The organism is Bradyrhizobium liaoningense (assembly GCF_018130825.1).
Taxonomy (GTDB): domain Bacteria; phylum Pseudomonadota; class Alphaproteobacteria; order Rhizobiales; family Xanthobacteraceae; genus Bradyrhizobium; species Bradyrhizobium liaoningense_B.
Window position 1 is genome coordinate 1 of record NZ_JAFCJS010000009.1, and the last position, 57017, is coordinate 57017.

A 57017-nucleotide genomic window follows, 5' to 3' on the forward strand; every position below is an offset into this window, starting at 1 on the left:
GTGCCGACGACGACGCGATCGGGAAACTTGAAGTCGCGGATCGCCGCGCCCTCGCGCAGGAATTCGGGGTTGGAGGCGACCACGACGTCGGCCTTTGGATTGGTCTCGCGGATGATGCGCTCGACCTCGTCGCCGGTGCCCACGGGCACGGTCGACTTCGTCACCACGACGGTGAAGCCTTGAAGCGACTGCGCGATCTCTTTCGCGGCGGCGTAGACGTAGGACAGATCGGCGTGACCGTCGCCGCGGCGCGAGGGCGTGCCGACCGCGATGAACACGGCGTCGGCATCGGCGACCGGCTTGGACAGATCAGTGGTGAAGTCGAGCCGCTTGGCCTTGACGTTGGTTGCGACCAGCTCGTCGAGGCCGGGCTCGTAGATCGGGATCTCGCCGCGGTGCAGGGCCGCGATCTTCTTCTCGTCCTTGTCGACGCAGGTGACGTCGTGACCGAAATCCGCAAAGCAGGCTCCGGACACCAGTCCCACATAGCCCGTTCCGATCATCGCGATTCGCATGAAAAACCCTGTTTTGGCTTGGTTAACGAAACCCCAATGCGGAGCGGTTTAGCATTTTCCGGCAGTGAGGGAACAGTCCGCGCGCAAAAACCGGCACGCGAATTGAACCGGTAAAGAAGTCGGAAACCGCAAGGCCCCAAACTGCCCCGCGGCCGCACAAGGCCGGGCGGAACACGCCCCGAAAAGGGACACCATGGCTTCATCAGGCACCATCGCAGCACACGGGCTTTCCCAGGCCCCGGCTGCCGCGCGTGTCGACTGGGTCGACTATGCCAAGGGCATCTGCATCGTCATGGTCGTGATGATGCATTCGGTGCTGGGGGTCGAGCTCGCCGCCGGCGAGACCGGTTTCATGCATGTCGCCGTGGCCTTCGCAAAGCCGTTCCGGATGCCGGATTTCTTCCTGATTTCGGGCCTGTTCCTGCCGCTCGTGATCGACCGCGACTGGCGTACCTATCTCGACCGCAAGGTGATGCATTTCGCCTATTTCTATGTCGTCTGGGTGACAATCCAGTTCGGCTTCAAGGCGCCTGCGTTTGCCGCGGAGACGAGCTGGCGCGACGTGGGCCTCCTGTATCTCGAATCCTTCATCGAACCGTTCGGCACGCTGTGGTTCATCTATCTGCTGCCGGTCTTCTTCGTCGTCACAAAACTGACACGCAAGATTCCCTCGCTCGCGATCTGGCTCGTCGCGGCAGCGCTGGAGACGGCGCGCATCTCGACCGGCTGGACCGCGATCGACGAGTTCTGCGCGCGCTTCGTCTATTTCTATTCGGGCTACCTGTTCGCACCTTACGTGTTCGCGCTGTCGGATCGTGCACGCAGTCATCCCGCGCTGGCACTCGCGGCGCTTGCGGTCTGGGCGCTGGTCAATGCCGGCCTCGTCGCGATTGGCGCCAGCGAATGGAAGATCGTGTCGCTCGTGCTCGGCTTCGCCGGCGCCTGCGCCATCATCACGACCGGCACGCTGCTCGCGCGCGCACATTGGCTGAACTTCTTCCGCTTCTGCGGCGAGCATTCGATCGTGATCTATCTCGCCTTCTTCCTGCCGATGGCGGCGACACGAACCCTGCTACTCCGCACCGGCATCATCCCCGATATCGGTACGGTGTCGCTGATCGTCACCGTCGCCGGCGTGATCGGCGCGCTCGCGATCTGGCAGGTTGCCTTGCGGCTTGGCGGCAATTTCCTATTCGAGCGGCCCGATGCGTTCTGGATCGCGCCGAAGAAGGCTGGCGCGCGGTTGCAGGCGGCCGAGTAGCTGCACTCTCGGTGTCGTCGCCCCGCTTGACCGGGCGACCCAGTACGCCGAGACGTCAGTGATTGAGCCGAGAAGCCGCGACGTACTGGATTCCCCGCTTTCGGGGGAATGACAGCGGGGGATGCGGGAAACGACTGTGGGGATAGCGGCGCCCGTGGGCCAAAAATCCCCCTCCCAAGGCTGTCAAACGCCGCAAAAATTCATACATTGCGGCCATGCCAAAAACATCCCCGAAGACCTCCGCCAAAGCTGACACCAAGGCCGCGCCAAAGGCTGCCGCCGACACCAAGGCCGCCGCTGCGACAGCTGCTGCCAAACCGGTCGCGGCGAAGGCAGCGGGCAAGGGCGACCATATCTTCCTGGTCGATGGTTCCGGCTACATCTTCCGCGCCTACCACGCGCTGCCGCCGCTGAACCGCAAGTCCGACGGACTTCAGGTCAATGCCGTGCTCGGCTTCTGCAACATGCTGTGGAAGCTGCTGCGCGACATGCCGGAGGCCGACCGGCCGACGCATCTGGCGATCATCTTCGACAAGTCGGAAATCACCTTCCGCAACAAGATCTATCCCGAGTACAAGGCGCACCGTCCGCCGGCGCCGGATGACCTGATCCCGCAATTCGCTTTGATCCGCGAAGCTGTGCGGGCCTTCGACCTGCCCTGCCTGGAACAGGTGGGCTTCGAAGCCGACGATCTCATTGCGACCTACGCGCGGCAGGCGTCCGCGCGCGGCGCCACCACGACCATCGTGTCCTCCGACAAGGATCTGATGCAGCTCGTGAACGACAAGATCATGATGTACGACACCATGAAGGATCGCCGCATCGGCATTCCCGAGGTGATCGAGAAATTCGGCGTACCGCCGGAGAAGGTGGTGGAAGTGCAGGCGCTCGCCGGCGACTCCACCGATAACGTTCCCGGCGTGCCCGGCATCGGCATCAAGACCGCGGCGCAGCTGATCACCGAATATGGCGACCTCGAACAGCTTCTGTTCCGCGCCACCGAGATCAAGCAGCCGAAGCGGCGCGAGGCATTGCTCGAGAACGCCGAGAAGGCGCGCATCTCGCGGCAGCTCGTGCTGCTCGACGACAAGGTCGAGCTGGAGGTGCCGCTGGACGACCTCGCGGTCCACGAGCCGGATGCACGCAAGCTGATCGCGTTCCTGAAGGCGATGGAATTCACCACGCTGACGCGGCGCGTTGCCGAGTATTCGCAGATCGATCCTTCCAATGTCGACGCAGATCCCGGCTACGCGAGCGGCGCCAGTGTCTTCTCGCCGCTGCCGCCCTCGGACGTCGTGCCGGCGCCAGGCGCTGGCGCGGCACCGCAGGCCCGGCCGAACGAGGCCAACAAATCAGCGGGCAAGGAGGACAAGGCCGCGAGCCCCAAGGGCGCACCGATCTCGCTCGCTGCTGCGCGCGAGGAGGCGCTGCGCAAGCTGCCGGTCGAGCGAGCCAAGTACCAGGCGATCAAGTCGCTGAAGGAGCTCAACGCCTTCATTGCGCGCATCCATGACACCGGCCATGTCGCGATCGAACTTCGAGGAAACTCGATCGATCCGATGCAGGCCGATCTCTGCGGCATCGCGCTGGCGCTGGCGCCGAACGAGGCCTGCTATGTGCCGCTCGCGCACAAGCAGTCCGGCGGCGGTGGCGGCCTGTTCGACGCCGGTCTTGCGCCCGACCAGGTCAAGCATACCGACGCCATAGAGGCGCTGCGGCCGGTGCTGGAATCGGCAGGCATTCTCAAGATCGGCTTTGACGTCAAATTCACCGCCGTGATGCTGGCGCAGCATGGCATCACCCTGCGCAACATCGACGATGCGCTCCTGATCTCCTACGTGCTCGACGCCGGACGCGGCTCGCACGCGCTGGAATCGCTGTCCGAGCGCTGGTTCGGCCACGCCATGCTCAAGGAAAGCGAGCTGCTCGGCAGCGGCAAGGGCAAGATCACCTTCGACCAGGTGCCCATCGACAAGGCCGCGCCGCTGTCGGCGGAAGGCGCCGACATCGCCCTCCGGGTCTGGCGCGTGCTGAAGCCGCGCCTCGTCGCCGAGCACATGGCGACGGTCTACGAGACGCTGGAGCGGCCGCTGGTGTCGGTGCTCGCACGGATGGAACGGCGCGGCATCTCGATCGACCGCCAGGTGCTGTCACGTCTTTCCGGCGACTTCGCCCAGACCGCCGCGCGGGTCGAAGCCGAGATCCAGGAGATCGCGGGCGAGCCCGTCAATGTCGGCAGCCCCAAACAGATCGGCGACATCCTGTTCGGCAAGATGGGACTATCAGGCGGCACCAAGACCAAGACCGGTGCGTGGTCCACCACCGCACAGGTGCTGGATGATCTCGCCGAGCAAGGCCACGACTTCCCGAAGAAGATTTTGGAATGGCGCCAGGTCTCCAAGCTGAAATCAACCTACACCGACGCGCTGCCGACCTATGTCAACCCGCAGACGCATCGCGTGCACACGACCTACGCGCTGGCCGCGACCACGACGGGCCGGCTGTCGTCGAACGAGCCTAACCTGCAGAACATTCCGGTGCGCACCGAGGACGGCCGCAAGATCCGCCGCGCCTTCATCGCGACATCAGGACACAAGCTGGTCTCCGCCGACTATTCGCAGATCGAGCTGCGCCTGCTCGCCGAGATCGCCGACATTCCGGTGCTGAAGCAGGCGTTTCGCGACGGGCTCGACATTCACGCGATGACCGCCTCGGAAATGTTCGGCGTGCCGATCAAGGGCATGCCGAGCGAGATCCGCCGCCGGGCGAAGGCGATCAATTTCGGCATCATCTACGGCATCTCGGCGTTCGGCCTCGCCAACCAGCTCGGCATCGCGCGCGAAGAGGCGTCCGCCTACATCAAGAAATATTTCGAACGCTTCCCCGGCATCCGCGCCTACATGGACGAGACGCGCGATTTCTGCCGGAGCCACGGCTATGTCACCACGCTGTTCGGCCGCAAGTGCCACTATCCTGATATCAAGGCCTCGAATGCCTCGGTGCGCGCCTTCAACGAGCGGGCCGCGATCAACGCCCGCCTCCAGGGCACCGCCGCCGACATCATCCGCCGCGCGATGACGCGGGTGGAGGACGCACTGGCCGAGAAGAAACTCTCGGCGCAGATGCTGCTCCAGGTGCATGACGAACTGATCTTCGAGGTGCCGGACGCCGAGGTCGAGGCGACGCTCCCCGTCGTGCAGAAGGTCATGCAGGACGCGCCGTTCCCGGCCGTGTTGCTGTCAGTGCCACTGCATGTCGACGCCCGCGCGGCGAACAATTGGGACGAGGCGCATTGATTTTGTTGGCAGAATTTTTTCCTCCCCTCTTTTTTGACTTCCCCGCAAGAAATAATGCGGGGAATTTTCATTTTATTGAGGGGAAATTTTTGACGAATGCGGGGAACCGGGTAGATATAGGTCGACCCCGGAATCGGCGCTAACCAGACCCCGGGGTCGCTCTGTCAACAACCCGGAAGGCTAAATCCCATGGTTATCGACATCCTAAACCTTAAGACCCCTGTTCCGTGCATTCAAGGCACCTTCGGCAGCCGGCTCGTCACGTACACGACACAGGCCTCGCCGAAGCAGATCATGAACCTTCTTGGCCATGATCCGAGGAGCAAGAATTGGAAGCGTCTCCCCGACGATCTTCGGCAAATCTACGAATATCTGCAGCGAAAAACTGACAAGAATCGTCGAGAAAGTGTCGCTGCTTATATCGAAGAGCGCCTCGGACCTGACAGCATTGCTGTTGGTGCGTTCCCTGCGATTTCGATCGCGTTTCAGCAACCAATCGAATTCAAGCCGTATGGACAGCCCATTCAGTCAGCGGTAGGCGACTTGATGGTCGATATCTCTCCGTCCGCGATCCGCGTTCTAATTGATGGCTTAGGGCGCGTGACGGGCGCCTTGGATGTCGCCGAGGAAGGGAATGAGTCGCTATTGGATCGTTTTCAGTTTCCTATCACAATCTACGCGCCTAGCCCTGGCACCAAGGCACTTTCGTGGAAGGAGATGGGTCAACTCTTTCACGACTTTAATTTCCGCGTGCAGCCGGTCTCGAAACAGTTGGCCATCGCGCTTGATACTAGCGATATCTACATCGCCCTCGCTGGAAAACTTGCTGAGTGCCCAGTCATTGCAAACAACGGTGGCGTTGCGGAGCGTTCGGCTAGCTTGGGAAGCAAGAGTACCAACTTGGTTGTTCAAACCTTGCTTGTGCGTACGGTTCGTGGTGCCTGCGAGGGACGGAAGTTTCAGGAGTCAGACATGGCTTCTGTTGACGAGCCCAATCTTACAAAGGATACTTTTAACGGCTTGCTTTCGTCGGTCGATACGTTCTTCAGTCGCCTCGCCAATAAGATGGGAGTTGATCGATTTACCGATCGTCAGAGTTTGCACCTGACATCTCCTGGATGGCAGGCGCTCGGCGTTCTCCATCATGATATCGTGTTCAAGCTAAAACTTGACGCCGTTGAGCAGTCCAAAGTCATTGATCGGATCGCCGCGATTGACTGGAGTCGGTTTAATCCGGATTGGCTAAGCTTCGGTATTGGTCACCCCGAGATTGATAAAAAAACAGGTTCGCCGATTGTCGATAGCAGTGGCCGTCAGAAGGTCGCCCTGACTGGGGCCGGACGCACAAACACGCAGAAGCTTCTCGACTACATGAGAGAAAAGGCCAGTATCGCAGACCGCCTCAAACCATACTCGCTCGAAGAGGCCGAAGCTGCGTGAACTTTGAGATTGAACCGGGGGCCGTCGCCCCCGGTTCTTCTATGGTCAAGGACAGAGCAATTATCATGACCATGAACGGCCCTGTTCAGGGGCGAGTGAATTGCTCTCAGTACAATTAACAAAATGCATCGTCATACGATGCCTACTAAAAAGGGGCGTGTCCCCAACTTGCCCGCACCGGTTCGCCCATGCCCCACACCCCCGCCCTGCTCGGCTTCGCCCTCGTCTGCCTCGGTCTCGTGCTCACGCCGGGGCCGAACATGATCTACCTGATCTCGCGCTCGATCACGCAGGGCCCAGTGGCCGGCATCGTCTCGCTCGGCGGCGTGGCGCTGGGCTTCGTGTTCTACATGCTGTGCGCGGCGTTCGGCATCACGGCGCTGCTGCTCGCCATTCCCTTTGCCTATGACGCGCTGCGCTTTGCCGGCGCCGGCTACCTGCTCTGGCTCGCTTGGCAGGCGGTGAAGCCGGGCGGGCGCTCGCCGTTCCAGGTGAAGAAGCTCGCCATCGACAGCCCGCGCAAATTGTTCGCGATGGGCTTCGTCACCAATCTGCTCAATCCGAAGATCGCGATGCTGTATCTGGCGCTGCTGCCGCAGTTCATCGATCCCACAGCCGGCAGCGTGCTGACGCAGTCGGTGGTGCTGGGCGCGATCCAGATCGCGATCAGCGTCAGCGTCAATGCGATGATCGCGCTCGCGGCGGGATCGATCGCGCTGTTCCTGGCGAGCCGGCCGAGCTGGATGCTGGTGCAGCGCTGGCTGATGGGCACGGTGCTGGCCGGGCTCGCGGTGCGGATGGCGGTGGAAGCGAAGAAGGTGTGAGGCCATCTTCACCCTCCCCTGGAGGGGTCCGAGACGAGCGCAGCTCGCTCGTGGGTCGGCACGCGATCGAGCAAAGCGAGATTGCGTGACGGGGTGGGGTGAAGGTCCCTCCCCGTCCAACAGTGTTCGTGCGGAGAGATCACCCCACCCCGCTCGCGCTACGCGCGAACGACCCTCCCCCTCCAGGGGAGGGTAAGCAGCGCATCAATCCAGCTTCGCCTCCACCCCGCGCTTCACGCCCGGCCGGGCCATCAGGGCCTCGTACCAGCGCTTGACGTTGGGGAAGTCGGCCAGCTCAACCTTGTGGCGAGGGTGGCGCCAGGCCCAGCCCAAAATGGCAAAATCGGCAACCGAGAGGTCGCCGGCGACGAAGTCGCGGCCGTCCAGCCGGCGGTCGAGCACGCCGTAGAGCCGGCGGGTCTCGGCCATGTAGCGCTTCAGGCCATAGGCGCGGTCCTGCTCGTTCTCGAGCGCGATGAAATGATGCACCTGGCCGGGCATCGGGCCGAAGCCGCCCATCTGCCACATCAGCCATTCATAGACCGGGATGCGCGCGGAAAGCGATTTCGGCAGGAATTTGCCGGTCTTTTCACCGAGATAGAGCAGGATCGCGCCCGACTCGAAGATGCTGACGGGCTTGCCGTCGGGACCCTCGGGGTCGACGATGGCGGGAATCTTGTTGTTGGGCGAGAGCTTGAGGAACTCCGGCGCCATCTGCTCGCCCTTGCCGATGTTCACCGGGATCACCTTGTAGGGCAGCCCCATCTCCTCCAGCGCGACCGAGATTTTCCGGCCGTTCGGCGTATTCCAGGTGTGGAGCTCGATGGTCATGTGGCTGTTCCTTCCCGCATTGCTGGCATCCCACTAACCCAGGACATCGCGGTCTTTCAACCAGCGGTCGGGCATGGTGGCTGTCCGATCGCCGCGGGCGATGCCCTGTTGACGGTGGTCTTGCGGGCCCTGCCCCCACTGGAATGTCGCGGCCGTCGCGGATAAATTCCGCCTCCTCCAAAAACGCTGTTCGAGGGACCGCCGTGTCGAAATCCGCTTCCCGCGCCCGCCTGTTCGAGATCATCCGCCGGCGCTCATTCGGCCGTGGCGAGGTGACGCTCGCGTCGGGCCGCAAGAGCGATTTCTACTTCAACCTCAAGCCGACCATGCTCGACCCCGAGGGCGCGACGCTGCTGGCCGAGCTGACCTATGAGGCGCTGAAGGACGACCAGCTCGATTTCATCGGCGGGCTCGAGATGGGCGCGGTGCCGCTCGCCGGCGCGCTGGCGCAGATCTCCTGGATCAAGGGCCATCCGATCGCCGCCTTCTTCGTGCGCAAGAAGCCGAAGGAGCACGGCGCCAAGCTCGCGATCGAGGGCCTGCCCAAGGGCGAGACGCTGGCCGGCAAGCGCGTCGTGATCGTCGAGGACGTCACCACCACCGGCGGCTCGGCGATGAAGGCGGTGGAATCCGTGCGCGAGACCGGCGCCGAAGTAGTGCTGGTGCTGACCATGGTCGACCGCGAGGAAGGCGCCACCGACACGTTCGGTGCGGCCGGCCTGCCGTTCCGCTCGCTGTACAAGGCTTCGGAATTCTTGAAGGCTTGACGCGGCGAAACATCCTTCGCCGTCATGCCTCAGTGTGCCCCGAAAGCAACCATCCGTCCAAAGCTGCGCCCGGCCTTAAAGAGGCCACCGCCTCGTCTTGAAACCGCCTCCGCGCAACTGCTCATTTACCATCGCGCCTTATGGTGAATCATGTGCTGAGACCTGATGGTCCCAGCCGGTTCAGTAGCGTCGGGTGGAGTTGGCATTGCGTACAGTCATGTCCCATGCGCGCCGGCGGCGTCGCGCGATGCTTGTGGCCGCCATGCTTGCAGCTCCGCTGCTCGCAGCGCCTGCCCCGGTTTCGGCCGAGGGCCTGTTCGACTTCCTCTTCGGCGGCATGCAGCAGCAACGGCCGCAGCGCGAGGTGCCGCAGCAGTCGAGCTCCTATACCGATCCCTTCACCGGCCAGCAGAATGCCGCAACTCCGCAATATGTGCCGCCGACACGTTCGGCCGCGGCCGGCGGCTCGGGACCTGCCTTCTGCGTGCGCAGCTGTGACGGCAAATATTTTCCGCTGATGCGCGGCCTCGTCTCGCCCGCGCAGATGTGTCAGGCATTCTGTCCCGCCACCGCAACCAAGGTCTATTTCGGCTCCTCCATCGACGGCGCCTATTCCCAGACCGGCGAGCGCTATGCCGACAGCGAGAACGCGTTCGCCTATCGTAAGGCGCTGCGTTCGGATTGCACCTGCAACGGCCGCGAGCCGGTCGGCCTTGCCCCGGTCGATCTCGCGCTCGACTCCTCGCTGAAGGCCGGCGACGTGATTGCGACCAGCGACGGCCTCGTCGCCTATACCGGCATCCGCGTCGGCAACGACCAGGCCGCCGACTTCACGCCGGTCGCCTCCTATCCCGGCCTCACCGCGCAGGTCCGCGCCCGTCTCGGCGAGATGAAGGTCGCGCCGGTGCGCGCGGATACGGTGTCGGCGGATGCGCCAGCCCCGGCCGAGATCGTGCGTGAGGCGCTGCCTGACGTAGCCGTGCCGAAGACGACGGCGCAGAAGCCGGCGAAGCGGGCGGGGCTGGAGTAAGCCCGAACTGCATCCAAGTCGTCATTGCGAGCGCAGCGAAGCAATCCAGAGTCCCTCCGCGGAAAGATTCTGGATTGCTTCGCTGCGCTCGCAATGACGGAGGATGGAGCACTATCGCCCGATGATCACCCCGATCACGTTCGGCGCCGCCAGATATTTCTCCTCGATCGCAGCACGCGCGGCGGCGCGGTTCTCGGCTGTGAGCAGGCCGCGCTTCTCGGCCAGGATCATCCAGCAGAATCCCCACCAGTCGGTGAGCATGCCCGCCTCGCCTATGAGGTCATAGCCCTGCTCGGCAGCGAAGATGCGCGCATGCGCTTCGTCCAGCGTGTCGAGAAACAGGTGATCCTCGGTCGAGAACAGATCGTCGCTGACGTCGTCGATGGTGTAGCCCCAGATCGACTGGCACACCGCGTTGAACTCGCGGTCGAACTGGTCGTCATCGATCCGCTGCCGCCGCGCCGCCTGATGCAGCCGCGACAGCGAACGCGCGAAATCGGCGATCCGGGTGAGGGCAAACTGGTCGAAGGCAATAGTGGACATGTAGTCCTCGCGAAGTCTGGCGGACGCTAGATATTGTGTCGGCAACGCGCCGAATCACAATGATATATCAAAGGCTTGCTAAAGTGTTCTTAATTTGTTCTGGTGACTGAAGCCGCTGTTTGAAAATCGTCGTCCTGGCGAAAGCCGGGACCCATTACCCCGGTCAGCGTTGCTTTTGCGAGCTTGAGCCGCACACATGAGCACAGGCAGCTACTACGTCTACATTCTCGCGAGTCGTCACCACGGCACGATCTATATCGGCGTGACGAATGACCTTCGCACGCGGCTCGAGCAGCACCGCTCAGGTCGTGGCTCCAAGTTCGTACAGAAGTACAAGATCTTCCGCCTCGTGCACGTCGAAGCCTTCGCCACGCCGCAGGAAGCGATCGCGCGCGAGAAGCAGCTGAAGTTCTGGAAGCGCGACTGGAAGATCAAGCTGATCGAGCAAGAAAATCCCGACTGGAATGACCGGTCGGGACTCATCTAGCGGTCGGGGTAATGGGTCCTGGCTTTCGCCAGGACGACGATGTGGTGGGAGCTGTTGCTGAAGCAACGCTGCATCCGCTGCGCCACCTCTCCCCCTCACTTCGCCGCCGACACCAGCCTGTCCCCGCACGCGTTCGCATAGAACTTGCCGCCGCATTGGCGCTTGATGGTGGCGCAGCGGGCGGCGGGTGAGGCATCTTGCGGGACAGCAAAGCCGCAGCTGAGGCCGTCGGCGCTGCGGCCGATCTTGCCGGCGGCGAAGGCCGCGCTGGAGGCGGTGATGCAGACGACGAGGAAGGTGGCGGCGGCGATTTCGATCAACAGTCGCATGGCGTCTCCTCCACACTGCTGGCTGAATTGGCCGGCATTCTAGCAGGAAATCCGCGTCTTTCCGTGCTCGTCCGGGTTCCCAAACGGCCCGTTCCTTGCATAAATTTACGCCAGCGCAGTGCACGCCCGCGCCAGCGATGGTTCCGGTGCAGGGGCAGGACGCGTAGGTTTAGTGGTGTTGTTTCGACCAGGAAGTGACCGCCTTGCAAGATCAATCGTTTCAGCCAAATTTTCCCGCTCCCGGGCAGCCCATCGACGAGCTCGCGCTGGCTGAGATCAAGGGCGCGATCCTGGCGAAGCTGCGCCTTGCCATCGGCAAGGACGCGGGCATGGCGACCAAGCACGACTGGTACCAGGCCGCCGCGCTCGCGCTGCGCGACCGCATCGTGCATCGCTGGCTCAGCGCCGAGAAGCGCAGCTACGACGCCGGGCGCAAGCGCGTCTATTACCTCTCGCTCGAATTCCTGATCGGCCGCCTGTTCACCGATGCGCTGAACAACATGGGCCTCTTGAAGATCTTCGAGGTCGCGCTCGGCGATCTCGGCGTCTCGCTGCCCGAGTTGCGCAAATGCGAGCCGGATGCCGCGCTCGGCAATGGCGGTCTCGGACGGCTCGCCGCCTGCTTCATGGAGAGCATGGCGACGCTGTCGATACCCGCGATCGGCTACGGCATCCGCTACGATTACGGCCTGTTCCGCCAAATCATCAATCAGGGCTGGCAGCAGGAATATCCCGACGAATGGCTGAGCTTCGGCAACCCCTGGGAATTGCAGCGGCCCGAGGTGATCTATCACGTTCATTTCGGCGGCGGCGTCGAGCATGTCGACGACAAGGGCCGCGACCGCGCGATCTGGCATCCCGGCGAGACCGTGCAGGCGATCGCCTATGACACGCCGATCGTGGGCTGGCGCGGCCAGCACGTCAACGCGCTGCGGCTGTGGTCGGCGCGCTCGCCCGATCCGTTGAAGCTCGACGCCTTCAACAAGGGCGACTATGTCAGCGCCAGCGCCGAGCAGTCGCGCGCCGAGGCTATCTGCAAATTCCTCTATCCGAACGACGAAAGCCCTGCGGGCCGCGAGCTGCGGCTGCGCCAGGAATATTTCTTCGTCTCGGCTTCGCTCCAGGACCTCGTCAACCGCCACCTCACCTCCGACGGCCAGCTCCGCAGCCTCGCGATGAAGGTCGCTGTGCAGCTCAACGACACCCATCCGAGCCTTGCCGTCACCGAGCTGATGCGCATTCTCGTCGACCTGCACAATTTCCGCTGGGACGAAGCCTGGAAGATCACGGTCGCCACCCTCTCCTACACCAACCACACGCTGCTGCCCGAGGCGCTGGAGACCTGGCCGGTCGAGCTGTTCGAGCGGCTGTTGCCGCGGCATCTCGAGATCATCTACCGCATCAACGTGCAGCATCTGGCGCTCGCCGAAGCGCGCGCCCCCGGCGACATCGACTTCCGCGCCTCGGTCTCGCTGATCGACGAGAAAAGCGGCCGCCGCGTCCGCATGGGCCAGCTCGCCTTCGTCGGCTCGCACCGCATCAACGGCGTCTCGGCGATGCATTCGGACCTGATGCGCGAGACCGTATTCCACGATCTCAACCATCTCTATCCCGGCCGCATCACCAACAAGACCAACGGCATCACCTTCCGCCGCTGGCTGATGCTCGCGAACCCGAAGCTGACCGACCTGTTGCGCGAGACCTGCGGCGAGGCTGTGCTGGACGATCCGACCCAGCTCAGCCTGATCGAGGCGCGCGCCAGCGACGTCGAATTCCAGAAGAAATTCCGCGCCGTCAAGCACGCCAACAAGGCGGCGCTGGCGCGCCTGATCGGCGAGCGGCTCGGCATCAAGGTCGACCCGAGCGCGCTGTTCGACGTGCAGATCAAGCGCATCCACGAATACAAGCGCCAGCTGCTCAACGTCATCGAGACGGTCGCGCTGTACCAGGCGATCAAGGACGATCCCAACGGCAATTGGGTGCCGCGGGTGAAGATCTTCGCCGGCAAGGCGGCGGCGAGCTATCGCTATGCGAAATTGATCATCAAGCTGATCAACGACGTTGCGGAAGTCGTCAACAACGATCCCGCGATCGGCGGCAAGCTGAAGGTCGCCTTCCTGCCCGACTACAATGTCAGCCTCGCCGAAGTCATCATTCCCGCGGCGGATCTCTCCGAGCAGATCTCGACCGCCGGCATGGAAGCCTCCGGCACCGGCAACATGAAGCTGGCGCTGAACGGCGCCATCACCATCGGCACGCTCGACGGCGCCAATATCGAGATCCGCGACCATGTCGGCGCCGAGAACATCGCGATCTTCGGCATGGAAGCCGGCGACGTGATGATCCGCCGCAAGCAGGGGCTGGATGCTTCCGACGTGATCCGCAGGTCGCCGAAGCTGCAGCGTGCCATCAATGCGGTCGGCGCCGGCGAGTTCTCGCCCGGCGATCCCGGCCGCTTCGAATCCATCGCGCATGCGCTGCGCTATCTCGACCATTACATGGTCAGCGCCGATTTCGATTCCTATTACGAGGCACAGCGCGCCGTCGACGCGCGCTGGCAGGTGGCGCCGGCCTGGACGCGCGCCTCCATCCTCAACGTCGCGCGCATGGCGTGGTTCTCCTCCGACCGCACCATCCGCGAGTATGCCGAGGAGATCTGGAACGTGCCGGTCAACCCGACCACGCCGCTGCTGCCGGATTTGCGCGACGTCGCGGGCTGATTTTCCGCGCCGTGAAATCGGCGTTACCTGCGAGGTTATTGATTTGGCAGGATAACCATCATATTACGGCCAGGGATTTTTCTGGCCGGAGTCGATCGTGCCTGTCGGCGAGCATGTCAGCCCGGATGGGCAGTTTCGATTGCTGGTTATACGTCCCGACGGGGACTGGACGCTTGGGTTCGACGGTTTTCCCTGGCACACGCACGGCAGCATCCTTGCCAGTCTTTCAGGCAAGGACGAGGAAACTGCTATCGACGACTTCGTCGCCGACCTGACCAGCGGCAAGAGCATCATTGCGTTGAAGCGCATAGGAGGCTCGGTTGCGGATGTCTGGGTCACCGATGATCCGGCAGACGACGTTTTGAGTTCGCAGCAATATGGCCCTGGTGATGAGACGATCGAGTTTCGTCGTTGGGACGGAAGCTCAGTAGAGGTCTGATCCTATGCACGCCAAGCTCCCACACCCGTTCGACGACGCCACCCGCATCACCGCCGGTGACAGCAGCTGGCAGGGGCACACCAGCGACGATTACTGGGCCTTTGTCGGCCCGTTCGGCGGCGCCACGGCCGCAACCATCCTGCGCGCGCTGATCGACCATCCCGAACGCGCCGGCGATCCGCTCGCCCTCACCGTCAATTACTGCGCACCGATCGCGAAGGGTCCGTTCGATCTCGACGTGCGGCTCGTGAAGGCCAACCGCTCCAGCCAGCACTGGAGCGTCGAACTGTCGCAAGGCGGCGGCGAGGTCGCAACGCTCGCCACCGCGGTGTTCGCCGAGCGCCGGCCGTCCTGGGAGCATCGGGTGGCGAAGGCCCCGGACGCAAAGCCGTTCGAACAGACGCTGCCATTCCCGAAGATTTCGGCGTCCTGGGCCAACCAGTATGAATTCCGTTTCGTCGAGGGCGAGATGCGCATCGGGCCGCCGCAGGCCGAGCTCGCCAGCACCTACTCGAAGATCTGGATCAGCGATCGCACGCCGCGCCAGCTCGACATGCTGTCGCTGATGTCGATGTCGGACGCCTTCTTCGGCCGCATCTTCCACGCGCGGCGCGAGCTGGTGCCATTCGGCACGGTGTCGCTGACGACCTATTTCCACACCGACAGCGAAGAGCTCGCAGCCGAAGACATCACGCGTGTCCTCGCGACCGTGGATTCGAAGGTCATGCACAGGAGCTACGCCGACCAGAACGCCGAGCTGTGGTCGCCGAACGGCCGGCTGCTCGCGACGACGACGCAGATCGCGTATTTCAAGGCGTAAGGCCTCTGCGAACGCGGTGATGGACGGACGTCCCAGATCTTACCCCGACGTCGTCCCGGCGAAGGCCGGGACCCATAACCACAGGGAGCAGTTTGGCGAAGATCAGCAGTTGATCCTTCGTCGGTACTAACACCGCGCGCAATCGATAGATCACGCGGTATGGGTCCCGACCTTCGCCGGGACGACATCTGATGTGTGGTTCGCGCTAGTGCTACAAAACAAAAAGGGCGGCCCTAGGGCCGCCCTTTCGTATTCCAAAACGCTGCAACCTTACTCCGCCGCCAGCTTCACGTCGGGCGCGGCGGCGCGCACTTCGGCGTCGACCTGGGCTTCGAACTTGGCAAAGTTCTTCTGGAACATGCCGACCAGAGCGCGGGCGGTCTTGTCGAACTCGTCCTTGTCCTTCCAGGTGTTGACCGGGTTGAGGATCTCGGCCGGCACGCCCGGCAGCGCGGTCGGGACCGCGAAGCCGAAATATTTGTCGGTGCGGAATTCGACGTTGCGAAGCGAGCCGTCGAGCGCGGCGGTGAGCAGCGCGCGGGTCACCTTGATCGGCATGCGCGAGCCGACGCCGTACTTGCCGCCGGTCCAGCCGGTGTTGACCAGCCAGCAATCGACATTGTGCTGGGCGATGAGGTCGCGCAGCATGTTGCCGTAGACGCTGGGGTCGAGCGGCAGGAAGGGCGAGCCGAAGCAGGTCGAGAATTCCGGCTGCGGCTCGTTGCCGAGGCCGCGCTCGGTGCCGGCGACCTTGGCGGTGTAGCCGGACAGGAAGTGGTACATCGCCTGCGCCGGCGAAAGCTTTGCGATCGGCGGCAGCACGCCGAAGGCGTCGGCGGCGAGCATCACCACGTTCTTCGGCTGCGGCGCGCGGCCGGTGCGCGAAGCGTTCGGGATGAAGTCGAGCGGATAGGCCGAGCGGGTGTTCTCGGTCTTGGAGCCGTCGTCGAAATCGACGACACGGGTGTCCTCGTTGAGCACGCAGTTCTCGAGCACCGCGCCGAAGCGGGTCGAGGCCGCATAGATCTCGGGCTCGGCTTCCTTCGACAGCTTGATGCACTTGGCGTAGCAGCCGCCTTCGAAATTGAAGACGCCGTTCGGGCCCCAGCCGTGCTCGTCGTCGCCGATCAGCGTGCGGTTCGGATCGGCGGAGAGCGTGGTCTTGCCGGTGCCTGACAACCCGAAGAAGATCGCGGTGTCGCCGCCTGCGCCGACATTGGCCGAGCAGTGCATCGGCATCACGCCGCGCTCGGGCAGATAGTAGTTCAGCGTGGTGAAGACCGACTTCTTCATCTCGCCGGCATAGTAGGAGCCGCCGATCAGCACGATCTTGCGGGCGAAGTCGATCGCGACGACGTTCTCAGACTTGCAGCCGTGGCGCTTCGGATCGGCGCGGAAGCTCGGCATGTCGATGATGGTGAGCTCCGGCGTGAAGCTCGACAGCTCGACCGCCTCGGGGCGGATCAGGAGCGTGCGGATGAACAGCGAATGCCAGGCGAGCTCGGTGAAGACGCGCGTCTTGATCCGGTAGGCCGGATCGGCGCCGCCATAGAGATCCTGCGCGAACAGGGTCTTGCCTTCGGCATGCTTGAGGAAGTCCTGATAGAGCGCCTCGAACTGCTCCGCGGTGATCGACTGGTTGCCGGCCCACCACATCTTCTTGTCGGTGGTGGCGTCACGCACCGTGAACTTGTCCTTGGGGCTGCGGCCGGTGAACTCGCCGGTGTCGGCGCAGAGTGCGCCGTCGGCGGACAGCACCGCCTCGCCCGCGGAGAGCGAGTATTGATAGAGTTGCGGCGCACCCAGGTTCCAGTGAACCTGCTTGAGCTTCTTTAAGCCGAATTTGTCGGCGCCGAAGGCACCGTTGCGCACGCCCGTCTCTTGCACGAAAAAATCCTCCTAGAACCCGCGACACTTAGCGCGACAAAACTTTGGCACCATCGCGGTCACCGTGAATAGTAGGCCATCCGGCCTCGGCTGGACGACCTAATACTGATGAACGCTGGCGTTGCCAAGCTGATCCCGCAGGATTTGGTTTATTCAAGGACCGCGCCAAACGTCGCGCATGTCTGCTCTGAGCAGGCGCACCAAAAAATCACGAATGATCGCGCAACCAAATGCGTGTTTCGACGTTATCGGGGGTTATTGCGACGCACAATCCATCGCGGCGTTCTATCTTACCTCACCCTCGCCGATCAGAGCGAAAGGTCCCCACATCGCAGGATAGGCATTGCGCGGTGAAGAAGCGTCATCAACGTACGCTAACATGGCGCGGCGCAAAGCTTCGGCACGACCGATTTTTGGTTCGTTTTTGAGCAGGGCGAAAGTCGACGTGGTCAAGCGGGTGGCAGCTTCCGAATCCACTGCCCAATGCGAGACCAGCAGCGCACGCGCGCCGGCATAGAAGAACGAGCGTGCCAGTCCGGACAGCGCCTCCGCGCCCGGCTTGTCGCCGGCGATGGTGTTGCAGGCCGACAGCACGACCCAATCCGCATTGAGCTTGAGCTGGGCGACTTCGCTCGCGGTCAACAGGCCGTCGTCAATCTCGGTGGGCTGATCGGGAATGGAGAGCGCAAGCGACGGCTCGCCCAATCCCTTGACGTCGCCTGCAACGAGACCGTGGGTGGCGAAGTAGATGATGCTGTATTGAGCAAGCGCTGCACGCTTGAGCGTCGTTTCGCTGGCATCGCGGCCGAGATGGATGTCGACCTCGCCGGCGCCGACATCCTTCGCCACCGCGTTCAGCTCGTCGGCGGTGTCAGGCAATTGCGGCAGCGCTTTGGCGAGCTGCGCGCGATCGACGCCGGCGCCGCGCCAGAAGTCGGTATAGGCCATCGTCGCAATGCTGCGTGCAGCGACCTTGCCGCCCGCGGCGCGACGATCGGCCGGCCCTTCGGCTGCAGGGTTGAACACGGGATCGCCGAAGCCGGTCATCGGCTTGACGCCTTGATCCCGGCGCGCAAAGGCGCGCAGCGATTTCAGGCTGATCACCGACGGCAGCACCGAGACGGCCTGACGCCGCAACAGCCAGGCGGCATTGCGATAGCCTTCGAGCTTGTCCGGGATCGCAGCTTGCGGCGTCTCCGTGACGAGCAGATGAAACGGCAATGCAGTCAGCGCCGCCGACGGCACCACCAGGAGGCTGCGCTTGTGCTTCGTCAGCACCTCGACCGGGCCGAGCAGCGCGGCATAGAGCTCATGGGCGAGCGCAAGATCGAACAGGCCGGATTTGCCGGAGGCGTCGCGCGCCTTGCCGACGTCGAGCCCCTTGCGGAAGGCGGACACCTTCTGCGTCAGCGCGTCCGCGCCGAGCGGAACCTCTCTCCAGTCGACGCCCTCGCGCGTGATCGCGATGACGTAGCTCTGCTTGTCGACGACCGAATAGATCGTCATCGCTTCATCGGCCGACAGCAGCGGCTGGATGTCCTTCACCGCCAGCGGCAGCGGGTTGGAGAGCGAGGCATAGTCGGGAAACTCGACGGCGAGCGTCTTCTGCAGGCCGGCACGCTCGCTTGCGATCGCCGCGATCCGCGCGCGGCTGCGCTGCTCGGCCGCGACGTCGCGTTGTCCCGCTTGCTTGGACACCGCCGTGATGATCGCCTTGTCGAGCGCCTCGGCCTCAGTGCCGAGGTCCTGGTCCTTGCGCACGAGCTCGGCGAGCCGGTCGCTGCCGGCGGCAAGCCGCACCGCGAGCTTGTTCACGGCCGATGCCGCGGAGGATTGCGTCCCGCGCTGGATCGCGGCGAGCGCCTCGTCCAGCGCCTTGTCGTCGGGCAGGAGATGCTGCTGCCGTGCAGAGAACAGGATCGGCAGCACGATACGCAGCTGCGCGCGACCGCTGGCAAGCGTCCTTTCCGCCAGCGGCAGCGCGTCGGCGGTTCGCCCGGAGACGTAGAGGAAATAAGCGAGATTGCCGGTCGAGGTCAGAGTGTCCGGATGGTTCGGCCCAAGCGCACGCTCGCGGATCGCCAGCGCACGGCGGTACAGCGGCTCGGCATCGGCATAACGCTTCTGGTGCTCGTAGAGCCCGGCGAGATTGTTCAGCGAACGTGCGACATCGGGATGATCCGGCCCCAGTGCTTTTTCGCGGATGGCGAGCGAGCGCTTGATCGGCGCCTCGGCCTCGGCATCGCGATTGAGGTCGCGGTCAACCTGGCCGATGTTGTTCAGGACGGTGGCGACGGCCGGATGCTCGGGACCTGCGGCCTTCTGATAGATCGCGAGCGCACGCTGGAACAGCGGCTCGGCGTCGGCAAAATGCTCCTGCTTCACATAGAGCGTGGCGAGATTGTTGAGGGCCCGGCCGACATCGGGATGCTCGCGCGACAGGTTCTTTTCGCTGACGGCCAGCGCGCGCTTGAACAGCGGCTCGGCTTCAGTGAAGCGGCCCTGCCGCTGATACAGGGCGGCGAGATTGCTGAGCTCGGGCGCGATCAAGACGGTGTCGAGACCGAGCGCCTTCTCCATCAGCGCGATGGCGCGCTTGTAGACCGGCTCGGCCAGATCGTCGCGGCCCTGACCGGCATAGACCTGTCCGAGATTGTTGAGCGCGGCGGAGAGCTCACGACCGTTGTCACTCTCCAGGCGCGCGACCATTGCCTGCGCGAGCGGCAGAGCTTCCGGATACTTGCCGGCACTGATGAGCGCGTTGATCCGCGCGCCCTGTGTGGCGAGATCACCCTTCTGGGCCAGGGCGGGCGTGACAAGCAACGCGGCGAGCGCGAGCCCAAGACCCGCGGCCAATGCCAAACGATGACGCGCCATGATCCCTCTCGCTGCGAGCCCGAAAACCATCACGGTCTTGGGTCGCGGCGATGGGCGGCAGCGTTCAAAGGTTTGCGCTCTGGTCCATCGTCTTGCGCGCGTCGCCAGCAAGGCGGACCAGCATCTTGCGCAGCGCGGTGCCGTTCGTCACCCGCTCCGGGAAGTCCAGCCGCAGCGCGGTCTGGCCGTCCTGCATGTCGAGGCCTTCAGGATCGCAGCCGGTGCAACGCCAGTCGCCGGCGGGCGCGCCGAGCAGCCTGGTCGCATAGAGGTTCATGGCGTCGCGGTGGTCGGCATTCATGTGCTCCACGGCGCCCTCCTCGGCCGCCAGCAGGTCCTCGGCGCCGCTGAGGTCGGTGAGGAATTGCTCGGGCTTGAGATCGACGATCCGGCCGAAGCCGGCGACCAGATGGGTGCCCGTGGGGCGGATCCGGAAGAACGAGAAGTCCTTAAACGATACAAAGGCTTCCGCCGACGGATGGGCACCTAAATACCGTCGCTGGAGCAGATCCTTCTCGTCCCCGGCCTGTTCCGCCCGCCCGGACAGCATGATTCGGGCCCCTTCCAGGGGATCGCCGGACGCGCGCTCGTCCAGCATCAGGGAGACCCTGGGGTCGGCGAGGATGTTCCTGGTGTGCACGGCCAGCCCCGAAATCAGCAGGATGGGCGAGCCATCCGGGTAGCTGGCCAGATTGACCAGGGAACAATAGGGATCGCCGGAGCCTACCATCAACGTTGCGAGAGCACCCTGTCGCGACCGCCTCAACAGCGATTTGGCGAGCTTTGCGGGGTCGAAATCGGGGGTCGGTTGCATGGGCTTTCTCGGCTCAGGTGGTTGCAAGGGGGGTCTTTTTTCGGCTAAACGGGGGTCCGGTTATGGGACGAGATGCGGCGAATCTGCCGTGTTTCGTGGAACTTGGTCACACTTCAGCCCAGCTTGCATTGCTCGGTGACAAGGTTTCGAACGCCAACTTCGGCACCCATGTATGCGGCGCATCACTGGATTGCTCGCCGTTTCAAGCCACGACCCAAACGGAAAGCAGAAAGCAGAGGCTCATGCCCACAATCGCTTTGGTCGACGACGACCGCAACATTCTCACATCCGTCTCGATCGCGCTGGAAGCCGAAGGCTACCGCATCATGACCTACACCGACGGCGCTTCCGCGCTCGACGGTTTCCGCACCACCCAGCCCGATCTCGCCATCCTCGACATCAAGATGCCGCGCATGGACGGCATGGAGACGCTGCGGCGCCTGCGGCAGAAATCCGACCTGCCGGTGATCTTCCTGACCTCCAAGGACGAGGAGATCGACGAGCTGTTCGGCCTCAAGATGGGCGCCGACGACTTCATCCGCAAACCGTTCTCGCAGCGTCTGCTGGTCGAACGCGTCAAGGCCGTGCTGCGCCGCTCGGCGCCGAAGGACCCGACTGTCGCGCCGAAAGAGAACGATGCCAAGGCGCTCGATCGCGGCCTTCTGCGCATGGACCCCGAGCGGCATACCTGCACCTGGAAGAACGAGCCGGTGACGCTGACCGTCACCGAATTCCTGATCCTGCAGGCGCTCGCGACCCGGCCCGGCGTGGTGAAGAGCCGCAACGCGCTGATGGACGCCGCTTATGACGATCAGGTCTATGTCGACGACCGCACCATCGACAGCCACATCAAGCGGCTGCGCAAGAAGTTCAAAGTGGTCGACAACGAGTTCGAGATGATCGAGACGCTTTACGGGGTCGGCTACCGCTTCAAGGAAGCCTGAGGGCGGCGGGCGCCTTTACGAAGACTGAGGGCATCGCCGGTTCTCGTCTCATCAGGACCGGGATCGTTCCAGAGCGCGATCGGTATCGCGCTTTGGATTATTGTTTGAGCATGATCCTTCCGGAAAACCGCTGCACACTTTTCCGGATCATGTTCTAGGATGCGAGGACCCTTCGCACGAGATGTCCTAACGCGGGCGTGAGCATTGCTTGACCGAACGCAGCCTGACGAGAACCAGAACGCCGCGGACATCACGTCCGAGGGCGTTCCGGAGCACGTCGAGGACAAGCCGGCTCCGCAGGGCTGGCGGCCGCTGAACTGGCTCAAACGCGCCGGGCAGTTCTTCTTCGCGCTGTCCTTCTCGAGCCTGACCCGCCGCATCGTCTCGCTCAACCTCGCCGGCCTCGTCGCGCTGGTCGCCAGCATCCTCTATCTGTCGCAATTCCGCGCCGGCCTGATCGACGCGCGTGCGCAGAGCCTGCTGGTGCAGGCCGAGATCATCGCCGGCGCCATCGCGGCCTCCGCGACCGTGCAGACCAACGCCATCACCATCGACCCCGACCGGCTGCTCGACCTCAAACCGGGCGAGACCTATGGCGGCTCGGAGGACTATTCGCCGCTGGACTTCCCGATCAATCCGGAGCGCGTCGCGCCGGTGCTGCGCACGCTGATCTCGCCAACCAAGACGCGCGCCCGCATCTACGATCCGAACGGCAGCCTGCTGCTCGACAGCCGCAACCTCGAAAACGTGCTGCGCTTCCCCCTGCCGCCAGTGTCCGCCGAGAAGCCCGGCGTGGTCGAGCGCGGCATGGTCGCCGTGCGCACCTGGCTGAACCGAGGCGACCTTCCGCTCTACCGCGAGCTCGGGCCCGAGAACGGCAACGGCTATGCGGAAGTCGGGGATGCGCTGCAGGGCCAGAAGCGCTCGATGGTGCGGGTCAATGCGCGCGGCGAGGTGATCGTCTCGGTGGCCGTGCCCGTGCTGCGCTCGCGCGCCATCCACGGCGCACTGATGCTGTCCACCCAGGGCGACGACATCGACCAGATGGTGACCGCCGAGCGCCTCGCCATTTTGAAGGTCGGCGGCGTCGCGGCCGCGGTCATGATCATGCTGTCGCTGCTGCTCGCCAGCACGATCGCCGGTCCCGTGCGCCGGCTCGCCGACAGCGCCGAGCGCGTCCGCCGCCGCATCAAGACCCGCGTCGAGATCCCCGACTTCACCCGTCGCCGCGACGAGATCGGGCATCTCTCAGGCGCGTTGCGCGACATGACCAACGCGCTCTACAGCCGCATCGAGGCGATCGAGATGTTCGCCGCCGACGTCGCCCATGAATTGAAGAACCCGCTGACCTCGCTGCGCTCCGCAGTCGAGACGCTGCCGCTGGCGCGCAACGAGAACAGCCGCGCGCGCCTGCTCGAGGTGATCGAGCACGACGTCAAGCGGCTCGACCGCCTGATCTCCGACATCTCCGACGCCAGCCGCCTCGATGCCGAGTTGCAGCGGCAGGATGCGATCCCTGTCGACCTCAGGCGCCTGCTCGGCACGCTGGTCTCCGTCGCCAACGAAACCAAGCTCGGCCACGACGTCGCGGTCGAGGCACGCTTCGAGGGCCGCGGGTCGACCGACACGTTCGCCGTGACCGGCCACGACTCGCGACTGGGACAGGTGGTCTCCAACCTGCTCTCCAACGCGCAATCGTTCTCGGAAGCCGGCAGCAAGGTGCGCCTCACCTGCCGCCGCGCCCGCGGCGAAATCGAGATCGTAGTCGACGACGACGGCCCCGGCATCCGCGATGACGCACTCGAGCGCATCTTCGAGCGCTTCTACACCGACCGTCCGCATCAGGGCTTTGGCCAGAACTCCGGCCTTGGGCTCTCGATCTCCAAGCAGATCGTCGACGCCCATGGCGGGCGTATCTGGGCGGAGAATCGCGCAGGCCCGCCGGACGAGGACGGCGTCCCGACGATTGCCGGTGCGCGCTTCGTGGTGAGGCTGCCGGCGCTATGAGCGAGGGCGCGCCCAGCGTGCACGCCACCGCCGTCAAGGTCGGACAGATCGCAGTGCTGATCCGCGGTCCCTCGGGCTCCGGCAAATCGCGCCTTGCCTTCGATTTGATCATGGCGGGGCGGTCCGGCGTGGTCGAAAGGGCCGTTCTGGTCGGTGATGACCGTGTCCATCTGGCGACAGTCGGCAACGAAATTGAGGTCCGCCCCGCACCTCCGCTGGCCGGCCTGATCGAAATCCGCGGCCTCGGAATCCGCCGCTGCGACTTCGTGGAGCGTGCGACCGTCGGCCTCGTGGTCGATCTGGACGCTCAGGACGCGGAACGGCTTCCTGCGACGGAATCCCTGAAAACAAGCATTTTTGGTGTCGAAATACCGCGAATCCCGGTTAGCCGCGACTATTCGCCCCTCCCTTTGGTTGTCGCGGCCTTGACCACTACCAAGAGTTAACCTTCTGCTAAGTCCTCAGGCGATTGTTTGAAGGGAAATGGTAACCATATGAACCCCACTATCGCGACCGAGTAGACCGGCGCAGCTCCCCTCATCCATCCGTCTAGATTCAGGGAGATACGCAACATCCCCTCTTGCGCGGGGGCTCTGGATGGTCAAAGTGGCGCGTTCGTGCGGTGCACCAAAAGCGCCCGCGAGGAGTTTTCCGATGATTGGTCTAGTACTTGTGACCCACGGGCGCCTTGCCGACGAATTCAAGGCAGCGCTTGAACACGTCATGGGCCCACAAAAGCAAATCGAAGCGATCACGATCGGCGCCGAAGATGATTCCGATCTCTGCCGAAGCGACATCATCGAGGCGGTTAACCGCGTCGATTCCGGCGACGGCGTTGCGATTCTCACCGACATGTTCGGCGGCACGCCGTCGAACCTCGCAATATCCTGCATGAGCCGGCCCAAGGTCGAAGTGCTCGCGGGCATCAACCTGCCCATGCTGGTGAAGCTCGCCAAGGTGCGCGAGGAGCGTCCGCTGCCGGACGCGATCGCGATGGCGCAGGAAGCGGGCCGCAAATACGTCACCATCGCCAGCCGCGTGCTCGCCGGCAAATGAGCGACGACGCGCCACAAGCGGCGGCAGGCGGCGTGCCCGCGGGTGCGATCTCCAAGGAGCTCCTGATCATCAACAAGCGCGGCCTGCATGCGCGCGCCTCGGCGAAATTCGTCCAGGCGGTCGAGCGCTTCAACGCGCAAGTGTGGGTGACGCGCGGCGGCGAGACCGTCGGCGGCACCTCGATCATGGGCCTGATGATGCTCGCTGCGGGACCGGGCACGACGATCACGGTGGCTGCGGCCGGTGATGATGCGGAAGCTGCGCTCGCGGCGATTACCGAGCTCGTTGAGAGCAAGTTCAACGAGGAAGGGGTCTGAGCCACGCGCTCGGAGCCGTAGGGTGGGCAAAGCGAAGCGTGCCCACCACATCTCATGATTATTGAAAGTTCGTGGGCACGGCGCTTTGCGCCTTTGCCCACCCTACGGCACCTTCGCTCACTTCGCTGGCGGGGCGATGTAGATGTTCCAGCTCATCGACGGGCCGACCTTGCCGTGGGTGAAGCGGCGCGTCGTCATCACGATGCGCTCGGCGTTCGGCGCAACTTCCGACACCCATTTCTCGAACGCGGGCAGGCGGCCATCGGTCGGATCGAACACGCCGATGAAGCCGTACTTCTTGGCGTCGTCGCGCGAGGTCAGCCCGGAATCCCAGGCCTCCAGCGGCAGCAATGCGGACGGATGATCCGGGCTGTAGAACACCAGCGGCTGGATCTGTTCCATGGTGCCGGCAACGACGGCCCAGCGCGAGCCGAAGCGGGTGTGCCAGGCCTGGGTCAATTCGCGCGCGAGCTCCGAGCGCGCGCCATAGATCTGCGCGTTGCCGGCATTGGCCGCCATCTCGCGCGCGGCGATCCAGGGCGAGGCGGCGAGCGTGGCGGCGCTGAGCACGAGCCAGATCGCGGCGATGTTGAACAGCACAGCGCTCTGCACCCGCAGCGCCGGAATCGCGACCAGCGCGAGCGGCACCAGGAAGAATAGCGAGATGCCCCAATCGGTCTTCATGTAGATGCTGAAGGCCAGCGCGCCGAGCGGCGGCCCGACCGCGACGATGAGCTGGACGATCCAGACATTCAGCGCCTGCGCGACATTGACGCCCGGATTGGCGCCGCGCGCCCAGGCGCGCGTGACGATGCGCGATGGCGCGCGCAGCAGCAGCTTGAGCCACGGCGGCACCCACGCCATGGCCAGCGCGGCCAGCGCCACCGGTAGCGCCAGGAGCGCGAAATTATGCAGCGCATAGCCGGCCACGAGCTGATGCAGGAGACGGTCATCGTGCAGGCTGTAGGTGTCGCCGGCATAGGTCAGCGGCACGAAATGCGCGTCCGCCAGCCAGACGATGTGTGGGATCATCGCCACGACCATCGTCGCGATCGCAACCCATGGCGCCGGCGACAGCAGGAACCGCAGCCGCTCCGGATGGATCAGCGCGGCCAAGCCGATGGCGCCGATCATGGTCAGCACCCAGTATTTGGTCATCAGCGCCAGCGCGCCGGCAAGGCCAAGCCAGATGCCGGACTGCCAGCTCCGCTTCTCGAAGGCGTTGAGATAAGCGAGCATCAATAGCGGCAGCGTGACGAGCTGGAGCAGGTCGGGGTTGTACTTGAAGCCCTTGAAATTGAAGATCGGATAGAGCGCGACCATCACCACGGCCAGGAACGCGCGGCGTGCGTCCACCACGCGCAAGGCAACCAGCCAGCAGATCACCATGCCGACGCCGACGGTCGTCATCGCCAGCGCATAGGTCGCCCAATCCGTCGCCGGGAACGCTGTGAACCAGAGGCCGGCGACCCAGCCCGACAGCGGCGGGTGCTTGCCGTAGCCCCAGAGGAATTTCTGGCCCCAGCCCCAGGCTTCTGCGACATCCATGTGAACGTCCTGCGCCGCCTTCAGGTTGATCAGGATGAAGGTCCAGAGCACCGCGTGCAGGATGGCGAGCTGGATCACCAGCCAGAGCCGCGCCTCGGGCCGGGTCGCGCAGGCGACCAGCCAGGCCCGGAAACGGTTGTAACTCAAGCGGGTCTTCGCCCGCGCTCTGGCGGAGCGGATCGAGGTGGTCGACATGGCCCGCTTGCTAGCGCGTTTTGGCCCGCCGTGGAATCAGCTTGGCGTGAAGAAAGGCCCTGAAAATACAGCAATATGGTTGCCGCACGGGGATGTGAGTGGTATCCCGCGCCCATGACGACCGTCCCCATTTCCAACATCCGCAATTTCTCCATCGTCGCCCATATCGACCATGGCAAATCGACGCTGGCCGACCGCCTGATCCAGATGACCGGCGGCCTCTCCGACCGCGAGATGGCGGGCAAGGAGCAGGTGCTCGATTCCATGGACATCGAGCGCGAGCGCGGCATCACCATCAAGGCGCAGACGGTCCGCCTCGCCTACCGCGCCAAGGACGGCAAGGATTACATCTTCAACCTGATGGACACGCCCGGCCATGTCGACTTCGCCTACGAGGTCTCGCGGTCGCTGGCGGCGTGCGAGGGTTCCCTGCTGGTGGTCGACGCCAGCCAGGGCGTCGAAGCGCAGACGCTCGCCAACGTCTACCAGGCACTCGACAACAATCACGAGATCGTTCCAGTCCTGAACAAGGTCGACCTTCCCGCGGCCGAGCCGGAGAAGGTCAAGCAGCAGATCGAGGACGTCATCGGCATCGACGCCTCCGATGCGGTGATGATCTCGGCCAAGACCGGCCTCGGCATTCCCGACGTGCTGGAAGCCATCGTCACCCGCCTGCCGCCGCCGAAGGGTGATCGCGAGGCCACGCTGAAGGCGCTGCTGGTCGACAGCTGGTACGACGTCTATCTCGGCGTCGTCGTGCTGGTGCGCATCGTCGACGGCACGATGAAGAAGGGCCAGCGCGTGCGCATGATGGGCACGGGCGCGGCCTACGACGTCGAGCGCGTCGGCTTCTTCACGCCGAAGATGCAGCAGGTCGACGAACTCGGACCCGGCGAGATCGGCTTCATCACCGCCGCGATCAAGGAAGTCGCCGACACCCGCGTCGGCGACACCATCACCGACGACAGGAAGCCGGTGGCCGACATGCTGCCCGGCTTCAAGCCGGCGATCCCCGTGGTGTTCTGCGGCCTGTTCCCGGTCGATGCCGACGATTTCGAGACGCTGCGCGCCGCAATGGGCAAGCTGCGCCTCAACGACGCCAGCTTCTCCTTCGAGATGGAGACCTCCGCCGCGCTCGGCTTCGGCTTCCGCTGCGGCTTCCTCGGCCTGTTGCATCTCGAGATCATCCAGGAGCGGCTGTCGCGCGAGTTCGACCTCAACCTGATCGCGACCGCGCCGAGCGTCATCTACAAGATGAAGCTCACCGATGGCACCGAGCTCGAGATCCACAATCCCGTCGACATGCCCGACGTGGTCAAGATCGAGGAGATCCAGGAGCCCTGGATCGAGGCGACGATCCTGACGCCCGACGAATATCTCGGCAGCGTGCTGAAGCTGTGCCAGGACCGCCGCGGCTCGCAGAAGGAGCTGACTTACGTCGGCGCCCGCGCGATGGTGAAATACGACCTGCCGCTCAACGAGGTCGTGTTCGACTTCTACGATCGCCTCAAGTCGGTCTCCAAGGGCTACGCCTCGTTCGACTATCATCTCACCGACTACAAGCCGGCTGATCTGGTCAAGATGCAGATCCTGGTCAACGCCGAGCCGGTCGATGCGCTCTCGATGCTGGTCCATCGCACCCGCGCCGAAGGGCGCGGCCGCGCCATGGTCGAGAAGATGAAGGAGCTGATCCCGCCGCACATGTTCCAGATCCCGATCCAGGCGGCGATCGGCGGCAAGGTCATCGCCCGCGAGACGGTGCGCGCGCTGCGCAAGGACGTCACCGCGAAATGCTACGGCGGCGATATCACGCGTAAGCGCAAGCTTCTGGAGAAGCAGAAGGAAGGCAAGAAGAAGATGCGGCAGTTCGGCAAGGTCGACATCCCGCAGGAAGCTTTTATTGCCGCGCTGAAGGTGGATAGCTGAGGCGACGCACGGGACGAGCCGGCCCGGTCTCCGGGGCCGGCAAACAAAAACTGCGAAAACAACCCCATGCACAGTAGCCGCCCCCTTGGCGGCATTGCGTTTTTTCGATTTGCCGAAATTTGTTTGATCCGTCGGGCAAAACAGGGGTATGGTGGCATCATCGCAGCCGGCGTGATTGGTAGCCCGATCGCGAGGAGATGGGTTTCGCTTCACTCTACCCATCCTACGAACTGGCATCGTCCAGAGTGACCAGCATCACAGAGCTGGCGCTTGCCTTTCGGCAGGCTCCGCATACGCTGCGCATACGTTATTCTGGGGCTGCAATGGGCGCGCTTCGCTGGTTTTCATTGATCTTTTTCCTTGGACTGGCCTGTGGCTCGGCCCATGCCGAGCGCCGCGTCGCGCTGGTCATCGGGAATTCCGGCTACAAGAGCGTGGCGCGGCTTGCCAACCCCGCGAACGATGCCACGCTCGTCGGCGGCATGTTCAAGAAGGCGGGCTTCGACTTCGTCGATACGAGGCTTGATCTGAACGTGGTCGATATGCGCAAAGCGCTGCGCGAATTCGGCAGCAAGGCGCGCGAGGCCGATGTCGCCGTCATTTACTATGCCGGCCACGGCATCGAGCTGGATGGCAACAACTATCTGATCCCCACCGACGCTGCGCTGGAGACGGATACTGACGTCCTCGACGAGGCGTTCCCGCTCGACCGGGTGCTTTTTGCCATTGAGCCGGCCAAGCAGCTGCGCCTCGTCATTCTGGACGCCTGCCGCGACAATCCGTTCGCCAAGACAATGAAGCGGACCGTGGCGTCCCGTGCGATCGGTCGCGGGCTTGCCAAGGTTGAGCCAACCAGCCCGAACACGATGATCGCCTTCGCGGCGAAGGCGGGCTCTACCGCTTCGGACGGCGACGCGAAGAACAGTCCCTTCGCTGAGGCTCTCGTCGGTCGCCTCCCCACGCCAGGCCTCGATCTGCGCAAGGCCTTCGGCTTTGTACGCGACGATGTCCTGAAGAACACCGGGTACAAGCAGGAGCCGTATGTTTATGGCTCTCTGGGCGGCGATGATGTACCCTTGGTTCCTGCGAAACCCGTCGTCGCCGGACCGCAGGCAAGCCCCGACAGCGAAATTCGACGCGACTACGAGTTGGCCCTTCAACTCGGCACGCGCGAAGGATGGACAGCCTTTCTCAATCACTATCCCGGCGGTTTCTATGCCGATCTCGCCAAAGGTCAGTTGAGCAAGATCGCGGCCGAGGAGGCACGGGCAGCCGCAGCCGAGAAGGCTCGCCAAGCCGAGGAGGAGAAGGCGCGGCTGGTGGCCGACCGGGCAAAGAAGATCGAGCAGGAGAAGGCGGCGGCGGCGGCCAAGGCGGCCGAAGACGCCCGGATGGCGGCGGAGAAAGCCAAGCAGATGGAGGAGGCCAAGGCGGCCGCGGCCGAGCAGCGACGGAAGGAAGCTGAGGCGGCCGTGGCGAAGGCGCTCGCCGACAAACAAGCCAACGACACGGAGCAGAAGGTTGCCGCTGTAGCACCCACATCGACCTTGCCGTCAATGTCGCCTCAGGAGATGACGAAGCTGGTGCACTCGGAGCTCCGCCGCGTCGGCTGCCTGACCACCCCGGCAGATGGCGAATGGAATGCTTCGTCACAACGCTCGCTGACGCTGTTCAACAGATACGCCGGGACGAAGTTCGACGCGAAGCTGGCGAGCCTCGACGTACTCGATGCGATCAGAGCTAGGCCAAATCGCGTCTGCCCGCTCGTCTGCGAGCACGGGTTCAAGGCTGACGGTGACGCCTGCGTGAGGATAACCTGCCGCGCCGGCTATCGTTTGAGCGATGACAACGCGTGTGAGAGGATACCCGACAAGAAGCCTCTCGCGACGCGCGATGATACAAGAAAGCGGGATGGGGAGCCGAGACAGGTAGAAGCCGCACCATCCAGCAAACCGCAAGCCTCTGGCCAAATGTTCTGCAACTCCGCCGGCTGCCGTCCTGTCGGCAAGGGATGCAGAGTAGAGGCCGCTCCCATCACAGATCAGAGCTCCCCGATGGCTGGCCGCACGAGAGAGGTGTGCAATTGAGCCATGCCAACGGACGTCGAAATTACAGCTCGTAGGATGGGTTGGGCCCTTGCGAAACCCATCGCCCTGACGGGCGGACGCCGTATCTACTCTTGCTCACTCGATCCGATCGCGAGGATGAAGTCGATGGGTTTCGCTTTGCTCTACCCATCCTACGAGCTCCGTACCCGGCCAAAGTCGTTCTGACCGCATCTGATAAGGCTCCAAGAGCGATGGACCCTGGACTTGAACGAATAGTCGACACATTACCGGCTGGCTTCGCTGACCTGGAGGCGGATGCAATGGCGGATGGCCATCGGCAAATGACCCGCCTGGCCGCTGAGTTGACAGAGACCCCCGCCATTTTTCATGCAGCATACGCCTGTTATCTCGGCGGCAGACTTGCGGGCATCGGCGCGATGACCAACGAACCTGCACCGACAGGGCAGCCGACGTGGAGAATGCGACGGTTCTACGTGCATCGCGAATTCAGGCGGCGCAATGTTGCCTACACCATTGCCATGGTGCTGTTGCAGGACGCAGCAGGGAAGGTTTCCACCATGACTGTCCATGCAGGCAATCAGGCTGCAGCGCAGTTTTGGGAGGCGATTGGATTTAGCCGCGTTGCCGGCCTGGCTTGCTCCCACCAAAGGACGATGCCCGACACAACTGCTCGCCTATGAGGTCGATGGCGGCCCGGATTCGCGGCTTCCGGCAGCGCCAATCTCCTGCTGCCAGAATCTGTCACTGCCCTGCGCTAGGTCTGCTTTCAGTGCACCAATCACTGAAAGGAAGACCATGACTACCCAAAGTGCCGGCGAGGCATTGCAGATCGCCAGGACCTATGTCGAGGCGATCGCCCGCAAAGACGTCGATGCGGTCATCTCCATCTCGGCGGACGACATCGTTTGTACATCCCCGCGCGGGCGGATCATCGGGACGCCGAAGTTTCGCGAGTTCCACGACGGGTTTGCCCGCATGCTCCGGAAGGTGACGCTCCTCGCCATTTACGGCGACGATCAGCAGGCTGTTGTCGTCTACAGCGCGGACACCCATCCGGTTGCCAATGCCATCGTCGCGGAATTTTTCAAGGTGACGAACGGCAAGATCGTATCGACGGAGGTGATTTACGACGCGGCTCCGTTCGTGGCCCACATGGCGACGGCTCGTCCGCACTAACATCGAAGCGGCGCGGCTACCCGAAGCCGTGCCGCTTTTCTGCAGTCGATTGCTGCCAGTTTCTGGCAGGATAAGTGCTAGACTTGCATCATGTCCAAGAGCCAACGGCTATTCGACCTCATGCAGATCTTGCGGCGACACCGTCATCCGGTGTCGGGCAACAATCTTGCTGCCGAGGCGGGCGTGTCGCTGCGCACGATCTATCGCGACATCGCCGACCTGCAGGCACTGGGCGCGCAGATCGAGGGCGAACCGGGTTTTGGCTATGTCCTGCAGCCCGGCTTTCTCCTGCCTCCGCTGATGTTCTCCGAGCAGGAAATCCAGGCCCTGGCGCTCGGTGCGCAATGGGTGTCCCGCCAGACCGATGACGAGTTCGCGCTGGCCGCGCGTGACGCGCTCGCAAAGATCGGCGCCGTCCTCCCGTCGGAGCTGCGACACAGGATCGACGACAATGCCTTTCATGTGGCGCGCAGGCCGAAGCAGCCTGAAGCCGTCGATCTACGCATCGTGCGCCAGGCCATGCGCGACCAGCACAAGCTGTCCATCGTGTATCGCGATCCGAAAGGCGCAAGGACCACCCGGACGATCTGGCCGATTGGCGTCGCCTTTTTCGACTCACGGCGCATCCTGGCCGGCTGGTGTGAAATGAGGAAGGACTTTCGCGCCTTCCGCGCGGATCGGATCGAGAAGGTCCGACTCAAGACGGATCGCTATCCCGGCCGCCGACGCGACCTCGTCAAACGATGGCGGGCCCAGGTTGACGCAGATCGCCGCAAGGCTGTGGACTGACCGGCGACCGGGCTCGTCGGATGCACGTGTTTGATGGATTTCACTTCCGCTCTACCCATTCTACCAGCTGCGCTTATTCCTCGCCCCTCTGCGCAACCCTGATCCCGTGGCTGATCCTGTCGCTCGGGTGCAGCACGACGCGGTCGCCTGCAGCGAGTCCCGCGACGACTTCGGCCGTGCGGCTATTGCGGTGACCGATCTGGACCGGAACTGTCTTGGCGCGACCGTTCTCGTCGACAAAGACGGCCCACTGACTGCCTTTCCGGAACAAGGCACTCACTGGCACTGTCAGCGCATCAGGAGCGCTCCATGTGGTGACGTGGACGATGACGCGATAGTCGTGCCCGAGCGTGACCCAATTCTCGGGCGGGTCGCTGAAATCGATGGTCACGCGGACGCGCTGCTCCTCGATGCCGAGCGCGGAGACTTTCAGGAAGCCGGCCGGGTCCACACGGACCACGTTGCCGCTAATGGGCTGACCGCCCCAGCCATCGATCCGGACCGGCGCGCCGACCTTGATCTGGACCGCGTCGGTCGAGAGCAGGTCGGCCACGACCTCGAGATCGAGCGGGTTGCCAATATCTACCAGCGGCGTCCCGGGCAGAACCGTCGTCTCGCTGTCCTGGATGATCTTCAGCACCCGTCCGCTCGCCGGCGCCAGCACCCGGATGCAGCAGGTCGGCTCCGCTGGCGGGATAGCGCTTGCCGGGTCCATCAGCCGGGCCGCCAGGCTGGTCCGCACCGCGCGGCGCATCTCGACCTGGGCCTTGGCACTCTTTAGGGCGGCCTCGTTGGTGGCCACTTCGAATTTCGCCTTGTCGTGGGCCTGGGCCGAGGTGGATTGCGTCCGCAACAGCGTCTGCGCCCGCTGGAACTCGGTCCGCGAAAAATCCAGCGCGGCTTCGATCCGCTGCACCTCCGCCTCCTGCTGCTGAATCGCGGCATCTGCGGCCAGGACCTCGGCCTGCAGCTGGTCGTGCGAACGCGCGTCGATGAAGCTGGGCAGCGCCGGCTGCATCAGGGCGACGGTCTGGTTCGCGGCAACCTCGTCGCCGACGTGGAGCGACGGCCCCTGCTCGCCGAGAGGATGCGAAATCCTCAACACCTTCCCTGCGATCGGCGCCGAGACGGTGTAGACGTGGCGCACGCGGGTCTTGCCGTCGTCGTCCGCCGTGACTTCAATGGGGCCCTTCGCGACGGTCGCGAGATCGACCAGAACCGGCCGCGGCCAGGCGAACCAGGCCAGCCCTGCGACGATCGCGGCCAGAAGCGCGGCGCCGATGATACGTTTGGTCCAGTTGGCGGGCATGGCTAATCTCGCGTCTTGAGGACCGCGACGAGGTCCAGTTTGTCGATGCGTTCGCGGATGACGGCGGCTGAAACGATGGCGGCCAGCACCACGACGGACGTGGCGACGACGTAGGTCGAGTGCTCGACGACGAGGCGGACGCGCATCAATTCGCCGGCGAGGTTCGTCTTCATCACCCATGCAAGGCCGTAGCCCATCAGCCAGCCGGGCGGCTGGGCGATCAGGGTGAGGATGGCGAGCTCCAGCAGCAGGATGCGCAGCACCTCGCCGCGCGTGAAGCCGAGCACGCGCAGGCTGGCCAGTTCCCGCGCCCGCTCGGACAGCGAGATGCGGGCGTTGTTGTAGACGACGCCGAACGCGATCACGGCGGCGAGGCCGGTGTAGATGCTCGCCATCGTGGTGACGAGCAGCGCGACCGTCTTGCGGAAATTCGCCAGCGAGACGCGCTGCAGCGCCACGCCGCCGACCGTCGGCATGGACTTCACGGCGGCGTAGAAATCCTCCGTCCGGTTCTCGTCGAGGCTGAGATTGACGCTGGTCACGACGGGCGCCTCGCGCATCAGCTTGCGCAGCGCCTCGATCTCCATCATGCCCCTGATGCCGAAATAGTCCTCGACGGTCGCGACGACCGGCACCGTGACCGTTCGCCGGGCGCCCTCCAGCAGATCGACCTCGACGCTATCGCCGGGCCTGACGCCGAGGATGTGCGCGAGCATGCCGGAGATGGCAAGGCCCGTCTCCGGGAGCACGACCGGACGAAGCTCGACGTCGATGATGCGCCGGAGGTCAGCGTCGGCGGGCCGGCCGCTGATGACGATCCGTCGTTCGACGTTGCCGTGGCGGATCCGGACTGGCACCTCGCGGAACGGCTCGGCGGCGAGAACGCCCGGAAGCCGATTCACCTGCTGCACGACATTCGCGATCCGCTTCTCGGCAAAGCCGATGGTTGCGTCCTGCCGGTCGGCGAGGAAATAGGTCACGTCGGTCAGGTGCTCCATGCTGTCCCGCGTGAACAGCGAGACCACCAGGATCGCAGTCGCCAGCGCCATGCCGAGCGCAGTGAAGAAGGCCCGCACCGGGTGCCGGGCGATGTTGCGGATCATCATCAGCGTCGGCTGCGACACGATCCGGTCGAGCTGGATGCGCGCAGGAAGCAGCCGCCTATAGACCGGCGGGGCCGGCGGCTGCATGGCGACAGCCGGCGGCAGCTTCACCACCTCGCGCAGCGCCCGGAACGCGCCGATCGCGGCAGCCGCCGCGCTGAGCGCGCCTGCGGTGAGATAGAGGTCCGGAGCCTTCGCGAACACCAGGAACGGAAAGTGGAAGAAGTCGCCGAACAGGGCAGTGACGCGCAGCCCGAGCCAGGTGCCGGCGACGCCGCCCAGCACGATACCGATCACGACGATGAAGGCGACGAACTTGAAATAGTGCAGCACGATGCTGCCGTCGGAATAGCCCAGCGCCTTCAGCAGGCCAATCTGCTCGCGCTCGAGCGCGACCAGCCGGGTCAAGGTGAGATTGACCAGGAAGGCCGCGACCAGGAGGAAGATCGGCGGCAGCGTGCGGCTCATGTTGTTGAGCATGTCGAGCTCATGGTCGAGCCAGGCGTGCGAGGTCTGATCCTTGCGGCCATGGGCCGCCTGCCCGCCATAGGGATCGAGCAAGGCATCGAGCCGCAGGACCACCTCGCGCTCGGAGGCGCCGGGCTGCAGCTTGACGGCGACCGCCGAGAAGGCGCCGTCGAGATCGTAGACGCCGGCGAGCGTCTTCTCCGACATCCAGACGATGGCGTAGCGGCGATCGTCCGGCATCAGGTCGCCCGGTCCGACGGTGTAGACGAATTCGGGGGACAGCGCGGTGCCGACGATGACGAGCTCGCGCTTCCTGCCATTGAGGATGGCGGAGAACCGCGCGCCCTCCGAGAAGCCGTGCGCCCGGGCGAACGGCTCGTTGACGACGACCTCTTCCGACCGTCCGGGCTCCGGGAGCCGGCCGGAGCGCATGTAGAGCCGATTGAGATGCTGCTCGCCATTGTCGGGAAGCGAAACGAACTGCGCGCTGGCAGGCGCAGAGAAACCGGGAATGTCCAGCAGCGCCAGCTTGGCGATGCGGGTGTCGACGGCGGCAACGCCGGGGATCTCGCCGATCCTGTCGGCGAGCGCCTTCGGTGCCCGCTTCGCCTGCGCGAACACGTCGGCAAAGCCGTAGCGCTCGTAATATGCGATCCGGGTCTCTTCCAGCGATCGATGTGAGCCCACCGCGAGCACCAGTGTCGCAACGCCGCCGCCAACGACCAGCGCGACGGCGAGCACCTGCGCCCAGAGCCGCCTGACGTCGCGAAACAGCTTGATGTCCAGCACCTTCATGTCGTCACCAGGTGAGCTCGGCGGCTTCCCGCCGGACCTCGTTGGTCCGGATGCGGGAGATGCGACCGTCGGCGAAGAACAGCACCCGGTCGGCGACCTCCTGGATGCTGGCGTTGTGGGTGATGATGACCGTGGTGGTCCCGAGCTGCCGGTTGACGCCGAGCAGCGCCTCGATGACGCGGATGCCGGTCTTCGAATCCAGCGCCCCGGTCGGCTCGTCGCAGAGCAGCACCGCCGGACGCTTCGCGACAGCGCGGGCGATGGCGACGCGCTGCTGCTCGCCGCCGGAGAGCTGGGCGGGGAAGTGATACATGCGCTCCTCGAGCCCGACCAGCGCGAGCGCGTCTGCGGGCCGCATCGGGTTCCTGGCGACCTCGGTGACCAGCGCGACGTTTTCGAAAGCCGTGAGGCTCGGCACCAGATTGTAGAACTGGAAGACAAAGCCGACATGGTCGCGGCGATACTTCGTCAGCTCGCGGTCCTCGAGACCGGTCAGATCCAGATCGCGGAACAACAGCCGGCCGCTGGTCGGCCGGTCGAGGCCGCCCATGATGTTGAGCAACGTCGTCTTGCCGCTGCCGGAGGGGCCGAGCAGAACGACCACTTCCTTCTCGGCGATTTCGAGGTCGACATCGTTGAGGGCATGTACCATCACCTCGCCGGAGACGTAGGTCTTGGTCAGCGCCTTTGCGGTGAAGACGGGCACGCTCATCGACGTCCTTTCAAGCCAGTGCCGTTCGCCGGCATCTCCCCGCGCGAAGGTCAGCCGTGACGATAGCCGCCGGAAGAGCCCTGACCGGATCGCCGGTCGAGATGGGGAAAGAACGCCGGCACCTGCGCGGCGTACCGCGCATAGGCCTCACCGAACGCGATCCGGGCCTCGCGCTCCTCGTCCCTGGCAAGCTTCACGTACATGACGGTCAGCACCGGAAACATCGCCAGCGTCAGAACCGTCGGCCACTGCAACAGGAAGCCGAACATCACCAGCACGAAGCCGACATATTGCGGATGCCGGACGTAGCTGTAGGGGCCGGTCGCGGCCAGGCTGCGGGTCTGCTGCGCCTCGTACAGCACCCTCCAGGCGACCGAGATCAGGATGAAGCCGGCGGCGATGAAGATGTAACTGAGAACGTGGAACGGTCCGGCGTGCGGATTGGTCTTCCAGCCGAACATCATCTCGAGCAGGTGGCCGGCGTCGTGGGAGAACCAGTCGACGCTCGGGTAGCGCGACTGCAGCCAGCCCGAAAGAAAATAGATGGTGAGCGGAAAACCGTACATCTCCACGAACAGCGCCACCAGGAACGCGCTGAAGGCGCCGAAGGAGCGCCAGTCGCGGGAAGTCTGCGGCTTGAAGAAGCTGTAGGCAAACAGGATGAAGACCGCCGAGTTGACGATGACGAGACTCCACAGGCCGTAAGCGGGCGCGGCGTCGTGCATCACGCGCTCCTCGAATCGTTCGGCCGGCCGCCGCCATGATGGTGACCATGTCCGCCATGCATGAAGACGTGCATCAGCGGACAGGCAAGGAGCGGGAGCCAGACCAGCAGCCCGAGCACGTGCGCCCTGTGCTCGGTGAACAGGAGTGCAGCGGCGATGGCCAGAAATCCGATCAGAACCAGACCTGCCTTCGCCCTCATGGACATGCCCTCGGCGCGACGCTCGCGATATGTGGACTGGTCCTGTACCGGCATCGGCACGCTCCCGTTTTGTTGGAGCATAGGAGGACCGCCGCCGTCGGCGTTGACGCAGATCAACCGCGCGCGAGGGCCGAGTTGCGGACGAAGCGCTCCCACTTTGAGATTGCTCAAAACCGATGTTGCGCGGGCAGCGTATCGTGAAGCCTTCGCAATCTGGAGAACCGAACATGATCACCAAGAAGCTTCTCGTCGCTGTCGGCGTCGTTTCCCTGCTGGCCGTTCCCGCGATGGCCCAATCCGCCGACAAGGAGAAGAACGGCCACCACTACAGCGGCGGGCCGAAGACCGAGGTCCCTCACCACATGGGCAAGAAACAGAAGACCGGCACCTCGGCCAACGCCGAATCGGGCGGTCATCACTACACCGGCGGCCCCGGCACGTCGTCGCCTCACCACATGGGCGACAAGAAGTAATCCCGACCTCGGCCGGTCTGCGAAGGCAAGGAGGCAGTGCGGCAGCTCGTAGGATGGGTTGAGCTCTTGCGAAACCCATCGCCTTGCCGGGCAGACGCACTATCTCTTGCTTCTCGTTAGCTCGACCCGATTGTGGGGATGAGCTTGATGGGTTTCGCTTCCGCCTTCGCTCTTCTAGCTACGGCGGACAAGTCGCTCTACGCATCCTACGACCTGAGACAGCCATACCACCGTCGCAAAGTTGAGTTTTTCAGCGGTTTGTCGGTTCCTGTGCTTTGGTCGATAGCTGCCTCAATCCATCTACGAAGTCATCGAAGCGCTCCTTTCCAACCTCTTCGGACCATTGCCGATGCAACTGCCGAAGACATCCGAAGATTGCTGCGACGACTTCATGTCCCCGTAACGTTAGATAGACCAGTCGGCGATCGCTGCCGTCGGCTGAGCCGCCGCTCGACATAGCCCAGGTCTTCAAGCTGGCCGAGCAGATAGTTCACAGCTTGTCGCGACATCCTGACGCGCGAGCTCGGACAGTCTCATGCCATCCGGCAGCGGAAGAGTGGTGGGCACGGCGCTGCGCGCCTTTGCCCACCCTACGAAAGCCGTGCTAGCGCCAACTCGCCGACGATACGGAAGCTTCGCATCGGCGATCCGACGCCCCGCACACCCTCACGACGTCTTCTGCTTCGCCTCGACGTAGCGTGCAAAATTGTCGAGGATCGCCTGCCAGCCGCCTTGCTGCTGCTCGACCGAGTGCGTCGGTTCGCTGTCGAAGACAACGCGGACGACGACGCCCTTCGGACCGGGGACGAACTCGACTTCGGCCTTGCGATCGCCGAACGCATATTCGATCAGCTTGTGCTCGACGATCGTCGTGTAGGTGCCGGCGAAATCAAAGCCCATGCTGCCGTCCTTGGCCTCCATGCGCGAGGAGAAGGCGCCGCCCTCGCGCAGGTCGACCGTGGCCCTGGTCGTGTGCCAGTCGTCGGACGCGGCGTTCCACTTCACGATATCGGCAGGCGTCGTATAGGCACGCCAGACCTGATCGATGGGGGCGGCGACGCTGGTTTCGACGGTGATCCTCATGGGCATTGCTCCAATTGCGACTTTGGCGGCTCGAATTGACGAAATCACGTCACGTGTGCCGGGTCCATCTCCGGCAGCTTCGGAACGTGTCCACCCAAGGACGATCGAGACCGGTCCACGCCGACATGGCCCGGCCGTCAATGCGCTAAAAAGTTGGAAAATCGTAGGGTGGGCAAAGCAACTTGTCCGCCGTGGCTCGAAGAGCGAAGGCGGAAGCGTGCCCACCAACTTGTGTGCCGTCGGGAAGAATGGTGGGCACGGCGCTCTGCGCGCCTTTGCCCACTCTACGAAAGCCGTGCTAGTGTCCGCTCGCCGACGATACGGAATCTTGCCTTCGCATCGACGATCCGATTTGCGACGACCAATGTTGATGGGTTTCGCTTCCGGCCGGCATCATCAAATCGTCATTGCCCGAGTTGCTGAAGAACGGCGGACCACAACGCCAGCGGCTCCCTGAGGGCTCCCGGCTCGGACGGCTTCTGGCGAACGGCCGTGTGCACCATGACGAGCTTCGAGGCCGGATCGACCAGGATGACCTGGCCACGGATCCCGAGCAGGGCAAATCTGCGCTGCTCGCCGGGGAGGAGCCACACCTGATAGCCGTAGCCGAAATAGGGCGTGGCCACGCGTGGGGCGAGATGACCATCCTCTGGTCTGACGGTCGTGGCATCCAGCAGCCACTGCCGGGGGATCAATTGACGACCTTCCCAGGTGCCGTCGTGTGCGAGCAGCCGGGCGAGGCGCGCATAGTCGCGCAAGGTTGCGTTGAAGCAGCAAAAGGCAATCTCCTGCCCGCTGCCATCGATTGCCCATGAGGCATCCGCCTCGGTGCCGATGACATTCCAGATCCGGTCGTGGAGATAGTCGGCAACCGGCGTGCCCGTGGCGGCGCGCAGGACGAGGCCCAGGATCTCGGTTTCCACGCTCGCATAGTGCCATCGGGTGCCCGGCGGCGCGGTTCTTGTATTGAATTGCGCGACGACGGCGGTGGGATCTCTTGTCTCTTCGACGAACAGAGCTCGCCCAAGCCGGGCGATGTCATCGTTCCCGTCATAGACCTCCGAAAACGCGACGCCCGAGGACATGTTCAGCAGGGCGCGGATGGAGGTGTTTCCATATTCCGTTCCTGCAAGGCCGGAGACATAGGTCGAGACGAGGTCGTCGATCGACTTGATCCGTCCCTCCGAGACCGCGATCCCGACCAGCATGGCGACCAGCGTCTTGGCCATGGACTGCGAGAGAAAGCGGTCGTGGTCGGTCCGCGCATATTGATAGTGCTCGTACAGGATGGTGTCGTCCCTGGCGATCAGCAGTCCCGTCACCGGATTGCGCTTGAGGTAGTCCGCGATGCTCAGCCGCTCCGTGCCAAAGCTGTAGGCGATCGATGGCTCCGGCGCGCGCTTGAAGTGCCAGGGCGCCGTCGCGCGACCGATCGGGCGGGAAGGATAGATCTCGCCGAAATGGCTGTAGACTCCGACGAGCTTGTCGAGCTGGGTGGTGGTCCCGCGCGTGCCGACCGGATAGCCGGCAGCCGCGCCGTAAAGCTCGGCATCGGGGCCGCTATCCGAAAAGACCGGCCCCGGCTCGCGGGAAGAGTTTTGGGCGTCCTGTGCGCAAGCCAAGGGGGCCCAGAGCGCAGAGACGAGAGTGACAGCCAAGAAAAGCCCGCGGCAACCGCGCGGCCTGCGGAGTGCTCCCCAATTCATTGGACTTGCCTCCTCGCACGTTCTTGCGTGTGCGCTTTTGAGAGCAATCTCGCAAGCCGGTGATGAGAGGCATGCTATCATCAGGAGTGGATGGAGTCAGCCTATGGCTCATGGCCGACATTGGCGCCAACTGGGCGGCGCTGGTGTTTCGGCTTAAGATACGGACGTCGTCATCCAGGACATTCTCGCCAATCTTGATTGATTGCTCATCTCCGACGGCCGAGCGAACTGCGTCATGACCATTATTTCCGTTGAACGGATCGCCGATACTCTTCCCGCAGATTTTCCCGAGTTGGAGGCCGACGCCAAGGCGGATGGACACGCGAACATGACCCGCCTGGTCGCGGAATTCGCACACGATCGAGGCATGTTTCACGCGATATTCACGTGCCTCCTGGGTGGCAGGTTAGTAGGGATCGGAGCGATCACCAACGAGCCTGCGCCGACGCCGATACCCATGTGGCGGATGCGGCGACTTTACGTGCACCGCAACCATAGAAGACGCAGAATTGCCCAGGCCATCGCGAACGCCTTGCTGCAAGAAGCGGTCGGGAAGGCCTCCATTGTGACTGTCCACGCAGGACATGAGGGCGCGGCCCGGTTTTGGGAGGCAGTTGGATTTCGCCAGGTAGAGGGTCAACCGTGGTCTCACGAAACAGTCATATCGACCCTGGAGGCCTGAGGCCCGTCGGATGAGTCGAGCTTTGGCGAAGCCCTCCCCGTCCGAAGCCGACGGTCCCGCTCACCGGACGCACACGTTCTGAAGCTGGCCGCGGAGATACGCGTTTTCCCGTTCGAGCGCCTGATTCCAGGCCAGCAGTCCGAAGCGCCTGGTGTCCACTCGGGACCAGAAAGCTCCGGGCGCGCGCCGCCAGAGCGGAAGCGTTGCGATCGCGACTGCGCATTGGCCGCCCATGTCCATGACCTCGGCGAGCTCGACGAGGCCGAATGGAATCGGGGAGTCGACCGAGCCGGCAAAATCCCCAGGGTTGCTGCGCGCGGCTTCCAGCGCGGTCTCGAAACCGATCCGGAAGAACGAGCGTGCGCCGGTCTCGTCGCCGAATGCGAGGGAAATGCGGGCTGCATGAAAGGCCGCCGCGATGGTCTTGGTGGTCAGGATCGGGGAGAACGAGCGCCAGTCCAGCTCGGCCGCGAACGAGAACCATTTGAGGGCGTCGTCCAGCGTACCCGACAGCTCGCACAGGCAACCCGCCAGGAACGCCAGCGAGATGCGCCAGCGCTGCACATGGGGGTTGGTCGTGTGCCGGGTGCTCCGGCAATAGCTTTCGATCCGCCCGATCAGCTCGCCGGCCGCCTGCGCCCGGCGGCGTTCGAGAATGCGATAGCCCGCAACGCAAAGGGCTGCGCCCCGGTCCGCCGAGTCCGGACGGGCATTGTCGGCAACCCAGCTGGCGAGCCGGCCGAGCACCGCCGCGTCGTCGAGGCGCTCACCGACCTGGACCAGCGTCCGGTACAGCCACGGATTGTCGTAACATCCACCGAAATCGAGCACCGCCGCTCCGCTCGCGGACAGCGCGTCGGCGAAGGCGGGGTGGCGGAAGGATTCGCGCAGCTCCTCGGCCCTGGCGAAGGGATTGGCGGAGGCAACGACCAGGATCCATTCGCCCTCGACATCGCTGTCGAGGGGCACGCGGACCAGCCGGCGGGCGGCTTGCTGCCATTTGAAGCCGCCGGGCGCCGTTTGCGTGTAGCGGGCTTCGACCACGAAATCCTCGACCAGCCCCTCGCGCAATTTGGCCCAGTCGAAGACGTGGTGGTGGTACGGATTGGGATCGCTTCCGGTCTCGTCAGACCATCGGTCCGGAACGCTGGCAACCAGACGCCCGTCCGGCTTCAGCACCCGTGCGAACTCCTTCGCCACGGCTGTCCAGTTTTCGACATGCTCGATCGTCTCCATCGAGACGATGAGATCGACGGATGCATCGGCAAGGTGCTGGAGGCGCGAGGCATCTCCCGTCTCGAAGCGCAGGTTTGGCCCGCCGTAATTCGCGTTCGCATACGCCACGGCCTTGGCATCGACATCGACGCCGATGATTTGCGCGGCCTGGCTGGTCGCGGCGATCACCGCGGAGCCGTAGCCGAGCCCGCAGGCGCAATCGAGCACGGTGTCGCCGGGCCGGACGAGCGAAGCGGCCAGCGCATAGCGAACCACATGCGCATCGGCGCGCGATCCGCTTTCGCGCAGCATGTCCATATGGAGATTGCGTTCGCCCAGCAGGGTCTCCACCGGCCATCGCGAAGCCGCCTCCGCCGGGATGCGCTGGTAGACGGCATGACGCGGTAGCACATCATCCTGCATGCGCTCGTAGTCGGATGTGGCGAGCGAGGCCGGATGGCGTCGCCATCCCCGCGCGAACAGCCGGTTCTCGAGCGGCGCGCGAAGGCCGGCAACGCCGGGACCAATGAGGAACAGGCTTTGCAACTCATCCTGCGCCGTGATCGTCTCGATCAGGACAAGCGTGTCGTTCGCGGCGGCGATTTCGACGACGGCGACAGGCTTGGGCGGAACGCGCGCATCGCTGCCGCGTGAAATCCAGCGTGGATGCTCGCATGCTCCCTCGCCGACGGCATGGGCATCGCAGCCCATGAGCAGCAGCTCATGCAGCAGATTCGGGTCGCGGGCATTCCATTGCACGATCCGGCACGGACCAAAGATGCGCGTGATCGCGGCAGCCGTTTCAATCGACATCCGACCTGACCGAACGAGAACGGGACAGATTGCCCCCCGGATTGAACGTCCTCGCGCGCGAAATCAGGCGAAATCAACCAGCCCACTCGCGGGTCAAGGCGCCCGCAGGCCCGGCGGAGCTTTGCGCATGTTCGATGCCTGCTCATAGGCGTAGGCGAGACGCAGCAGCTTGTGCTCGCTCCAGGCTCTCCCTGCGAAGGCGACGCCGAGCGGATAGTCGGGCGTGTCCTTGCCGTCGGCGCCCGAAACGAAGCCGCCGGGCACCATGACGCTGGGATAGCCGGCCTTGGCAGCGATCACGGCGCCGGTGGCGCCGGGGAACAACACGGCGTCGAGCCTGTGCTGGTTCATGTAGGCGTCCATGCCGCGCGTCCTGGCGGAGAGCAGGTCCATGGCCCGGGCCGATCTGTATTCGCGCTCGCTCAAATCGCCCCTGGTGTTGTTGGCGGCGAGGAACAGGTCCTGGCCGAAGCGCAGCGCTTTCTCGGCATGAGCCTCGTTGAAGGCCACGATGTCGGCGATGGTCTTGATGTCGGTATTGGTCGCCCAATCCCTCAGGTAGAGATTGAGATCGTGCTTCAGCTCGTAGAGGAAGACGATCGGCGGCGTCGCCAGATTGCCCTTGTTGCGGCTCAGCGGATTGCGGTTGAGCACCGGCATGGTCGTGCCCGGACCGCCGATCCAGCCGGCGGTCGGCATGGCCGCGCGCACGATGACCGCGCCGAGATCCTCCAGCACCTTGATGACTTCGGCCATCAGCCTGGCCCCGTCGGGCGGCAACTTGCCGTAATAGGGATTGTTCAGCGGATCGGCGGAATCGCTCGGCACGCCGATCCGCGCGCCCTTCATCGCATCGCGTGCGAGGTCGGCCGCGTAATCGGCCGGCCTCCGCTGCCGCTCCGTCACGGGATCGAGCGGGTCCTCGGCGGCCAGCACATTCAGCAGTATCGCCGCATCGCGCACGGTGCGCGTCATCGGGCCCGCGGTGTCCCGGCTGTGCGCGATCGGCACGATGCCGGCACGGCTGATCAAACCGACGGTCGGCTTCACGGTGACGATGCCATTCCGGCTGGCCGGGTGCAACAGCGAGCCGGAGGTCTCGGTGCCGATGGAGGCCGTGCACAGACCTGCGGCCACAGCGACCGCCGAACCCGAGCTCGAGCCACCGGGGTCTACGACCGGAATGCCCCGATCGTCCAGCAGCGTCGGCACGTAGGGATTCTTCACCTGACCACCCAGCGACGAATAGCCCGAGGGCATGTCGGTCGCGAGGATGTTTGCAAACTCCGTCAGGTTCGCCTTGCCGAGGATCACGGCGCCGGCCTTCCGCAACAGCTTGACGAGTGTGGCATCGCCCCTGGCGCGCGCACTCTCCAATGCCAGCGAGCCCGCCGTGGTCGGCTGCCTGTCGCCGGTCGCGATGTTGTCCTTCAGCAAAATCGGCACGCCGGCCAGCGGCCGCTTGGCCGACGGCCTCGTGCCGTCGAGCTTGCCTGCGATCGCTAGCGCGTCGGGATTGAGCGCGCGGACGGCGTTGAGCATGGGCCCATTGCGGTCAAAGGCCTCGATGCGCGCGAGACAGGCTTTGGTCAGGGCGGTCGCGGTGACCCGCCCGGCCGCCAAGGCATCAATGATGTCGCTCATGGGCGCGTCCTCGAGCTGCGGCTCGACCTGCGCCCCGGCCACAGCGAGGCTCGCGTTGCGGCGGGCTGGCTTCTTCATGCTGTGCTTCTTGGCTGCCCCCGTATATGCTACTTATGGTAGCAGAACGCCTGGCCGCGCGACAAGCCGCTTGCCGCGGCGGTGGCGCGCCATCCAGTCCTTCGCGAAGCCTTCGGTGGAGTAATTCATGGACTGCACGATCCGGCCCGCGATCGACGATGACGCCGACGCCATCAGCGCGGTCATCCTGCGCGCGCTGCGCGAAACCAATGCGAAGGACTATACGGCCGAGATCATCGAAAGGATCAAGCTTGGCTTCAGTCCGGACGCCGTCAGGCAGCTCATCGCGAAACGCACCGTTTTCGTCGCCACCATCGGCAGCCGCGTCGTTGCAACGGCAAGCCTCGACGGATGCGTCGTCCGCACCGTCTTCGTGGCTCCCGACGTACAGGCCCGCGGTATCGGCAAGCTGCTGATGGCCGAGATCGATCGCACCGCACGCGAGCGAAATATTCCCTCGCTGACGGTCCCTTCATCGGTCACCGCCGAGGGCTTCTATGCGCGGCTCGGGTTCAATGCCCTGCGCGACAGCTATCATGGCGACGAACGCACGATTATCATGGAGCGATTGCTCGACTCCACCGAATAACCCGTGGCCCGGATGGAGGCCGAGCCGAGGCTGATCTTGATCCTCCCCGCCAAATAGACCACCATCGCGTCCCTAAGCCGCTCACAACAAGAATGGGCGAGGAAACGCAGCAATGAATGCAGCTACCGGATTTGGCCTGGTCGAACGTGCCCGCGCGCTCGCGCCGCTGATTGCTGGCGAAGCCGACGAGATCGAGCGGACGCGGCGGCTGACGCCGGCCGTGGTCTCCGCCCTCATCGAGAATGGGTTTTATCGCGCGCTGTTGCCGCAAAGCCTTGGTGGCAGCGAGGCTGCGCCGGAAGCCTTCATGCAGATGCTGGAGGAGATTGCGAAGGCGGACGCGTCCACCGCCTGGTGCCTCGGCCAATGCAGCGTCTGCGCGATGATCGCGGCCTGGCTCGATCACGACACCGCGCATGAGATCTTCAACGCCGCGCCCGGCATTCTCGCCTGGGGCGCGATCGCGCATGAGGCGCGCGCGGTCGAGGGCGGCTATCGCGTCACGGCGCGCTGGGATTTTGCCTCGGGCTCGCGGCAGGCGAGCTGGCTGGGGGCGCATGTCCGCATCGTCGATGGTGACGGTTCGCCGCGCAAAAATGCCGACGGCTCGCCGGAGGTGCGCACCATCCTGTTTCCGGTCGCGCACGCAACACTGCACGACGTGTGGCAGGCGATCGGGCTCGCCGGGACCGGCACGGACTCCTACGAAGTGACCGACCTCTTCATCCCCGAGCGCTTCACCGCATTCCGCGACGTGTCGTCGGCGCTGCGCGAGAGCGGGCCGCTCTACAGGATCGGCACCGGCTCGACCTTCAGTCTCGGCTTTGCCGCGGTCTCGCTCGGCGTCGCGCGCGCCACGCTGGACGCCGCCATTGCGCTCGCGCGCGCAAAACATCAGTCGCTGGCGGCCAGCGCCATGCGCGACAACGGGGCGGTCCAGGGATTGATCGGCCGCACCGAGGGCGATTTGCGCGCCGCGCGCGCCTACCTCTATGCGACCGCGAATGCGATGTGGCGCGAGCTCAGTGCGACCGGCGAGTTCAGCGCGGCGCATCGCAACGCGGTCCGGCTGGCGGCGACCTGGACCATCCATCAATCGGCAAAGGTGGTCGACACCGCCTATCACATGGCCGGCGCGACCGCGGTGTTCCGCAGCCAGCCGTTCGAGCGGCGCTTCCGCGACATGCATGCGATCGCGCAGCAGATCCAGGCGCGGGACACGCATTACGAGGATGTGGGCAAGGCGATCCTGTCGGCCGGCGTCGATACCAGGTGCTGAATTCGCCTACGCCTTGCGCGCGCCGAGCAGCCGACCTCGCCAGCCCATGCCGATGACCATGGCAATCATCAGAAGGAAGGCCGCAGCGGCGACGAAATCGATGATGCGGTCGCTTCCGGAGCATATGTCCTGGTTGAGGCACGCGCGGGACAGGACCCCGCTCCGGACCAGGACTGCAAGCACGCCGAAATACAGGAACACGCTGAGCCCAAGATAGACCAGCGTCACCAGCGCGCGCCGCAGCCGCGAGGGCATCGTTGGATCATCCTCGCGCCGCTCCGTGATGTACTGGCCGGGCTTTGCCTTGGCGGGATCGCGGATCTGGACGGTCGAATGCGTGAGCAGATCGTGAACCGCCTGGTTGCGGCGCGTGGCAGCCATGACCACAAACGAATACCAGCCGAGGACGCTCTTGACGGCAATGCGTGCGAGCGCCCTGGTGAAGCTCAAATTTCCGCCGCGATCGTCGACAACGCGCAAGTTCGTCCAGATATGTCCGAGCGTGCCGCCCGCGCGCCAGACCATCACGGGCTCGTAGAGCAGCAGGATGGCGACGACGGCGACCCCGAGGATCCGGCTTAGTCCGTCGCTCGCGACATTGCTCGCGACCGCGAGGGCACCGAACAGCAGGGCCATCGCCAGCATCCAGTCGAGCAGAACGGCCTTGAACCGCCGCGAGAAGCGGGCATAGCGCGGTCCAGGCAGCGGCAGCGGAGGCGCATCAGAGGTCATGGGGGAGCCGCATCCGTTCATTGGATCTCATCATGAGACGCCGGCAGCGCGCGTGAGGTTCGACTGCACGGCGGCAGCTCACGCCACCAGCGCAGCGTCTTCGTCTGCGGCGTCGATGCCGCGTTGTGCCTGCAGCAGGCTGATGATCTCAAGATTGGGACGGGCCTTGCTGAACAGAAAGCCCTGGCCCTCGTCGCAGCCTTCGGCGCGGAGGCAGCTCAGCTCGGCCTCGGTCTCGACGCCTTCGGCGGTGATGGTGACGCCAAGGCCTTTGCCGAGGCTGACGATGGAGCGGATGATCGCCTGCGCCTCGCGGTTGGCCCCGAGATCGCGCACGAAAGACTGGTCGATCTTGATCTTGTCGAACGGGAAGCTGCGTAAGTAGCTGAGGCTGGAATAGCCGGTGCCGAAATCGTCCATCGAGATGCGCACGCCGAGCGCGCGCAGCGCATGCAGCGTCGCCAGCACCTGCGCGCTCTTCTCCAGCAGCAGCGTCTCGGTGATCTCGAGCTCGAGCCGCCGCGGCGGCAGGCCGGAATATTTCAGCGCGTCCGTCACCATCGAGAGCAGGTTGCCGCTGCGGAACTGCAGTGGCGACAGATTGACCGCGACGCGGACATCGTCGGGCCAGGTCGCGGCATCCAGGCATGCCCGGCGCAGCATCAGGCCGCCGAGCGGATTGATCAGGCCGGTGTCCTCCGCGACCGGAATGAACTCGGCGGGCGAGACCATGCCGCGCTCGGCATGGGGCCAGCGCACCAGCGCCTCGAAGCCGGTGATGCGGCCGCTCTGGAGGTCGACCAGCGGCTGATAGTAGGGGCGCAGCACGTCGTTCTGGATCGCATCGCGCAGCTCGACCTCGATCTTGCGGCGGCTCTGCGCTTTCGCGTCGAGCGCGGCCTCGAAGAAGGCGAAGGTGCCGCGCGCATCCAGCTTGGCGCGCGACAGCGCCATGTCGGCGCTCTTGAGCAGCTTTTCGGAATCATCTCCGTCGCCCGGCGCCATCGCGATGCCGATGGAGGCACCGATCACCACGGAATGGCCGTCGAGCAGATAGGGATCGGAGATGGCTTCGAGCAGGCGTTTTGCGAGCCCCACCGCATCTTCCGGCCGGGCCAGCCCGCTCTGAACGATGGCGAATTCGTCGGAGTTGAGGCGCGCCAGCGCGTCCTCCTCGCGCAAGGTGGAGCGCAGGCGCTTGGCGACGCCGCGCAGCAGCTTGTCGCCGACGGCGTGTCCCAAGGTGTCGTTGACCGCCTTGAAATTGTCCAGCCCGAGCATCAGCACCGCGACCTTCTCGGCGCTGCGACGCGTATGCAGCAACATCTCGTCGACCTGCTGGCGCAGCAGGTTGCGGTTCGGCAGCCCGGTGAGCCCGTCATGCTGGGCCATGAAGGCAAGCCGCGCCTCGGCGCGCTTGCGCTCGGTGATGTCCATCAGCGCGAGCAGCACCGCCGGCCGCTCGGCATAGGTCAATTCGCGGGAATAGATCGCAAGATCGATCAGCGCGCCGTCCGCCTTGACGTGCTTCCAGGTGCGGCCGGCCTGTTCCTCGCCGGTCACATCAATGGTCCAGGGCGGCTCGCTGTCGAACGCCTGCAGGGAGCGGATCGTCAGCTTCTCGAATTCGCCGCGGCTATGGCCATAATGGGCGATCGCGGCGTCGTTGACGCCGAGGATGCGCTCGTCGTCCAGCGCGCAGATGATCATGGGAACGGGATTGCCGTCGAACAGCAGGCGGAACGAGGCCTCGCGCTGCTTCAGCTCGGTGATGTCGACGCGCAGGCCGACGACGCCGCCGTCGTCGGTCAGCCGCTCGTCGATCAGGATGACGCGGCCGTCCGCCAGCTTCTGCTCGTGGCGTTCGCCGGGCTGATAGAGCCTTTGCAGCCGCTCGGCGATCCACTCGTCCTCATGGCCTTCGGCCTCGGGATAGTCGCCGCGCGCGACGCCGACACGCAGCGTGTCTTCGAGGCGCGCGCCTTCGGCGAAGAGGTCGGCGGTCTTGCTGTAGATCTCGGCGTATTTCTTGTTCCAGAGGACGTAACGGCCCTCGGCATCGAGGAACACGATGCCCTGCGGCAGGATGTCGATGGCCTGGCGCAGCCGCTCATGGGCCTTGCGCGCCTCCGCGATCGCGGCATCCGCTTCCGCGCGGCTCTGCACGAGTTCGTCCTGTGCAACGGGCGGATGCGGGGCGCGCGCGAATCGCGGCTTGCGCGGCCGGTTGCCGGCCGTACCGAGCTCGTTGCGCTTTCGCCTTTTTTGTTTTCGAGACCCCAAACTCAACGTCACATGTCCCAGTCGCGCCCTGTGGCCGCAAGTTGTGGGGCAAGTGTCTGAAAAGAAAGTAATCTTGGCCGGGCTGGCCGCGGCACCGCGTACCCTTCACCGGAATGTCTGCCTGTTTGCGAGGCGCAAAATGCGCCGGCCGACGCGTCAAACCCAATCCGCCGTCGCAATCGGAAACATGCGCTGGCGCAAAATTACGCGCGCGCTTGAATCATTTCCGAATTGGCACGCGATTGCATGCGGACCGCGGCGTTCCCTCACTCCGCGCACGAATTTTGGTCAATGCAGGATACGGTTATCGCGCCGTTAAAAATGCGGCCGGCCGACGAAAGAAACTGCGACTTTCGAATGACCCTAGTTGGAAATACGGATCGTCGTGTTGCGCGCGCCCTCGCGCTGCACCAGCGCGAACAGGGTTGCCGCATGCGCGGGATGCAGCCTGATGCAGCCATGCGAGGCCGGTCCGCCGAGGCGCGAGATGTCGGTGGTGCCGTGGATGGCGAAGCCATGGTGGAAGAAGATCGCGTGCGGCATCGGCGAATTGTAATATTTGCGCGAGAAATAGCGCCGCATCATCACCTGCGGACGGAAGGTGCCGCTCGGCGTGCCGTAGCCCCTGCGTCCCGTCGAGACCGGCCATGCGTAGCGCGGTGCGCCGTCGACACGCACCGACATGCGCTGGGACGATTTGTCGATGTCGACCCTGAGATCGGCCTGCGCCGGGGTCGCGATGAGCGGGGCCGCTACAAAAGCGGCCATAACGGCCCGCCCCGCGAGCCGCACCACAACAAAAGTCATAATAAAAAGCCCTTTGCCTCAAGGGCATGATGTTGCCGGGAGCCAGCGGCTGTAAAGACGCCGTGAGATCGCGCCCTCGCGACAAGCCTAATTCTTAACCCTGACGCGGCGTTGGGTTATAACGACCGGGCATGAGTCCCCGCCGCATCGCCCCTCTCCTGCTTGTCATGACGCTCCTGGCCGCCGGCGGCGCGCTGGCCCAGGACAAGGGCAGCGTCAACCCGAAGCCGCTGCCGCCGCTCGCCAATCCCAACGATCCGCATCTCGGCGCCAAGGAACTGTTCGCGCGAAAGCTGCTGCCGTCGAAAGGCCCGGCGCTTGTCATCGGCTCCTACACCAAGGGCTGCATCGGCGGCGCCGCGCAGATGCCGCTCAACGGCGACAATTGGCAGGTGATGCGGCTGTCGCGTAACCGCAATTTCGGCCATCCCGACATGATCGCGCTGATCAAGCGGCTTGCGGCCAGGGCGCACAAGGATGCGGGCTGGCCGGGCATCCTGGTCGGCGACATCGCCCAGCCGCGCGGCGGGCCGGCGCTGTCGGGCCATGCCAGCCACCAGATCGGTCTCGACGCCGACATCTGGCTGACGCCGATGCCGGATCGCCGCCTCTCGCGCGAGGAGCGCGAGGAGATGTCGGCGGTGATGATGGTGCGCCAGGACCGGCTCGACATCGATCCGAAGGTGTTCACCCCTGGCCATGTGCTGGTGCTGCGCGATGCCGCGCAAGAGCCGGCGGTGCAACGCATCTTCGTCAATGCCGCGATCAAGAAGGCGCTGTGCCGCGAGGCCAAAGGCGACCGCTCCTGGCTGTCGAAGATCAGGCCGTGGTGGGGTCACGACTATCACTTCCACATCCGCATGCGCTGCCCCGCGGGCGCCGGCGACTGCGAGGGCCAGCCGTCGCAGTCCGAGGACGAAGGCTGCAAGGACGCCGATCTCGGCTACTGGTTCTCGGACGCGGTGCTGCATCCCAAGCCCCCGCCGGAGCCGCCGAAGCCAAAGCCGCCGATGACGCTGGCGCAGATGCCGGCGGCCTGCAAGGCGGTGCTGCATGCGGGCGATGCGAAGCCGTAGGGCGTAGCTCGCGTGTGTGCGCGCTGACGCTACAGATTCAGCCGTCGTCCCGGCCTAGTGCGCAATTGCGCACGGGGGCCGGGACCCATACGCCGAAGCGGAAGTTATCGAGCAAAGCGGTAACTCCGGGTCTTCGCCAAACTTCTCCCTGTGGTTATGGGTCCCGGCCCCCGCGCGCAATTGCGCGCTAGGCCGGGACGACGCGTGGAGAGACGGTGCCTGCTCGCTTGTCCAGGACGACGGTGGGTGGTTTGCACCGCGACATTGCGCTAACATCTGCCCCGCCGCCGTGCCGTAAGCCCGCGGCATCCCGGGATGCGCATCCCGTCTTTCAACAAGCCTGACCGCACGCCTCGCGCCGTTTGCGTGGCCAACGATGGGATTTCACATGCGCGTCCTCTCCTTCCTCGCTGCGCTCCTGCTCGGCGCGACCTCTGCTTTCGCTGCCGATGAGCCGAGCGGCTGCGACAAGTTCAAATGGCCGATCGAGCGCGAGCGCGCCGCGCTGACCGCGCCGGATCGTGCAAAACTCGCTTCGGGGAGTGAGCAGGCGGCCCTGCCCGCATCAGCCATCACGCTCGGGCTGGTCGCCCCGAGCGAAGCGAAACTGCCCTCGCCGCCGGAGCGGGTGCCGAAGGCCGGCACCTTTGCCGGCTTCACCAGCATCAAGGCGCCGAAGGCCGGCCTGTACACGATCAGCTTGTCCTCAGGCGCCTGGGTCGACGTGGTCCAGGACGGCCATTTCCTCAAGCCCGTCGCCTTCAGCGGCGCGACCGATTGCGACGGCATCCGCAAGACCATGAAATACGAGCTGTCGGCGCAGCCCTTCGTGCTCCAGGTGAGCGGCGCCAGGGACAATTCGCTGTCGATCGCGATCCTGCCGGCGCAATAGCCCCCTTGGTTGGTCAAACGGTCGCCTTTGACCTGAGGCGCCGGCCTGCTATGTTTGCACCGCGATATCCCTGCCGGCCGTAAGCCGTCGCAAGGACCCGTGGAACAGCGCGTCCGCCCGTCGCGACCCGACTTAACCCAACGCCAGATTTGCGTGCGCAATTGCGCATGCGGGCTCGCACGGAGCGCACCCCATGATTCGTATTGCCGGACTTTTCACCGCCTTTGTCATCCTTGCAGGCGCCACCTTCTCGCCAGCCGCCGCCGAGGACAAGACCATCACCGTGTTCGCCGCCGCCTCGATGAAGAACGCGCTGGACGAGATCGACGCCGCCTACACCGCCAAGACCGGCGTCAAGTTCAGCGTCAGCTATGCCGCGAGCTCGGTGCTGGCCAAGCAGATCGAGCAGGGCGCCCCCGCCGACGTGTTCGTTTCCGCCGACACCGACTGGATGGATTACGCTACTAGCAAGAAGACCATCAACGAGCCTTCCAGAGTCAACTTGCTCGGCAACAGCATCGTGCTGATCGCCCCGAAGGATTCCAAGATCGACAACGTCGCGATCGCCCAGGGTTTTGACCTCGCAAAACTCGCCGGCGACGGCAAGATCGCGACCGGCGACGTCAAGTCGGTGCCGGTCGGCAAATACGCCAAGGCGGCGCTGGAGAAGCTCGGGGCCTGGCAGGCCGCCGAGCCGAAATTCGCGATGGCCGAGAGCGTGCGCGCCGCGCTGACGCTGGTCGCCCGCGGCGAAGCCGCGCTCGGCATCGTCTATTCCACCGACGCCAAGGTCGAGCCAGGCGTGAAGATTGTCGGCACCTTCCCGGCGGATTCGCACCCCGCGATCATCTATCCGGTCGCGGCCACCACGACTGCCAAGCCTGAGACGAACGACTACCTCGCCTTCCTGCGCTCAACCGCGGCCAAGACCATCCTCCTAGAAAAATACGGCTTCAAATTCCTGATCAGCCCGACAACCTGATTTTTGCGACTTGGTTTTTGCGACCTGATATTACGACTTGATGTTCGAGATCTCTCCCGCCGAATGGACGGCGATCCTGCTCTCGCTCAGGGTCGCCGTCGTCGCTACGCTGGTCGCAACGCCGTTCGGCATCGCGCTGGCATGGCTGCTCGCGCGACGTGAGTTCTGGGGCAAGTCGGTGCTCGACGCCGTCGTGCACCTGCCGTTGGTGCTGCCGCCTGTCGTCACCGGCTATCTGCTGCTGCTCACCTTCGGCCGCCGCGGCCTCGTCGGCGGATTCCTGGCGGACTATCTCGGCATCGTCTTCGCGTTCCGCTGGACCGGTGCGGCGCTCGCCTGCGGCGTGATGGCGTTTCCGCTGCTGGTGCGGCCGATGCGACTGTCGATCGAGGCGATTGACCGCCGGCTCGAGCAGGCCGCGGAGACGCTTGGCGCTGCGCCATGGAAAGTGTTCTTCACGGTGACGCTGCCGCTGGCGCTGCCCGGCGTGCTTGCCGGCATGGTGCTGGGCTTTGCCAAGGCGATCGGCGAGTTCGGCGCCACCATCACCTTCGTCTCCAACATTCCCGGCGAGACCCAGACGATTTCATCCGCGATCTATTCGCTGATCCAGACGCCGGACGGCGATGCCGCGGCGGGCCGGCTCGTGATCGTCTCGATCGTGCTCGCGATCGGCGCGCTGATCGCGGCCGAATGGTTCGCCCGCCGCGCCACGCAGCGCCTGCACGGGAATTGACCATGCTGCGGGTCGACATCGAAAAACAGCTCGGCGAGTTCTCGCTTCACGCATCCTTCACCGGCGAAGGCCGCGTCATCGGCCTGTTCGGCGCCTCGGGCGCCGGCAAGAGTTCGCTGGTCAACATGATCGCCGGGCTGTTGCGGCCCGATCGCGGCACCATCGTGATCGACGGCGAGACCGTCGACGACACCGCGGCCGGCATTCACGTGCCCACTTATCGCCGCCGCATCGGCTATGTGTTCCAGGATGCGCGGCTGTTTCCGCATCTGAGCGTTGCGCAGAACCTCGACTACGGACGGCGGATGAACGGACTTGCGCCCGATCCTGCGCAACACAAGCGCATCATCGACCTGCTCGACATCGGCACGCTGCTCGATCGCCGCCCCGGAAAGCTGTCCGGCGGCGAGCGCCAGCGCGTCGCGCTCGGCCGCGCGCTGCTGTCGAAGCCGCGCCTGTTGCTGCTCGACGAGCCGCTCGGTGCGCTCGACGAGGGCCGCAAGCTCGAGATTTTGCCGTACCTCGTGCGGCTGCGCGACGAGGCCAATGTCCCCATGGTCTATGTCAGCCACGACGCCGCCGAGCTGCGCCAGCTCGCGACCCAGATCGTGATGCTGAAACAGGGCCGCGTGACGTCGTTCGGCGGGGTCAAGGTGCTGACGTAGAGCCGTCGCCGCGGATGGCTACCAGCCGCGGTCGACGTTGCGGACCTCGCCGGTGCGGGCATCGACATCAACTTCCATCCAGCGCCCGGCGCGATCGCGGCCTTCGATCTGCCATTCATCGCCGAGGAACTGGGTGTGAGAGACCGTCATGACGCCGAGGTCGGCCGCGACATCGAGCGCGACCTGCATCGAGACCTGGTCGCCGGTGTCATAGGCCATCGCCGGCGCAGCCGATCCGAGACCGATCGCGACGATGGCAGGTAGGATGAAACTTCGCATGGAACTGCTCCTGTCAAAGACGTTGACCGTCACGCGAAGAACGAGCGGCGGCGCGGAGCGTTCCGGATGCGGCGGGCACGAAGCCGCGCAAATCTTCGGCGGTTGCGGCGATTTAGTGGCGGTTGTCTGGCAATGTCATCGTGGCGAGGGCGACATTGTATCCCCGCGACGTCCTTCGTAGGGTGGGCAAAGGCGCGCTCTTCGCGCGCCGTGCCCGCGTCTTTCTGCTGGTGGGCACGGCGCAAGGGCGCCTTTGCCCACCCTACGGCAGCGTCAGACCCCCGCCACCGACGTCCACAAATCCGCAAGCTTCTTCCGCAGCGCCTGCCTGCGCGTCAGCGGCGGCGGTGTCTCGTCCTCTTCCGGCAGGCGCAGGCCGACGACGTTGACGCGGCCGCCGGAGATGCTGCGTGCGACCAGGACGATCTCGTCCAGCGCGAGCTCGGCGCCCTCCTTCGGCGCGCGGTCGAGATGGACGTCGAAATAGTCGGCGAGCGTGAGCTTGCCCTCGTCCTCGCTGACCTTGACGCCGTAGATCTCGGCCAGCTCCGCCAGCGTGTGCTCGCCGGAGACCATGAAGTCGCCGAGCAGATGCGGGTCCGGCGCCGAGCTCGGCTGCATGTCGACGAAGAAGCGGTCGAGCGACTCGGCCTTCTCCGGCGGCGCCAGCAGATAGATGTAGTCGCCGGGCGCGATCGGATCGGCTTCCGTGGGCGTCAGGATGTTCTGGTTGCGGATCACCAGCGTCGGCTTGGACCAGGACGGGATCAAGCCGCGGCGGAAA

51 protein-coding genes and 1 pseudogene (1 of these 52 running past the window's edge) are annotated in these 57017 nt (G+C 64.6%); 29 read left to right on the forward strand and 23 right to left on the reverse strand.

Translation table 11 applies throughout. The features are described 5' to 3' along the window. Positions 1-515 (reverse strand): nucleotide sugar dehydrogenase (locus JQ603_RS31030; RefSeq protein WP_212345467.1); only part of this gene is annotated, 515 nt, incomplete at its 3' end. A gap of 193 nt (positions 516-708) precedes the next feature. On the opposite strand from JQ603_RS31030, the gene JQ603_RS31035 reads away from it, so the two are divergent. The 4 genes from JQ603_RS31035 to JQ603_RS31050 all read left to right on the forward strand — a co-directional run bounded on the left by JQ603_RS31035 (position 709) and on the right by JQ603_RS31050 (position 7336). Beyond that, positions 709-1776 (forward strand): acyltransferase family protein, encoded by a 1068-nt coding sequence (locus JQ603_RS31035; RefSeq protein WP_212345469.1) that lies wholly within the window; start codon positions 709-711, stop codon positions 1774-1776. Between the two features lie 215 nt (positions 1777-1991). Further along, positions 1992-5072 (forward strand): DNA polymerase I, encoded by a 3081-nt coding sequence (gene polA, locus JQ603_RS31040; RefSeq protein ID WP_212345471.1) that lies wholly within the window; start codon positions 1992-1994, stop codon positions 5070-5072. A 189-nt stretch (positions 5073-5261) separates the two neighbouring features. Continuing rightward, positions 5262-6512 carry a DNA sulfur modification protein DndB gene (locus JQ603_RS31045; protein ID WP_212345473.1) on the forward strand — a complete coding sequence of 417 codons (1251 nt, stop codon included), beginning with the start codon at positions 5262-5264 and terminating at the stop codon, positions 6510-6512. Between the two features lie 188 nt (positions 6513-6700). Further along, on the forward strand, positions 6701-7336 hold the full coding sequence (locus JQ603_RS31050; protein WP_212345475.1) for a LysE family translocator: 636 nt from the start codon (positions 6701-6703) through the stop codon (positions 7334-7336). A gap of 204 nt (positions 7337-7540) precedes the next feature. Here the strand turns inward: JQ603_RS31050 and JQ603_RS31055 are convergent, their stop codons facing one another. Continuing rightward, positions 7541-8167, reverse strand: coding sequence for a glutathione S-transferase family protein (locus JQ603_RS31055; RefSeq protein WP_212345477.1), 627 nt, complete (start codon positions 8165-8167; stop codon positions 7541-7543). A 203-nt stretch (positions 8168-8370) separates the two neighbouring features. On the opposite strand from JQ603_RS31055, the gene pyrE reads away from it, so the two are divergent. Together pyrE and JQ603_RS31065 are read left to right on the forward strand one after the other, a co-directional pair. Beyond that, positions 8371-8934: an orotate phosphoribosyltransferase gene (gene pyrE / locus JQ603_RS31060; protein ID WP_018647906.1), complete on the forward strand. Its 564-nt coding sequence runs from the start codon at positions 8371-8373 to the stop codon at positions 8932-8934. A gap of 247 nt (positions 8935-9181) precedes the next feature. Beyond that, on the forward strand, positions 9182-9964 hold the full coding sequence (locus JQ603_RS31065; RefSeq protein ID WP_212345479.1) for a DUF2865 domain-containing protein: 783 nt from the start codon (positions 9182-9184) through the stop codon (positions 9962-9964). Positions 9965-10075: 111 nt separating this feature from the next. Here the strand turns inward: JQ603_RS31065 and JQ603_RS31070 are convergent, their stop codons facing one another. Next, positions 10076-10507, reverse strand: coding sequence for a hypothetical protein (locus JQ603_RS31070; protein WP_212345482.1), 432 nt, complete (start codon positions 10505-10507; stop codon positions 10076-10078). Between the two features lie 196 nt (positions 10508-10703). Between JQ603_RS31070 and JQ603_RS31075 the strand changes: the two genes are divergently transcribed. Next, the gene (locus tag JQ603_RS31075; protein ID WP_212345485.1) at positions 10704-10994 is read left to right on the forward strand and encodes a GIY-YIG nuclease family protein; all 291 of its coding nucleotides are present in this window, start codon (positions 10704-10706) and stop codon (positions 10992-10994) included. Positions 10995-11089: 95 nt separating this feature from the next. Here the strand turns inward: JQ603_RS31075 and JQ603_RS31080 are convergent, their stop codons facing one another. Beyond that, positions 11090-11323, reverse strand: coding sequence for a hypothetical protein (locus JQ603_RS31080; RefSeq protein WP_212345488.1), 234 nt, complete (start codon positions 11321-11323; stop codon positions 11090-11092). A 203-nt stretch (positions 11324-11526) separates the two neighbouring features. On the opposite strand from JQ603_RS31080, the gene JQ603_RS31085 reads away from it, so the two are divergent. The 3 genes from JQ603_RS31085 to JQ603_RS31095 all read left to right on the forward strand — a co-directional run bounded on the left by JQ603_RS31085 (position 11527) and on the right by JQ603_RS31095 (position 15302). Further along, a complete protein-coding gene (locus JQ603_RS31085) occupies positions 11527-14043 on the forward strand; it encodes a glycogen/starch/alpha-glucan phosphorylase (protein WP_212345491.1) in 2517 nt (838 codons plus the stop codon). Positions 14044-14140: 97 nt separating this feature from the next. Continuing rightward, on the forward strand, positions 14141-14482 hold the full coding sequence (locus JQ603_RS31090; protein ID WP_212345494.1) for a hypothetical protein: 342 nt from the start codon (positions 14141-14143) through the stop codon (positions 14480-14482). Positions 14483-14486: 4 nt separating this feature from the next. Further along, positions 14487-15302, forward strand: coding sequence for an acyl-CoA thioesterase (locus JQ603_RS31095; protein WP_212345497.1), 816 nt, complete (start codon positions 14487-14489; stop codon positions 15300-15302). A gap of 270 nt (positions 15303-15572) precedes the next feature. Here JQ603_RS31095 and JQ603_RS31100 read toward each other — a convergent pair whose 3' ends face one another. The 3 genes from JQ603_RS31100 to JQ603_RS31110 all read right to left on the reverse strand — a co-directional run bounded on the left by JQ603_RS31100 (position 15573) and on the right by JQ603_RS31110 (position 20880). Further along, complete coding sequence (locus JQ603_RS31100; RefSeq protein WP_212345500.1) at positions 15573-17189, reverse strand: phosphoenolpyruvate carboxykinase; 1617 nt, start codon at positions 17187-17189, stop codon at positions 15573-15575. A 285-nt stretch (positions 17190-17474) separates the two neighbouring features. Next, positions 17475-20066 (reverse strand): CHAT domain-containing tetratricopeptide repeat protein, encoded by a 2592-nt coding sequence (locus tag JQ603_RS31105; protein ID WP_212345503.1) that lies wholly within the window; start codon positions 20064-20066, stop codon positions 17475-17477. 64 nt (positions 20067-20130) lie between these two features. Further along, complete coding sequence (locus JQ603_RS31110; RefSeq protein WP_212345506.1) at positions 20131-20880, reverse strand: HugZ family protein; 750 nt, start codon at positions 20878-20880, stop codon at positions 20131-20133. A gap of 242 nt (positions 20881-21122) precedes the next feature. Here JQ603_RS31110 and JQ603_RS31115 point away from each other — a divergent pair, with 242 nt between their 5' ends. From JQ603_RS31115 to JQ603_RS31135, 5 genes are all read left to right on the forward strand, one after another. Beyond that, complete coding sequence (locus JQ603_RS31115) at positions 21123-21824, forward strand: response regulator transcription factor (RefSeq protein WP_008542552.1); 702 nt, start codon at positions 21123-21125, stop codon at positions 21822-21824. 204 nt (positions 21825-22028) lie between these two features. Then, on the forward strand, positions 22029-23831 hold the full coding sequence (locus tag JQ603_RS31120; protein ID WP_212345508.1) for a sensor histidine kinase: 1803 nt from the start codon (positions 22029-22031) through the stop codon (positions 23829-23831). Next, entirely contained in the window at positions 23828-24277 is a 450-nt protein-coding gene (locus JQ603_RS31125) for an HPr kinase/phosphorylase (protein ID WP_212345510.1), read from the forward strand. Before JQ603_RS31120 ends, JQ603_RS31125 begins: the two co-directional genes overlap by 4 nt. A gap of 208 nt (positions 24278-24485) precedes the next feature. After that, positions 24486-24887: a PTS sugar transporter subunit IIA gene (locus JQ603_RS31130; RefSeq protein ID WP_007597752.1), complete on the forward strand. Its 402-nt coding sequence runs from the start codon at positions 24486-24488 to the stop codon at positions 24885-24887. After that, positions 24884-25204, forward strand: a complete 321-nt coding sequence (locus JQ603_RS31135; protein WP_212345512.1) for an HPr family phosphocarrier protein — start codon at positions 24884-24886, stop codon at positions 25202-25204. Before JQ603_RS31130 ends, JQ603_RS31135 begins: the two co-directional genes overlap by 4 nt. 117 nt (positions 25205-25321) lie before the next feature. Here the strand turns inward: JQ603_RS31135 and JQ603_RS31140 are convergent, their stop codons facing one another. Continuing rightward, complete coding sequence (locus JQ603_RS31140; protein ID WP_212345514.1) at positions 25322-26947, reverse strand: glycosyltransferase family 39 protein; 1626 nt, start codon at positions 26945-26947, stop codon at positions 25322-25324. A 114-nt stretch (positions 26948-27061) separates the two neighbouring features. Between JQ603_RS31140 and lepA the strand changes: the two genes are divergently transcribed. From lepA to JQ603_RS31165, 5 genes are all read left to right on the forward strand, one after another. Then, a complete protein-coding gene (lepA, locus tag JQ603_RS31145; RefSeq protein ID WP_026312573.1) occupies positions 27062-28873 on the forward strand; it encodes a translation elongation factor 4 in 1812 nt (603 codons plus the stop codon). A 323-nt stretch (positions 28874-29196) separates the two neighbouring features. Then, positions 29197-30960, forward strand: a complete 1764-nt coding sequence (locus JQ603_RS31150; RefSeq protein WP_212346051.1) for a caspase family protein — start codon at positions 29197-29199, stop codon at positions 30958-30960. A gap of 212 nt (positions 30961-31172) precedes the next feature. Next, the gene (locus tag JQ603_RS31155) at positions 31173-31622 is read left to right on the forward strand and encodes a GNAT family N-acetyltransferase (RefSeq protein WP_212345515.1); all 450 of its coding nucleotides are present in this window, start codon (positions 31173-31175) and stop codon (positions 31620-31622) included. A 142-nt stretch (positions 31623-31764) separates the two neighbouring features. After that, complete coding sequence (locus JQ603_RS31160) at positions 31765-32118, forward strand: nuclear transport factor 2 family protein (RefSeq protein ID WP_245003988.1); 354 nt, start codon at positions 31765-31767, stop codon at positions 32116-32118. 90 nt (positions 32119-32208) lie between these two features. Further along, on the forward strand, positions 32209-32907 hold the full coding sequence (locus tag JQ603_RS31165; protein ID WP_212345519.1) for a helix-turn-helix transcriptional regulator: 699 nt from the start codon (positions 32209-32211) through the stop codon (positions 32905-32907). A gap of 73 nt (positions 32908-32980) precedes the next feature. On the opposite strand, the gene JQ603_RS31170 is transcribed toward JQ603_RS31165, so the two are convergent. From JQ603_RS31170 to JQ603_RS31190, 5 genes are read right to left on the reverse strand one after another with little or no spacing between them, the layout of a single operon-like run. Further along, positions 32981-34216, reverse strand: coding sequence for an efflux RND transporter periplasmic adaptor subunit (locus JQ603_RS31170; RefSeq protein WP_212345522.1), 1236 nt, complete (start codon positions 34214-34216; stop codon positions 32981-32983). 2 nt (positions 34217-34218) lie between these two features. Beyond that, entirely contained in the window at positions 34219-36582 is a 2364-nt protein-coding gene (locus tag JQ603_RS31175) for an ABC transporter permease (protein ID WP_212345526.1), read from the reverse strand. A gap of 4 nt (positions 36583-36586) precedes the next feature. Then, on the reverse strand, positions 36587-37294 hold the full coding sequence (locus tag JQ603_RS31180) for an ABC transporter ATP-binding protein (RefSeq protein WP_212345528.1): 708 nt from the start codon (positions 37292-37294) through the stop codon (positions 36587-36589). Between the two features lie 50 nt (positions 37295-37344). Then, positions 37345-38019, reverse strand: a complete 675-nt coding sequence (locus tag JQ603_RS31185; RefSeq protein WP_212345530.1) for a methyltransferase family protein — start codon at positions 38017-38019, stop codon at positions 37345-37347. Next, positions 38019-38273, reverse strand: a complete 255-nt coding sequence (locus JQ603_RS31190) for a DUF2933 domain-containing protein (RefSeq protein WP_212345533.1) — start codon at positions 38271-38273, stop codon at positions 38019-38021. The genes JQ603_RS31185 and JQ603_RS31190 overlap by 1 nt, the downstream gene beginning before the upstream one ends. Before the next feature lie 173 nt (positions 38274-38446). Here JQ603_RS31190 and JQ603_RS31195 point away from each other — a divergent pair, with 173 nt between their 5' ends. After that, positions 38447-38692, forward strand: coding sequence for a hypothetical protein (locus tag JQ603_RS31195; protein ID WP_212345535.1), 246 nt, complete (start codon positions 38447-38449; stop codon positions 38690-38692). Between the two features lie 250 nt (positions 38693-38942). On the opposite strand, the pseudogene JQ603_RS38180 reads toward JQ603_RS31195, so the two are convergent. From JQ603_RS38180 to JQ603_RS31205, 3 genes and pseudogenes are all read right to left on the reverse strand, one after another. Continuing rightward, positions 38943-39253: pseudogene (locus JQ603_RS38180) on the reverse strand (MarR family winged helix-turn-helix transcriptional regulator); the annotation flags it as partial. A 105-nt stretch (positions 39254-39358) separates the two neighbouring features. Beyond that, positions 39359-39775: an SRPBCC family protein gene (locus tag JQ603_RS31200; protein WP_212345538.1), complete on the reverse strand. Its 417-nt coding sequence runs from the start codon at positions 39773-39775 to the stop codon at positions 39359-39361. Between the two features lie 404 nt (positions 39776-40179). Then, complete coding sequence (locus JQ603_RS31205; RefSeq protein WP_245003989.1) at positions 40180-41433, reverse strand: serine hydrolase domain-containing protein; 1254 nt, start codon at positions 41431-41433, stop codon at positions 40180-40182. Positions 41434-41716: 283 nt separating this feature from the next. On the opposite strand from JQ603_RS31205, the gene JQ603_RS31210 reads away from it, so the two are divergent. Further along, a complete protein-coding gene (locus JQ603_RS31210; RefSeq protein WP_212345544.1) occupies positions 41717-42163 on the forward strand; it encodes a GNAT family N-acetyltransferase in 447 nt (148 codons plus the stop codon). A 60-nt stretch (positions 42164-42223) separates the two neighbouring features. Here JQ603_RS31210 and JQ603_RS31215 read toward each other — a convergent pair whose 3' ends face one another. Beyond that, entirely contained in the window at positions 42224-44191 is a 1968-nt protein-coding gene (locus JQ603_RS31215) for a class I SAM-dependent methyltransferase (protein ID WP_212345547.1), read from the reverse strand. A 93-nt stretch (positions 44192-44284) separates the two neighbouring features. Next, on the reverse strand, positions 44285-45913 hold the full coding sequence (locus JQ603_RS31220; RefSeq protein ID WP_212345550.1) for an amidase family protein: 1629 nt from the start codon (positions 45911-45913) through the stop codon (positions 44285-44287). A 127-nt stretch (positions 45914-46040) separates the two neighbouring features. Here JQ603_RS31220 and JQ603_RS31225 point away from each other — a divergent pair, with 127 nt between their 5' ends. Both JQ603_RS31225 and JQ603_RS31230 read left to right on the forward strand, forming a co-directional pair. Further along, positions 46041-46502, forward strand: coding sequence for a GNAT family N-acetyltransferase (locus JQ603_RS31225; RefSeq protein WP_212345553.1), 462 nt, complete (start codon positions 46041-46043; stop codon positions 46500-46502). Positions 46503-46614: 112 nt separating this feature from the next. Further along, positions 46615-47781 carry an acyl-CoA dehydrogenase family protein gene (locus JQ603_RS31230; protein ID WP_212345556.1) on the forward strand — a complete coding sequence of 389 codons (1167 nt, stop codon included), beginning with the start codon at positions 46615-46617 and terminating at the stop codon, positions 47779-47781. Positions 47782-47787: 6 nt separating this feature from the next. Here JQ603_RS31230 and JQ603_RS31235 read toward each other — a convergent pair whose 3' ends face one another. From JQ603_RS31235 to JQ603_RS31245, 3 genes are all read right to left on the reverse strand, one after another. Further along, on the reverse strand, positions 47788-48513 hold the full coding sequence (locus JQ603_RS31235) for an RDD family protein (protein ID WP_212345559.1): 726 nt from the start codon (positions 48511-48513) through the stop codon (positions 47788-47790). Between the two features lie 78 nt (positions 48514-48591). Beyond that, positions 48592-50796, reverse strand: coding sequence for an EAL domain-containing protein (locus JQ603_RS31240; protein ID WP_212346053.1), 2205 nt, complete (start codon positions 50794-50796; stop codon positions 48592-48594). Between the two features lie 363 nt (positions 50797-51159). Continuing rightward, positions 51160-51564, reverse strand: coding sequence for a L,D-transpeptidase (locus JQ603_RS31245; protein ID WP_212345562.1), 405 nt, complete (start codon positions 51562-51564; stop codon positions 51160-51162). Between the two features lie 170 nt (positions 51565-51734). On the opposite strand from JQ603_RS31245, the gene mepA reads away from it, so the two are divergent. The 5 genes from mepA (at position 51735) to modC (ending at position 55954) form a co-directional block, all read left to right on the forward strand. Beyond that, the gene (gene mepA, locus JQ603_RS31250; protein ID WP_212345564.1) at positions 51735-52679 is read left to right on the forward strand and encodes a penicillin-insensitive murein endopeptidase; all 945 of its coding nucleotides are present in this window, start codon (positions 51735-51737) and stop codon (positions 52677-52679) included. 388 nt (positions 52680-53067) lie between these two features. Then, entirely contained in the window at positions 53068-53571 is a 504-nt protein-coding gene (locus tag JQ603_RS31255) for a hypothetical protein (RefSeq protein ID WP_212345566.1), read from the forward strand. 193 nt (positions 53572-53764) lie between these two features. Beyond that, entirely contained in the window at positions 53765-54553 is a 789-nt protein-coding gene (gene modA, locus JQ603_RS31260) for a molybdate ABC transporter substrate-binding protein (RefSeq protein ID WP_212345568.1), read from the forward strand. Between the two features lie 40 nt (positions 54554-54593). Further along, entirely contained in the window at positions 54594-55289 is a 696-nt protein-coding gene (gene modB, locus JQ603_RS31265) for a molybdate ABC transporter permease subunit (protein WP_212345570.1), read from the forward strand. 2 nt (positions 55290-55291) lie between these two features. Then, a complete protein-coding gene (gene modC, locus JQ603_RS31270; RefSeq protein WP_212345572.1) occupies positions 55292-55954 on the forward strand; it encodes a molybdenum ABC transporter ATP-binding protein in 663 nt (220 codons plus the stop codon). 18 nt (positions 55955-55972) lie between these two features. Here the strand turns inward: modC and JQ603_RS31275 are convergent, their stop codons facing one another. Together JQ603_RS31275 and JQ603_RS31280 are read right to left on the reverse strand one after the other, a co-directional pair. Beyond that, on the reverse strand, positions 55973-56233 hold the full coding sequence (locus JQ603_RS31275; RefSeq protein ID WP_212345575.1) for a PepSY domain-containing protein: 261 nt from the start codon (positions 56231-56233) through the stop codon (positions 55973-55975). Positions 56234-56506: 273 nt separating this feature from the next. Then, a protein-coding gene (locus JQ603_RS31280) for a potassium/proton antiporter (protein WP_212345578.1) crosses the window boundary here: on the reverse strand, positions 56507-57017 show its final stretch. Its footprint extends 1283 nt past the window's final position; 511 of the gene's 1794 nt are visible here — the last part of the coding sequence; its start codon lies beyond the right edge, outside the window — the gene reads right to left on this strand; its stop codon occupies positions 56507-56509.

What these genes read in the sequence shown, in the direction of transcription:
- modB (WP_212345570.1), top strand. Translation starts at nt 54,594, where the DNA reads ATGTTCGAGATCTCTCCCGCCGAATGGACGGCGATCCTGCTCTCGCTC.
- JQ603_RS31210 (WP_212345544.1), top strand. Translation starts at nt 41,717, where the DNA reads ATGACCATTATTTCCGTTGAACGGATCGCCGATACTCTTCCCGCAGAT.
- JQ603_RS31220 (WP_212345550.1), bottom strand. Translation starts at nt 45,913, where the DNA reads ATGAAGAAGCCAGCCCGCCGCAACGCGAGCCTCGCTGTGGCCGGGGCG.
- JQ603_RS31190 (WP_212345533.1), bottom strand. Translation starts at nt 38,273, where the DNA reads ATGCCGGTACAGGACCAGTCCACATATCGCGAGCGTCGCGCCGAGGGC.
- JQ603_RS31110 (WP_212345506.1), bottom strand. Translation starts at nt 20,880, where the DNA reads ATGCAACCGACCCCCGATTTCGACCCCGCAAAGCTCGCCAAATCGCTG.
- JQ603_RS31035 (WP_212345469.1), top strand. Translation starts at nt 709, where the DNA reads ATGGCTTCATCAGGCACCATCGCAGCACACGGGCTTTCCCAGGCCCCG.
- JQ603_RS31170 (WP_212345522.1), bottom strand. Translation starts at nt 34,216, where the DNA reads ATGCCCGCCAACTGGACCAAACGTATCATCGGCGCCGCGCTTCTGGCC.
- JQ603_RS31135 (WP_212345512.1), top strand. Translation starts at nt 24,884, where the DNA reads ATGAGCGACGACGCGCCACAAGCGGCGGCAGGCGGCGTGCCCGCGGGT.
- JQ603_RS31075 (WP_212345485.1), top strand. Translation starts at nt 10,704, where the DNA reads ATGAGCACAGGCAGCTACTACGTCTACATTCTCGCGAGTCGTCACCAC.
- JQ603_RS31115 (WP_008542552.1), top strand. Translation starts at nt 21,123, where the DNA reads ATGCCCACAATCGCTTTGGTCGACGACGACCGCAACATTCTCACATCC.
- JQ603_RS31235 (WP_212345559.1), bottom strand. Translation starts at nt 48,513, where the DNA reads ATGACCTCTGATGCGCCTCCGCTGCCGCTGCCTGGACCGCGCTATGCC.
- JQ603_RS31185 (WP_212345530.1), bottom strand. Translation starts at nt 38,019, where the DNA reads ATGCACGACGCCGCGCCCGCTTACGGCCTGTGGAGTCTCGTCATCGTC.
- JQ603_RS31225 (WP_212345553.1), top strand. Translation starts at nt 46,041, where the DNA reads ATGGACTGCACGATCCGGCCCGCGATCGACGATGACGCCGACGCCATC.
- JQ603_RS31080 (WP_212345488.1), bottom strand. Translation starts at nt 11,323, where the DNA reads ATGCGACTGTTGATCGAAATCGCCGCCGCCACCTTCCTCGTCGTCTGC.
- JQ603_RS31105 (WP_212345503.1), bottom strand. Translation starts at nt 20,066, where the DNA reads ATGGCGCGTCATCGTTTGGCATTGGCCGCGGGTCTTGGGCTCGCGCTC.
- JQ603_RS31200 (WP_212345538.1), bottom strand. Translation starts at nt 39,775, where the DNA reads ATGAGGATCACCGTCGAAACCAGCGTCGCCGCCCCCATCGATCAGGTC.
- JQ603_RS31140 (WP_212345514.1), bottom strand. Translation starts at nt 26,947, where the DNA reads ATGTCGACCACCTCGATCCGCTCCGCCAGAGCGCGGGCGAAGACCCGC.
- JQ603_RS31070 (WP_212345482.1), bottom strand. Translation starts at nt 10,507, where the DNA reads ATGTCCACTATTGCCTTCGACCAGTTTGCCCTCACCCGGATCGCCGAT.
- JQ603_RS31275 (WP_212345575.1), bottom strand. Translation starts at nt 56,233, where the DNA reads ATGCGAAGTTTCATCCTACCTGCCATCGTCGCGATCGGTCTCGGATCG.
- mepA (WP_212345564.1), top strand. Translation starts at nt 51,735, where the DNA reads ATGAGTCCCCGCCGCATCGCCCCTCTCCTGCTTGTCATGACGCTCCTG.
- JQ603_RS31165 (WP_212345519.1), top strand. Translation starts at nt 32,209, where the DNA reads ATGTCCAAGAGCCAACGGCTATTCGACCTCATGCAGATCTTGCGGCGA.
- JQ603_RS31245 (WP_212345562.1), bottom strand. Translation starts at nt 51,564, where the DNA reads ATGGCCGCTTTTGTAGCGGCCCCGCTCATCGCGACCCCGGCGCAGGCC.
- modC (WP_212345572.1), top strand. Translation starts at nt 55,292, where the DNA reads ATGCTGCGGGTCGACATCGAAAAACAGCTCGGCGAGTTCTCGCTTCAC.
- JQ603_RS31180 (WP_212345528.1), bottom strand. Translation starts at nt 37,294, where the DNA reads ATGAGCGTGCCCGTCTTCACCGCAAAGGCGCTGACCAAGACCTACGTC.
- polA (WP_212345471.1), top strand. Translation starts at nt 1,992, where the DNA reads ATGCCAAAAACATCCCCGAAGACCTCCGCCAAAGCTGACACCAAGGCC.
- JQ603_RS31095 (WP_212345497.1), top strand. Translation starts at nt 14,487, where the DNA reads ATGCACGCCAAGCTCCCACACCCGTTCGACGACGCCACCCGCATCACC.
- JQ603_RS31045 (WP_212345473.1), top strand. Translation starts at nt 5,262, where the DNA reads ATGGTTATCGACATCCTAAACCTTAAGACCCCTGTTCCGTGCATTCAA.
- JQ603_RS31255 (WP_212345566.1), top strand. Translation starts at nt 53,068, where the DNA reads ATGCGCGTCCTCTCCTTCCTCGCTGCGCTCCTGCTCGGCGCGACCTCT.
- modA (WP_212345568.1), top strand. Translation starts at nt 53,765, where the DNA reads ATGATTCGTATTGCCGGACTTTTCACCGCCTTTGTCATCCTTGCAGGC.
- JQ603_RS31195 (WP_212345535.1), top strand. Translation starts at nt 38,447, where the DNA reads ATGATCACCAAGAAGCTTCTCGTCGCTGTCGGCGTCGTTTCCCTGCTG.
- JQ603_RS31125 (WP_212345510.1), top strand. Translation starts at nt 23,828, where the DNA reads ATGAGCGAGGGCGCGCCCAGCGTGCACGCCACCGCCGTCAAGGTCGGA.
- JQ603_RS31130 (WP_007597752.1), top strand. Translation starts at nt 24,486, where the DNA reads ATGATTGGTCTAGTACTTGTGACCCACGGGCGCCTTGCCGACGAATTC.
- JQ603_RS31215 (WP_212345547.1), bottom strand. Translation starts at nt 44,191, where the DNA reads ATGTCGATTGAAACGGCTGCCGCGATCACGCGCATCTTTGGTCCGTGC.
- JQ603_RS31150 (WP_212346051.1), top strand. Translation starts at nt 29,197, where the DNA reads ATGGGCGCGCTTCGCTGGTTTTCATTGATCTTTTTCCTTGGACTGGCC.
- lepA (WP_026312573.1), top strand. Translation starts at nt 27,062, where the DNA reads ATGACGACCGTCCCCATTTCCAACATCCGCAATTTCTCCATCGTCGCC.
- JQ603_RS31055 (WP_212345477.1), bottom strand. Translation starts at nt 8,167, where the DNA reads ATGACCATCGAGCTCCACACCTGGAATACGCCGAACGGCCGGAAAATC.
- JQ603_RS31050 (WP_212345475.1), top strand. Translation starts at nt 6,701, where the DNA reads ATGCCCCACACCCCCGCCCTGCTCGGCTTCGCCCTCGTCTGCCTCGGT.
- JQ603_RS31155 (WP_212345515.1), top strand. Translation starts at nt 31,173, where the DNA reads ATGGACCCTGGACTTGAACGAATAGTCGACACATTACCGGCTGGCTTC.
- JQ603_RS31065 (WP_212345479.1), top strand. Translation starts at nt 9,182, where the DNA reads ATGCTTGTGGCCGCCATGCTTGCAGCTCCGCTGCTCGCAGCGCCTGCC.
- JQ603_RS31175 (WP_212345526.1), bottom strand. Translation starts at nt 36,582, where the DNA reads ATGAAGGTGCTGGACATCAAGCTGTTTCGCGACGTCAGGCGGCTCTGG.
- JQ603_RS31230 (WP_212345556.1), top strand. Translation starts at nt 46,615, where the DNA reads ATGAATGCAGCTACCGGATTTGGCCTGGTCGAACGTGCCCGCGCGCTC.